Source organism: Ponticoccus sp. (in: a-proteobacteria) (genome assembly GCF_048381735.1).
Genome location: NZ_JBLXGL010000012.1, coordinates 57,672 through 113,166 on the forward strand (window position 1 = coordinate 57,672; position 55,495 = coordinate 113,166).

Here is a 55,495-nt window from a genome sequence, read left to right on the forward strand (position 1 = left end):
GCCGGCCACATCCCCCCTGCGATATCTGGCCGTTCGTGACGCGCATCCCGCCGAAGGCCACCAGCGTCTCGCAATGCGCCACCAGCGTGCGCCAGTCTGTGGTGCCCCCGGCGGCTACATCGAAACCGCCGACGGCGTATTTGGTGATCACCTCTCCGGCGGCCAGGCTGTAGGTGTTCTTCGATCCCACATGACCGCCCAGAAGGTTGAGGAAACGGCGCAGATGGCCCTGCGGATGGTGAAACCGCCCGGCGCTGGCCCAGCCGTAGGACCCGGCATAGATGGCCCCGCATCCATGGGCCTGCCTGACCCGCAACAGCTCTTGCGCGACCAGCCGCTCGGCCTCGTCCCACGAGACCGCCACGAAGCTGTCCGCCCCGCGCCGCTCCCGGTCCCGGCCCTGCGGATCCTGCAACCAGCCCTGCCGCACCATCGGCGTCGTGATCCGGCTGTCAGCGTCCAGCGCGCCGATATACCCCCCGGCAATCGGCGAGGGGTCGACATCCATCTCGAAGGGATGCAGGGCACAGAGGCGCCCGTCCCGCGTTTCGGCGCGGTAGGTGCCCCAATGCATCGCCGTCAGCGGCATCCGGGACCGGGCGTCGGTCATACCGGCGCCTTGCCAATCTCAGACCTGAGCGCGGCCAGGCTTTCGCCAAAGGGCGCGCGGGCAATGCCATATTCGGTGATGATGCCCGAGATCAGCCGGTTCGGCGTAACGTCGAAGGCCGGGTTGAAGGCGGGGGCGCCGGGCGGTGCGATCTCGCAATCCCCGATGCGGGTGATTTCCCCGGCGTCGCGCTCTTCGATCTCGATATCGTCCCCCGAGGGCGTGTCGAAATCGATCGTCGACATCGGCGCGGCGACGTAGAACGGCACGCCGTTGTCCTGCGCGGCCAGGGCCAGGTTGTAGGTCCCGATCTTGTTCGCGGTATCGCCATTGGCCGCGACCCGGTCACAGCCGACAATGGCCATATCGACCTTGCGCGTCCGCATGACATGGGCCGAAGCGCCGTCCACGACGATGGCATGGGGCACGCCGTATTGCATCAGCTCGAACGAGGACAGCTTGGCCCCCTGCAACCGGGGGCGCGTCTCGTCGAGATAGGCCATGACCTTGTGACCGGCCTCATGCGCGCTGCGGATCACCCCCAGGGCGGTGCCCAGATCGACGGTCGCAAGCGAGCCGGTATTGCAGTGGTGGAAGAAGGTCACCTCTTGCGGACAGAGCGTCAGAGCATGTTTCGAGATCGCGCGGTTCACCGCCACGTCCTCGGCCTCGATCGCAAGCACTTCGGCCTCGATCTCGGGGCCGGTGGCCTCTGGCCTGTTCCAGACCGCCTTCAGCCGGTCCAGCGCCCAGAACAGGTTGACCGCCGTCGGGCGCGAGGCGCGCAGCAGCGCATCGGCGCTTTGCAGCGCGCGGCGCCGGTCGTCCCCCTCGCGGCCCCGGCTGACCATGAGGATGCCAAAGGCCGCCGCAACGCCGATGGCCGGCGCACCGCGAACGGTCATGTCGCGGATGGCCTCGGCGACCTCTTCGACGCGGGTCAGCTCCTGGTAGCGGGTCTCGCCCGGCAGGACCTTCTGGTCGATCAGCCGCAGGATCCCGGCCTCGGACCGCCATTCGATTGCACGAAAACTCATTACAGTGATCCTTTCCCTATTTCGGCGGCAAGGCGCCGGACCTGTTCCGCCAGCCCCGCCACGGGCGCGACCAGCCCGCCGTCGCGAACGACAGCCCGGCCCCGCGCGAAGACATGGGCGACGTCCTCTCGCCCGGCGCTGTAGACCAGCGCGGAATAGGGGTCGTAGACCGGCACCATATGCGGCGCATCGGTGCGCAGGACGACGACATCGGCCTGCTTTCCGACCTCCAGCGACCCCTGCCGCGCGGACAGGCCAAGCGCCTTCGCGCCGCCGATGGTGGCCATCGCGACGATATCCCGCGCCGAGAGCGTATCCGGCGCGCCGGTCCGCAGCGCATGCAGGTAGGCCGTCAGGCGCATCGCCTTGAACATGTCCAGATCGTTGCCCGTCGACGGGCCATCGGTGCCCAGCGACAGGGTGACACCGGCCTCCATCAGCGCCTTCACCGGCGCCATGCCGGAGGCAAGCTTTGCGTTGGAGGCCGGGCAATGCGCCACCGCGCTGCCCGCCTCTGCCAGCATCGCGATCTCGTCGTCGTCCAGATGGACCGCATGGGCCAACAGCAGCGGCCCATCCAGCAACCCGGCCTCGGCCAGCGCCCGCACCGGGCGCTGCCCATAGGCCTTGGCCACCAGGTCCAGCTCCCAGGCCGCTTCGGAGGCATGGATGTGCACCGGCAGGGACAGCTCTGCCGACAGGGCGCGGACATCGCGAAGCTTCTCGGCATCCAGCGTGTAACACCCGTGCGGCACCAGCAGGACATCGACCATCGGGTTCGCCGCATGGCGCCCGGCGAAGTCGCGCACGACGTCCAGCCTGTCGCCCCAGTCGCCGCCCTCGGGCCCCGGCACGCCGATCATGGCAGGCCCGGCAGAGAGGCCCAGACCGACATCGCCCGCCGCCGCCACCGTCGCGTCTACATGCCAATACATGTCCAGAAAATGCGTCACCCCGCCCAGGGCCATCTCTACGGCGCTGAGCTTGGCGCCCAGATAGGCGGTGTCCGGCGTGACATGCGCGCGCTCCGCCGCCCAGACCGTGTTCAGGAACTGCCCCAGGTCCACGTTGTCCGCCAGGCCCCGAAACAGCGACATGGCCGCGTGACAATGGGTGTTGATAAAGCCGGGCAGGATCAGCCCGCCCTGCGCATCCACGGTCGTCCCGGCGGTCACGCCCTCGGGCAGCGGGCCGACATGGCTGATCACGCCGTCGGTGATCGCGACACAGCCCCCGTCGACGACACGAAAGCCGTCGTCCATCGTCAGGACGGTGCCGTTGGTCAGAAGCGTGTCGACCTTCACGAGGCCTCTCCGACCGTGGGCACCCCTGGCAGCAGGCGCTCCATCAGGGCCAGCAGTTTCGGCTGGACGATCTTGACCGCCTCCCAGACCTCGTCCTCGTTGGTGATATGGGACGAGGCGATATCGCCGACGGCCAGGTTCGTGACCGCCGAGATCGCCAGCACCTTCATGCCCGCATGGCGCGCCACGATCACCTCGGGGACCGTGGACATCCCCACCAGGCTGCACCCGGCGGCCTGCAACAGCCGGATCAGCGCCGGCGGCTCGAAGCTGGGGCCGACCACATGCGCATAGACGCCCGCCCGCATCGATGGATCGAGCGACCGCGCAAGCGACAGAAGCGCCGGATCGTAAGCCTGGTTCATCGACACGAAGCGCGCGCCCAGACTGTCGTCGTTCGGCCCGCGCAAGGGATCGCCGCCGCAGACGACGGGCAGCGAAAGGTGATCCTCGATCACCGCAAGGTCGCCCACCTCGAACCCGCCCCCGATGCCCCCGGCGGCATTGGTGAAGACCGCCGTCCGCGCCCCCAGCGCCGCCATCAGGCGGATCGGAAAGGTGACCTCGGCGGCGGAATAGCCTTCGTACATGTGCACGCGCCCGCGCATCGCGACAACGCGCCGCCCGAACAGCGTCCCCAGCAGAAGCACACCGTCATGGCCCGGCGCGGTCGACACGGGAAAATGCGGAATGTCGCGATAGGGAATCTCGACCCCCTCGATCGCATCCGCCAGCGGCCCAAGCCCCGAGCCAAGGACCAGCGCGATCTCTGGCGTGACTTCGGACAGGGCCCGGACGGCAGCGACCGCCTCTGACAGATGCTCTTTCAACATGTCACACTCCATCCAGTTGCCAGCAGGGTCGAGCCGAGGCATAGGTTGTCAGTACGCAAATGTCAATTCATTTGACATTTGACGATTTCACCGCTACCGCTTGCGCCTGAGAGGGCGCCGCCCCTATGCGTGGCCGCGACGATCAGAACAGGGAGTATCCGAAATGAAACATCTTGCCGCCGCTGCCGCCGCCGCGACTTTGGGCATGGCAGGCTTTGCCGCCCCCGCCCTGGCCGAAGGTGAGCAGATCATTTACGTGACGCCGAACCCGATCGGGAACAACGCCTTCCTGCGCCTTGGCCGCGAAGGCAGCGAGGCCGCCGCCGCCGCCATGAACGGCACCCTCGCCAGCTACGAAAGCGACTCGCCCCCGGCGATGCTGGAAAACCTCTACGCCGCCGTCGGCAACGGCGCCGACATCGTCGTGGCGGTCAGCTTTTCGGCGGTCGACGGGGTGCTCGAGGTCGCGCCGACGGCACCGGATACGGACTTCCTGATCGTCGACGCCTGCCCGCAGGGCGATCGCCCCGCGAATATCCACTGCGCCGTCTTCCGCGAACACGAAGCCTCTTTCCTGATGGGCTTCATGGCCGCCAAGGCATCCGAGACCGGCAAGCTGGGCGTGGTCGGGCCGATCGATATTCCCTTCATGCACCGCTATACCGACAGCTTCGCCGATGGCGCACGCCACCAGAACCCGGACATCGATGTCGAGGTGCGCTGGGTCGGCGGGCAGAACCCCTTCTCGGACCCGGTGCGCGCCAAGGAACAGGCGCTGGCCCTCGGCGCGCAGGGCGCCGACGTGATCTATGCCGCCGCCGCCGGTGGCAGCTTTGGCGTCTTCGAGGCCGCGTCAGAGGCGGGCTTCAAGGTCTTCGGCGTCGACACCAACCTTTGCGAATTCGCCGAGGGCCGGATGATCGACAGCGCGCTGAAGCGGGTTGACGAAGCCATCCTGCAATCCCTCGAAGCCATCGCCGCGGGCGAGGACGCGATGTTCGCCAGCTTTGGCCTGGCAGAAACGGGCATGGGCGCCATCGCCATGGACGAGGCCGATGCCATCGCCGAAAGCGGCTGCCTGATCGCCGAGATGCCCGCCGTCGCCGAGGAAACGCGCGCGCTGGCCGCCCGGATCATCTCGGGCGACGTGACCGTGAACGACCCGCTGACGGCCGAGTGACGGGGGCCAGCGTGCCGACACCCGTCCCCGCCGACCGCGCGGTTTGCAGCCTGCGCAACGTTTCCCGGTCCTTTGGGCCGGTCAAGGCCCTGTCGGATGTCAGCTTCGACATCCGACAGGGAGAGTTCCTTGCCCTGATCGGCGAAAACGGCGCCGGAAAATCGACGGCGATGGGCGTTCTGTTCGGCCTTGTCGACCCCGATACCGGCCATGTCGAGGTTGACGGGACGCCGCGCCGCTTCGCCTCGGCACGCGATGCGATCGACGCCGGGTTCGGCATGGTGCACCAGCATTTCAAGCTGTACCCCGAGCTGACCGTCATCGAGAACGTGCTGGTGGGCAACGAGGGCGGCGGCCCCTTGGCCCGTATCCCCTTCCGCGCCGCCGAAGCGCGGCTGCGCGACATCATCAAGACCTACGACTTCCGCCTCGACCTGCAGGCGACGGTCGCGGACCTCAGCGTCGGGGAAAAGCAGCGCGTCGAGATACTCAAGCTGCTGTTCCGCGATGCCCAGGTGATCTTTCTGGACGAACCGACGGCGGTCCTGACGCCGCAGGAATGCCTGTCCCTCTTCGACATGCTGCGGCGCCTTCAGAAAGAAGGCGCCTCCATCGTCCTGATTTCCCACAAGCTGGACGAAGTGATCGCAAATGCCGAGCGTATCCTGGTGATGCGGCGCGGCGCGCTGGTGGCAGAGCGCGCGGCAGAGGCGACGGACCGCGCGGAACTGGCCGGGCTGATGGTCGGCGCGCAGATCGAGACCCCCGCCAAGGTCAACGCCGCAACCGAGCGGACCGTCCTCAGCATACGCGACCTCACCGTCGCCCGCCCCTCGGGCAAGCCGCGCGTCGACGCGGTGTCCTTCGACGTGGCGGAAGGCGAGATCTTCGGGATCGCCGGTGTATCCGGCAATGGCCAGAAGGCGCTTGTCGACGCGCTGATGGGGCTGGAAACCCCAACCGGCGGAACGGTCCTGTTCAAGGGCGAGGAGATCACCGCAAAAAGCGTCGCAGAGCGCCGCGCCGCAGGCATCGGCTACATGTCCGAAGACCGCATGTCGGTCGGTCTGGCGGCCCAAGGCAGCATCACCGAGAACGCCGCCGCCGGGCGCGAGCATACCGCCGCCTTTTCGCGCCGTGGCTGGCTGCGCAAGCGCGCCATGACCCGCCATGCAGAGACGCTTATCGAGGCATTCGACATCCGCACGCCCTCTGCGCAACAACATGTGGGCAAGCTGTCGGGCGGCAACCAGCAAAAGGTCGTGGTGGCGCGCGAGGTTTCGGCACAGCCCCGGCTGCTGCTGGTCGAAAACCCCTGCTGGGGCGTCGACGTGGGCGCCATGGCAACCATCCACGGCCAGCTTCTCGAGCTGGCGAAATCGGGCTGCGCCATCGTCCTTGTCAGCAGCGACCTTGAAGAGCTGTTCGCCCTCAGCGACCGGGTCGGGGTGATCTACGAGGGCGCGATTGGGCGCATATTCCCGCGCGACGCCCTTGACACCTTCGCCATAGGCGCCGCCATGGCGGGCGGCGGGCACATCGGGGACACGCACGCATGACGCATCTGTTCACAAGCCGGAGGCTGGTGCCCATCGGCGCCGGGCTGCTCGCCCTCGTGCTGTTTCCGCTTCTTGTCCCGGGCACCGGCGAGATCGCCGCCAGCTTCTTCAACGGCGCCTTTGGCGGGCGCAACTTCTTCAACCTCTACGCCACCCTCAGCCGCTACACGATCCTGCTTGGGATGGCCCTGGCCGTGCTCATCTCGTTCCGCGCGGGGCTGCTGAACATCGGCGGCGAAGGCCAGCTGGTGCTGGGCGGGCTGGTCGCGGCACTGGTGGGGGTCTACCTGCCCGCACCGCCCCTTGTCATCGCACTGGTCGCGCTGCTGGCGGCCATGGCGACAGGCGCCTGCTGGGCCGTTCTGGCGGGCCTGCTGGAACGCGGCACCGGGGTGCCGCTGCTGATCGGCTCGCTGCTGCTGAACTACCCGGCCTCTTTCCTTGCCTCCTATGCCGTGTCGCATCCCTTCCGCGACGTGGCCAGCGGCGCGACCCAGACCTTCCGCATCCTGCGCGAGGCCGGCCTGCCGCGTTTTCAGGGCACGATCCTGGATTACGGCATCTTCCTGATCGGCGCCGCCGCGCTGGCCTACGTCATCCTGGAACGGTTCACCGTCTTCGGCTACCGCAGCCGCCTGCGCGGCTACAGCGCGGGATTTGCCCGGGCCTCGGGCTTTCCCAACAGGCGGCTCTACTACAGGACCTTGATGCTCAGCGGCGCGGCGGCGGGCATGACCGGCTTTGTCGCCGTCTTTGGCAGCAGCCAGCGCTTTGTCGACGGGATGCTGACCACGCCGCTTTATGCATGGACCGGCATCGCCGCGGTCCTGCTGGCGGCGGTCCGCCCCGGCCTTGTGCCGCTGACGGCCTTTTTCTTCGCCATGCTGGCCACAGGATCCATCGGCATGGAGCGGACGGCAGGCATCCCGCGCGAGTTCGGTCAGGTCATCCAGGCCCTGATCGTTTTGACGCTGGCCGGGTTTGCCGGGAAACTGACAGCCATCTCCGGCGGCACGAGGTAACGCGATGCTCTTTGACGCAGCCCTGATCGATTCCGTTCCGCGCCTTGTCACCCCGGTGCTGCTGGCCGCCATTGGCGGCGCCCTATGCGAGCGTTCGGGCGTCTTCAACATCTCTCTCGAAGGCATGATGCTGGTCGGCGCCTTCGCCGCCGTCGCAGGCACCTTCTACACCGGCTCCCCCTTGGGGGGCCTTGCCGCGGCCCTTGTCGCGGGCGCTGTCTTCGGGCTGTTGTTCGCGTTCTTCAGCGTCTGGCGGAAAGGCGACGACATCATCGTCAGCATCGGCATCAATATCCTCGCCGTTGGCCTGACCGCCCTGCTGCTGCGCAGCCTCTTCGGCGTGTCCGGCCAGTTCGACGACCCCGCCATCGCCGCATTGCCCAACATCGACCTTGGCCCGGTCGGGGATATTCCCGTCCTGGGCAGCTTCCTGTCGGGCCAGTCGGTACTGGTCTGGCTTGCGGTGGCGCTGGCCTTCGCCGTGCACCGCTTCCTGCACCACAACAACCTCGGGCTGCGGCTGCGGGCCGCCGGGCAGAATGCCGAGGCGCTGCGCACGGTCGGCATCTCGCCCGAGCGGATCAAGACAACCGCGCTGCTCGCCTGCGGCGCGCTCTGCGCCCTTGGCGGCGCGCAACTGTCGATCTCGAACGTGACGCTCTTTACCGAGGGCATGAGCGCCGGGCGCGGCTGGATCGCGCTGGTCATCGTGATGATGTGCCGGGGGCGCCTGCTCTGGATCCTGCTGGGCGCCCTGCTCTTCGGCTTTATCGACGCGATGAGCGTGCGCCTGCAGGGGCTTGGCCTGCCGCAACAGGTCACCGACGCCCTGCCCTACGTGCTGGCGCTCTTCGTGCTGGCCCTCAGCTACCGGCGGCGGACAAGGCGTGCCCATGCCGCGTGATCCGATACAGCAGCGCCAGCAGATCGAAGACCAGATCATCGAAGCGGCCTGGGCCTATTACCACGACGACCTCAACCAGTCCGAGATCGCCGAGAAGCTGGGGCTATCGCGGGCGACGGTGGTCAACTACCTCGGCGAGGCGCGCAGGCGCGAATACGTGCGGATCTCTCTCAGCCCCGACGTGTTCCGCGAGCGCCAGATCTCCAGCGAGCTGCGGGAAAAATTCGGACTGAAGGAATGCCTGGTCGTGCCCACCGGCGAAACCGGGGACCAGACCCTGTCACGCGTGGCCCGCGCGGCCTCGGACTGGCTACCGCAGCTGCTGGCGCGTGGGGACCGGCTGGGTGTGTCCTGGGGCGAGACGATATTCAAAGTCTCGCAATATGCGGAACGCCGCCCCATCCCCGAAATCGAGATCGTCCAGCTGGTCGGCTCGATGACAACCCCGCTGGGCTTCGCCGCCGAGACATGCTCGGCCAATCTTGCGCAGAAGTTCGACGCCACCTGCATCAACCTTCACGCACCGCTGCTGGTCGAACAGCCCGGCCTTGCCGAGATGCTGCGCGCCGAACCCGTGATCGCACGCCAGCTGGACGCGGTGCGCACCTGCAACAAGGTGCTGTTCGCCGCCGGGTCCTGCGAGCCTGACAGCCACGTGGTCCGATGCGGCCTCGTGTCTCTCGACCTGCTGGAGGCCTACAAGGCCCGAGGCGCGCAGGCCGTCATTTCCGGGCGCTTCATAGATGCCGAGGGCAATGCAATCCTTGGCGAAATGGACAACCGTATCATCGGCGCGGACATCGCGCAGATGAAAGGCAAGGATGTCGCGCTGCTGGTATCCGCCGGGCTAGACCGGGTCGATCCGATACTGGCCACCATGCGAGCCGGCATTACGACCCACCTTGTCACCTGTTCCGCCACGGCCGCCGCGCTGCTGAATACGTGACCTCGATTTATTCGTTGCAATTCGACGGGCGAGCGAAGAAAACTCTCTGAGATTCCCGCCGCCCGGTGATCTGCGCAACCGCGTCATGCCGGGACTCATATCAGAACATGGCGCCACGCGCGCCTGAAATTCCGTCGCGGAATTGTCGCAGAAAGAGCCCATGAAAAATGGACGCCTGCGCGGAATACAGGGAGAACAGGCGAAATCCACGCCTATCATAAATTCGAGGACCGTTTCAATGCATACTGAATGGATACAAGACTCCGCCGAGCGCTATGACGCCTGCAATCGTGCAACGCTGAACTGGCTGATGGCGCGCGGAGATCTGGGTGGCGGTTTCCTGAATACCAAGGTGCATTCGATTACCGGGAACGATTACGATGCCGCCTCGGGTGCGCGCGGCCCTGACTACACCTATGGTTGGATACAGGGGCGCGGGCTGGAGGCATTGGCCAGTTTCACGATGCATTACAAGGACTTGGACCCAGCATTCTCGGACAGGCTTCGCGAAACCGGTGCCGCGCTCTACAGGCGCCTGGCCGAGAAGCAGGCCGGGGACGGCCATGCCTATTTCCTCTATGGGCCAGACGGACAGCCCGTGATTGCCCGAGACGGTGCCTTCACACCCCAGGCGCCCGCCGGATCGGTATATACCTATTCCGACGCCTTTGTCTCCAAGGGGCTTTTTGCGGCCTCGCATCTATACGAGCCGGAGATGTCGGGCAATTACCTGACCTACCTCAAAGAGGTCATTGCCGCAGTCGAAGACGGGCGGTTTCAGATGGATGAAAAAAAACCGCTGTCACAGGAAAATATTGCGGCGGAACCGGATGATTTCGGGCCACGCATGATTTTGCTTTCGGTATCCGGACTTCTGCATCGCCTTGGGTATTCCGAAGAGACCGATTTTGCGGACCGATTTATCGCGCATGTGCTCGACCGGCATTTCGATCCCGACTCTGGCCTTTTGCTGACCATTCACGGCGAAGACACCTGCAATGTCGGGCACGCCATCGAATTCTGCGGCTTTGCCTTCGAACATCTCGCGGTGCGCCCGGATCAGGAACGGCTTGACCGGATTGTCGAAATACTCCTCCGCTGCATGGAAATCGGGATGCAGGGTCCGGGAATTGCGCTTTACCTCTCGGCCTCCAGCGGCGCGCTGAAATCGCCCTATTTCCCGTGGTGGCCAATGCCCGAAGCGATCCGCGCCTGTGCCCTTGGATACCAGTTGACCGGGGACAGCCGGCTGATCGCCCCGTGGAAGAAGGCCGATGCGGCCTTCTTCACGCAGTACTGGCGGCAGAATCTGGGCTTTGCCTATCAAACCCGGACCGTCGACGGACCCGTCGACTTTGTGCCCGCGACCCCCGATCTCGATCCCGGCTATCACACCGGGCTCAGCCTTCTGGCGGCGATCCGGTCCGCCGGTCGCTAGGGCACGATCCGCATTCCGCTGGTGCGGTCGAAGAACTGCACCAGCTGCGGATCCACGGTGAAGCCATGGGTTTCCCCGGCGTGGCAATCGAACCGTTCACGCAGCAGCGCGGTGATCGACACCCCGGCCAGCTGCGCCTGTAGCAGGGTTTCCGAGCCCGTCTGCTCGTTGGATTCGATCACCGCACGCAGGCCCGCGTCGTCGGGACTGTGGCGCAGATGTTCGGGGCGGAACCCCAGATCGAACGCTCCGTCCAGATCCCGGTATTGCGGCAGGACAAGGGTCTGGCCATCGCTCAGCACGACGTCATCGCTGCCCCGGCGCGTCGAAACCGGAAGGAAGTTCATCGCGGGCGAACCGATGAACCCGGCAACGAAGCGGTTGACCGGGTGGTCGTAGAGATCGAGCGGCTTGCCGACCTGCTCGACGTGGCCATCGCGCATGACCACCACGATATCCGCCATGGTCATGGCCTCGATCTGGTCGTGGGTGACGTAGATCGTCGTTGTCCGCAGCCTTTGGTGCATGGCCTTCAGCTCGGCCCGCATCTGCACGCGCAGCTTGGCGTCGAGATTGGACAGCGGTTCGTCGAACAGGAAGACCTGCGGCTGGCGCACGATGGCCCGGCCCATGGCGACGCGCTGCCGCTGCCCGCCGGACAGCTGTTTCGGATACCGGTCGAGCAGCCCGTCGATCCCCAGCATGACGGCGGCGTCCTTCACCGCCTTGGCGATCTCCTGCTTCGGCGTTTTCAGCAGCCGCAGCGAGAAGCCCATGTTCTGCGCCACGGTCATATGCGGGTAGAGCGCATAGTTCTGAAACACCATGGCGATATCGCGGTTCTTGGATTCCACGTCGTTGATCACCCGGTCGCCGACACGGATCTCGCCGCTGGTGATTTCCTCGAGGCCCGCAATCAGGCGCAGAATGGTCGATTTCCCGCAGCCCGAGGGCCCGACAAGCGCCACGAAGGCCCCATCGGGGATCTCGACGGACACCCCGTGCAGGGTTTCGACGGCGCCAAAGCTTTTTCTCAGGTCTTTGATTTCAACTTGGGTCATTACCAGTCTTTCAGAAGTCGCTGAACAGGGTTCAAGACGGGTTTCATTCCTTCATCCCGCTTGCCGCGATGCCTTCGACGAAGTTGCGGCGCAGCAGGACAAACGCGAGCACGGAAGGCACCATGACGGCGGCGGAGGCCGCGCTCAGCAGGGACAGTTCGACGGTGTAGGCGCTTTGGAAGTTCGCAAGGCCGACTTCGATGGTGAAGGCTGTCTTCCGGGTCAGCGTGATGATCGGCCAGGCAAAGGCGGTCCAGGCCTGGAAGAAGGCGAGCACGGCTAACGCGGCCAGCGGCCCGCGCAGCAGCGGCAGTACGATATGGGTGAAGATCCAGAACTCCCCTGCCCCGTCTATCCGGGCTGCTTCGAGCAACTCGTCGGGGACCGAGGTCAGGACGTTCTGGCGGATCAGGAAGATCCCGAAGCTCATCACCAGGTAGCCGATCAACAGGCCGGTGATCGAATTCAGCACCCCCAGCGCCTTCACCTGAAAATACAGCGGGATCATGTAGACCTCGAAGGGGATGATCGCCGTTGTCAGAAACAGGATGAAGATCACGTTGATCGTCCTGAAGGGGAACTTGGCCACGACATAGCCCGCCAGCGCAGAGGTCGCGACGATGGCGATCATCGACAGGAAGGCGAAGGCGAAGCTGTTGAACATCCAGCGCAGCAGCGGCGTCTCGGTGAAGACCGTGACGAAGTTCTCCAGCGTCGGATTGCGGGGCAGCAGGGTGGGCGGCCACTGAAGCATCTCTGCCGGGGTCTTGAAGCCGTTCGAGATCAGCATGATCAGAGGCAGCAGCAGCACCAGGCAGACCAGGAACAGCGCCACATCGATCAGGAAGTTCGAACGGCGGGTGCGGGCTTTGGCGGACATGATCAGTTCCCCCCCTTCTGACGCAGCAGGCCGAACTGGACCGTGGTCAGCACCAGAACGATAAGCAAGAGGATCACGGCCTCTGCGGCGGCATAGCCGACACGGAAGTTCTGGAAGCTGTTCTCGAGCATGTCGAGCACCAGAACCCGGACCAGCCTGCCCGGCGCGCCCTGCGTGTCCGAGGCCAGAACATAGGCCTGCGCATAGACGTTGAACCCCGAAATCAGGGTGACGACGGAAACGTAAAGCGTGATCGGCTTCAGCAGCGGCACCGACATGTAAAGGAAGGACTGCACCCCGTTGGCGCCGTCCAGCCGGGCCGCCTCGAAGACCGATTTCGGCAGGTTCCGGAACCCGACCAGATAGATCAGCACGGCGTAGCCCAGCGTTTGCCACGACACCAGCAGGATGATGCAGACAACCGAGAGTACGGGATCGAACAGCCAGGCCTGCGCCTCTCCGCCAAGCGACACGATGATCGCGTTCAGCGGCCCCAGCTTGGCGTCGAAGATCCATTTCCAGGCCATGGCTGCCGGTACAAGCGACACGACATGCGGGATGAAGACGGCGGTTTCGTAGAACCCGGCAAAGCGGCTGCGGGTCCGGTGATAGATGACACCGGCCAGCGCCATTGACGTGGGGATCGTGATGACCATGGCGCCGAAGGCAATGATCGCGGTATTGGTCAGCGCATCGAGGAACTGATCGTCACCGAACAACTCTGCAAAGTTTGCCAGTCCGACGAAGATCTTGTCCTTCGACAGCAGGTTCCATTGGTACATGCTCAGCCGAAGCGTCTCGATGATCGGATACATACGCACCCATCCGAAAATCGCGAATGTCGGAATAATCGCAAGTATCGCGAACCAGAACTTCTTACGTTTCAACATGGTCTGCCTCATGCAATCGGCCTGCCCGCCGCGGTGGCGCGGCGGGCAGGTCTGGTGGTGCCTTACTCGGCGAGAATGCCCGCGCGATCCAGGATCGCATTGGTTTCCTCGGCGGCAGATTCGAGAAGGGCCATCATCGCGGCATCGTCACCGGCAAGCGACGGATCGGCAAAGGCTTCGGTCAGCGTGGCTGCAAAGCGCGTCAGGATCTCGTTGATCGGCTCGATCGACGGCAGGGTGAACAGATCGTAGTCTTCGGGCAGGTCGACAAAGGCCGAGAACTGGGGCTTGGCCGCGATGACCTCGCTGTAGTCGACGCCCACCCGGTTGGGCAGCCAGCCGACATTGTCCAACATCCAGATCAGGTTCTCGGGCTTGTTCGCCTCGATGGCAAAGGCCCATGCCGCTTCCTGCGCCTCGTCCGAGCCACCGGAGACATAGAGGTTGACCGGCAGCGCAATCGAGCCGCGCGGCAGAAGCGCCGTGTCATAGTTGAGATCGGGCGCCTTTTTCCCGGTATCGCCGATCACCCAGCTTTCGCGGATGAACATCGCCGTCTGGCCCCGCTGGAACGCGGCGGCATCGGCGGGCATGTCGACGGTCACGGTCTTGTCGCCACTGACGGCATTGACGTATTGGCGCAGGGTCGCAAGCCCGGCGTCGCTGGCATAGCCCGCGCGGTACTTGTCGCCGACGCGGTCCAGAACGGCGCCACCGTGCTGGTGCATGTTGATCCAGAACTTCTCGGCGATCCCGGCGCCGCCACCAGACAGGCGCAGCGACCAACCCGATACCGTGGGCGTGCCGTCCCCGTCGCGCTGCGTCAGCTTCGCGGCATAGGCGTCATACTCTTCCATGGTGCTGGGCGGGCCGTCCAGACCGGCCTCTGCCAGCATGTCGGTATTGTAGAACAACGCCCCCTGCCCCCGGAACAGCGGCAGGCCGTAGACCGCGCCATCGACCGTGGCGGTATCCCGGAAGAACGGCTCGAAGTTTGCACCGTCGTTCACGAAATCCGCGATATGCGAGGGCGCGGGCGGCAGAAGGTCGTTCACGATGTAGCGGTTCGCGGTAGAGCCGATCAGTTCCAGGACCGTTGCGTCATCCAGCCCCGACGACAGGCCAAGCGCAACGCGCTTTTCGTGGTCGCGCAGGCCGATGGGCTCGACGATGACGTTGAGATCGGGGTAGTCGTCGCGCATCCCTTCGGCAACGCGCTCGTAGTAGTCGGCCAGCTCGGGGAAGCCGCCCCAGACGACGACGTCCTGCGCCTGTGCCGCCATGGTCCCGGCAAGCATCAGGCCCGCCGACAATGTGATCGCGTTCCCCAGTGGCGCGCCTTTGTCATTCGATGGCATTGGATTTCCCTTTCATGTTGGACTTTTTTTGATCGTGCAGTCTGCTGCGGCCGGTTTGGCCGCAATCTCGGCGGCGCGTTGTGCTGCACTGGACAACGCCTCCGCCACTCCGGGCGCGATCGACGCGCCCATTCCATAGAACCTGTGCGCCTCGTCCACCTCGTATCCGCCGACCGCATATTCACCCAGCGGCGGGATATATCCGGGATTGTCATCGGCATAGGCGATCACATGGTCTGGCCCGTCCCGACCAAGGGACTGGCGCAGCTCCAGTGCGGTCCGGGCAAAGATCTCTCCGGGCAGGCTGAGGATCAGCACCCCGCCCCAGCTGAGGGCGGTGCATCTGGCCTGCATCGGCTCCAGATCGCGGCCCATCTGCCGCCCGGCCCAATCCGCCCAGATGTGATGTATGTCGCCCGGGCTGCGCGAGGCCGCGCGCCACGCGCGGGCCAGCTCATCCGCCGTGCCGCTTTCGCGGCTTTCGAACCGAAGATCCGCGAAGGCCTCGGCGCATCCGATGGGCCCCGACACGGCGACCATTTCCGCCGCAAGCGCCGATTGCGCCACCCCCTCGCCGATGGTCATGGCCCGCGCATAGGTGCGGTCTGCCTGATACCCGGCGGAAAGCGAGGCCGCCGCGCTGTGCCCGGTGTTCACGTCCCCCGCGCAGCCGGTGGCGAATACCGCGACGGACCCCGGGCATGCCTCTTCAAGCGCCCTGCGCGCGAAATGCGGGTAATCCCCCGTCCACAGCAGGTTGTCCGCCCCCAGAACAACCGGGTGGCAGGCATAAGAGACCAGATGGGCGATGGTCGATCCATCCATCCGGTCGAAGCGCATCACCGGCACGCCCCGATCCACCGGGCCGTCCGCGTGCCGCCGATTGGTGGCAAAGCCCGGCTCTGCCCCGCAACCGGCGTACAGCCGCGCCGGTTCGCGGGCGCCTGCCGCCTGTTCGATGGCCAGAAGGACGCCGCGTTCCAGCGCCTGAAGATAGGCCGGATCTGCGGCAACCGACAGGCGTCCGGGCATCGAGACCGGGCCGCCATGCGTATGCGTGGCCGCAATCGTGACATTCCCGTCCGGCAGCGGGCAAAGCCTGCGTATGCGGGCGGAAAACACCGCGTCGATCCCGATGACATCCACCGACACGAAGGCCGTATCGTCGACCACAAGCGCCCGCGCACTCAGCGCGTCATGCCCGCCCCGGGCGGCGTCCTGACGCGCCGCAAAGCCCGCCATGGCCCCGCCCGGCGGCGGCGTGATGTCGACAACGGCGGCACCGACCCGCGTCATGGCAGCATGCTCGCGCCATTGTGCAGGATCTCGACCGGGCGGGCCGGGGCCTCGTCCCGGCTGGTGTCCAGCAGCAGGAAGGTGGCCGGTGCGCCGGGCACCAGCGCGGGTGTCTTGCCGATCACGCGCGCCGGGTTGCTGACCGCCATGGTCAGGGCCTCGGCGGTCGGAAAGCCGGTGAAGGCCCGATAGCGGCAGACGATATCCAGCAGGCACGACCCGCTGCCCGCAAGATAGGCGGTCCCGGCGATCGAGACCTTGCCGTCGCCGCTGACCTCCACATCGCCGCCGATGGGCGAAGAGTAGCGGCCCGGCGGCATGCCCGCGAAGGTCACGCTGTCAGAGACAAGCACCGTCTGCCCGACCCCTTTCGCCCGCAGCATGGCGCGGGCGGTCGACCGGGACAGGTGATGCCCGTCAAGGATCAGGCTGGCCATCAGGCGGTCTTCGGAGAGCTGCGCCCAGATCGCATTCGGATGCCGGGGCAGTGTCGCGGCGATGCCGTTGCCCAGATGGGTCGACAGGCTGGCGCCCGCCGCGACCGCCAAGGCGATCTCTTCCTCGGTGGCATCGCAATGGCCCAGGGCCACGCAGATGCCTTCGGCGGTCAGGGCCCGGATATAGGCGGCGGCGCCTGGGGTTTCCGGGGCCAGCGTCACCATGCGCACCAACCCCTGTGCGGCCCCCTGCCAACGGGCGAATTCTTCGAGACAGGGGGGCCGGACATGTGCCAGCGGATGCGCGCCGCGCGGCCCGTCCTTGGCAGAGATCGACGGCCCCTCGACATGGACACCCGCGATCATGGCCTTCGAGAAGGGCAGGCCTTGTTGCGCCAGCCGGATCGCCGAAAGCCGCTGGCACAGCGCGGCTTCCGAGGCGGTGATAAGCGTCGGCAGATAGGCGGCGACCCCGACCCGGGCCAGCGCCTGGCTCAGGGCCTCCACAACCTCTGGCGTCAGATCGCCCTCGTTCAGGTCGAACCCGGCGAAACCGTTGACCTGAAGATCCACCAGCCCCGGTGACAACAGGGGCAGAGCCTCGGCATCGCAGTCCGTGACCTCCTCGATCACGCCGCCCCGGACATGTACCGTCAGGCCCTTGCCGCTTGCGAAATCGCGGCCGGAATAGCTGGCCACCCGGTTCAAAGCGCGCGCACCCTTCCCCGGAAGTTACCAAGGAACTTCCTGTTCGCCTCGTCACCGCCGGGGGCGTTGCCGCTGCGCCAGACCGGAGGCTCGATGCCCCGTTCGCGGATGTGCAGAACCGTTCGGATCACCAGCAGGTTCAGCGCCGTCGCATTGGCATAGGTCGACACCGCCGCGATGCGTTCGGTCATGCCCGGGATATCGACAATGGCATCGCCGATCTGCACCTTGCTGTCGATGGCCACATCCACCAGGTCGTGCAGGTTCTGCTTGGTGGGGTGGCGCGCGGGATGGTCCGCAGCGGTGCCCTCTGCATGCTGTCGCGAGCTGATGCCGATGGTCCGCACGCCACGCTCGCGCGCGATCAGCGCCGCGTCGATCAGGGCGGCGTTGATCCCATAGGCGTTCACGAGGATCAGGATGTCGCCCTCGCCAAGGCCCTGGTTGTCGATCACGACGCGGCCATACCCGGGCGTCCGCTCGATCGCCATGGAGCGCAGGGCGCCGTTCGACAACAGCGTGCCCTCGTCGAGGATCGCGTTGACATGCATCAGACCGCCGGCGCGGAAGAACACCTCTTGCGTCGCAAGGTTGGAGTGCCCGCCGGGACCGAAGACATGCACAAGGCGGTCCTCGGCGATCTGGTCGGCCAGCAGCCGCGCCGCCCGGTCCAGCGGCTCTTTTTCCTCGGTGTGAATGCGCTGCATAAGCGCCGTGACATCGTCTAGATAGGCGTCGCAGAGGGCGTCGGCGGTGAGCGTGGTATCAGCCATGGGGGGCCGCCTCGCGATCCAGGTAGATGGTGCAGTTCGGATGTGTCCGCAGGATGCTGGCCGGGCAATCGGTGGTGATCGGCCCCTCCAGCGCGGCTTTCACAGCCGCCTTCTTGCGCGCCCCGGGCACCGTGCAAAACAGGGCACCGGCCCCCATGAGGGTCGGAATGGTCAAGGTGATCGCCTGCTGCGGCACCGCTTCAAGCCGGTCGAAGCAATCGTCGTCGACCTGCTGCTGGCGGCAGACCTCGTCCAGCTCGACAACGCGCACGCTGAGCGGATCGTCGAAATCGGCAACCGGCGGGTCGTTGAAGGCGATATGCCCGTTCACCCCGATGCCCAGACAGACAATGTCGATCGGCGCCTCGCCCAGAAGCCCGGCATAGCCCTGGCAGATCTCATCCGCCGTGCCGGTCGCGGCGATGCGGTGCACCGTGGCGGCGGGTATCTTCGAGAACAGATGTTCCTGCAGCCAGTTGCCGAAGCGCTGCGGGGCCTCGGCCTCGAGCCCGAGATAGTCGTCCATGTGGAAGGCCGTGACCCTGTCCCAGGGCACGTTGGGCAGCGCGGTCAGGGCCTCGAGCACTTCAGACTGGCTGGGCGCTGCGGCAAAGATCATCCGCACGCTGCCCTTGTCCGCAGCGACCGCACGCATCCGGTTCGCGACATCCATCGCCACGGCGCGCCCCATCTCTGCCCGCGTCTGGTAGATCTCGACAGTGTATCTTTCGCTGAGCCCGCTTCCGGCATGCGCCGGTGAACGTGCAACATGGTCTGACGTCATCATGAACTTTGTCCCTTCGTTACAAGGCAGCGTAATGTGCAATCGATTGCACGTCAACGCCGAGATCGTCCAAAGACACCAACGAAGGTTGCTTCAGCTGGGGGGCGGGGCGCTAACGGTTTGTCTTGAAACGAATTCCGTTTCCAGAACAATGCGCACATCATCCTCCTGCGGCGCGTTCAGAGAGCTAATCAGCAGGTCGACGGCCTTCTGCCCTGCAACCGCCGACGGGCCCGAAACGGTGGTCAGCATGGGGTAGCCCAGGATATCGTCGCAGCCCACGACGCTGTAATCCTCGGGGTTCCGAAGCCCGTTCTCGGCCAGGCCGAAACAGATGCCCTGCGCCAGCACGTCGTCGAAGGCGATGCAGGCGGTCGCGCCGCGCGTCAAAAGCTCTGGCACAAGCTCGACCCCCTTCGCGAAAGAGGCAATCCCGGCAGGAAGCTCGCCCATCGAGACACCATTTTCGGCTGCGGCCCGCGTGACCGCATCCCGCCGCTGGCCGTTGGACCACGAATTCTCGGGGCCTCCGACATATATGATCCGGCGATGCCCCAGTTCGGCAAGATGGGCCACGGCCCGCGCCATGCCCTGCCCGGAATTGATCAGCACGCGCGGCACGCCTTCGATATCCCGGTTGATCAGGACAAGCGGCATCTCGCGCGCCAGCGCGTGGATCTGCGCGCTTTCGGAGCGCGGCGAAGCCAGAACCGCCCCGGCCACCTGATCGGACAGCCGCCGCAACAGGTCCATTTCCTGGCTCGGGTCCTCGTCGGCATTGCCGATGAAGACCGAATACCCATGCGCCGAGGCCTCCTTCTGCACCGCCAGCGCGATCGGCGGCATGAAGGGGTTGGTCAGGTCGGGCACCACCAGGGCAATGTTGCTGTTGCGCCCGGTGCGCAGCGCCCGCGCCGCCGCATTGGGCGAATAGCCCAGCTTTCGCGCCACCTCGCGCACGTTTCGGACGGTCTCTTCGAGCAGGATGTCGGGATTGTTGAAGACCCGCGACACGGTCGAGCGGTTGACCCCCGCCGCCTCCGCGACCTGCTGGATCGTGACCCTTTTGGCCCTTGGCCGCTGCGTCGCCATAATGCGTCTCTCCCTGACAGCCCCCGGAAACCGGAACGAATTGCCGGGCACGGGGCACGACGATCAAAGCGCGCATTGTGGCCCAACACCGATGGCGCGGGCAATGGGCTCTGAGGCAGGATCGACTGTCGGCAGGGCTACCCCGGCCAGAGGAAGGGAAAATCGCGGGTGTTCGTGGTGGGTATAGCCGGTCAGGCTGACGGACCGCCGGGGCACTGTGACCGCCCGGACGGGACCGGGTTCCGCCCCTGTCGGGCCTGTCCGCGCCCTGCGCAAAACGGGCAGCGGCGGGCGAACCCGCCGTCACGCACCAGGCCCCGGTGGCGCCTGACGCCCCGACACAGCGGCCCGCCCCGGGACGGCTAGCGAAGCCGCAGATATCCGCCCTGCGTCTTCAGGCGATGTGTGACCGTATTCGACTGCGCCAGCGTCTGCTCGACAAAGCAGCCTTTCTTGGCGGCCTCGATCAGCGCGACCTGCTCTTCCAGAGGGTTCGGGCTGTCCAGCAGGATATCGATATCGAAGGACTTGGGCGCCGTTTCATAGATCCGGCCGACCGGCGTCCATTGCCAGACGATCTTGCAGTTGACCGTCAGGTCGTTGATCTCGACGTCCATCCGCTTCGCGAAGGCCCGCAACTGGGTCATGATGCAGCCGGTCAGACCGCTGATGAAATGGGCCAGCGGCGGCGGCGCCGAGGCTTCGCCGCCATGGAACGGCCCTTCGTCGGTCGCCATGGCGAACTCTTCCAGCATGGGCTGGGTCATCTTGACATCGAGATCGTTGCGCATTTTCCCGGTGGCGCGACCGGAACAGGTAAAGACGACCTCAAGCGGGTCCTTGGGCTGATCGACGGACATGCTGTCCCCCCTTCAATGGCGCGTCATGCGCCGCAACGCTGTCATGGCAGACCCCGCCCCCGGCGGGACGGGGCCAATGCGGCTGGCCGGTCAGAAGCTTACCTTGTCCGCCCCCTTGAGCCCCAGCATGGCGCGGGCCTCGGCGGGGGTGGCGATCCGGTTGCCCTGCGCCTCGAGGATGGATTTGATCTTCTCGACCTGCTGGGCATTCGACTCCGCCAGCTTGCCACGCTCGATGAACAGCGAATCCTCAAGCCCGACCCGCACGTGGCCACCCATCTGCGCCGCCACCGCCGCCAGCTTCATCTGCTGGCCACCGGCACCAATCACCGACCACTGGTAATTGTCGCCAAAGAGCCGGTCGGCGGTGCGCTTCATGAAGACAAGGTTGTCGATCTCGGCGGCGATCCCCCCCAGGATGCCCATCACGAACTGAAGGAAGATCGGGGCCTGGAACATGCCCTGCTTCATGCAGAACGCAAGGTTGTAGAGATGGCCGACCTCGTAGCATTCATGTTCGAACTTGGCGTTGTGCCGGTCGCCCCCCATGGTCGCCGCGACCTGCTTGATGTCGGCAAAGGTATTGCGAAATATCCCGCCCTCGGAGGCCCGGATATGCGCCTCTTCCCAGTCGAATTTGAAACGCTCGTAGCGATCCGCCAGCGGGTGGCAGGAAAAGTTCAGCGATCCCATGTTGAGCGAGCACATTTCCGGGGAGGCCGCCGCCGCCGGTGCCAGCCGGTCCTCGATCCCCATGGTGATGCTGCCGCCGGTCGAGATATTGATGATCGCGTCGGTCTCGGCCTTGATGGCGGGCAGGAAGGCCATGAAATGCGCCGGATCGACCGAGGGCTTGCCATTTTCCGGGTCGCGGGCGTGCAGGTGCAGGATCGCCGCCCCGGCCTTGGCCGCGTCAATGGCCTGCTGCGCGATGTCGTCGGGCCGGTAGGGCAGAGCGTCCGACATGGTCGGCGTGTGAATCGCCCCGGTGATGGCGCAGGTGATGATGGTCTTTTGCATGTCAGTCCTCGAATATGGCGACGGCACGGACGAACCCGGCGGACGCCGCCTTGATCTTGTAGGGGAAGCAGGACACGGTGAATCCGGTCCCGGGAAGCTGGTCGAGATTGGCCAGCTTCTCCATGTGGCAGTAGCCCGTCTCCATGCTGGCGCGGTGCCCCTCCCAGATGATGGCGGGGTCGCGGCTTTCGGCGAACTCCCTGGCGGTCAGCGGGAAGGGCGCGTCCCAGCTCCAGGCATCGGTGCCGGTCACGCGGACACCCTGATCCAGCAGGTGCATGGTCGCGTCGCGCCCCATGCCGCAACCGCGCATCAGGTAATCCGGCGCGCCGTAGCGCGCCCCCGCCGATGTGTTGATCATCACGATATCCAGCGGCTGAAGCCTGTGGCCGATCCGCTCCAGCGCCTCGTCGACCTCTGCGGGCGTGACGATGTGCCCGTCCGGCAGGTGCCGGAAGTCAAGCTTCACGCCATTGCCGAAACACCACTCCAGCGGCACCTCGTCGATGGTGATCGCGCGCTTCCCGCCATCCATGGTGGAATGGTGGTGATAGGGCGCGTCAAGATGCGTGCCGTTGTGGGTGTAGATCGAAAGCCTCTCGATCGCCCAGCCGTCGCCGCCGGGCAGGTCTTCGGGCGTCAGCCCGGGGAAGAAACCGGCCATCTGCTCGGCGGTATCCTTGTGGTCGAAATACTCGATCCGGGGCAGCATCATCTCGGGGTCCGAGGGGATGTCCGCCTCGAGCGGCACAGACAGGTCGACAAATCTACGGGTCATGGCAGCACCTTTCAAAGCAGGCCGGTGGCGATGGCGGGGAAGAGGATGATCAGGATCAGGCAGAGCAGCATCATCAGCGCAAAGGGCGCGGCGCCGTAGAAGATGTCGCCCAGGCTGATATCGGGGTCATCCAGCGTGGATTTGATGACATAGACCGAGATCCCGAAGGGTGGCGTCAGCAGCCCGATTTCCACCGCGATCACGGTGATGATCCCGAACCAGATCAGGTCGACCCCCATGGGGATCAGGATCGGCAGCATCAGCGGCACGAGGATCAGCATGATCGAGGAGCTGTCGAGGATCATGCCCAGAAAGATCACCACCAGCACGTAGAGCAGGATCAAACCCAGCACGCCAAGCTCTGCCGTGGCCGCCATTTCACCGAATGCCAGCGGCACCCCGGAAAAGGCCAGCATCCGGGAATACATCTGCGCGGCGATGATCAGGAAGCAGACCGACGCGGTGACAAGCCCGGTATCCACCAGGACGCGCCAGAGCGCGGCCCAGCTGAGGCGCCGTTTCAGCACCCCGATGACCAGCGCCCCGATGGCGCCGATGGCGCCGGCTTCGACCGGGGTGAAAAAGCCCGCGTAGATGCCGCCCAGAACGATGCCGATCAGCGCGGTGATCGGCACCCCCTTGGACAGCAGCTCCATCGGGCTCAGCGCCTCGCTGTCCTTGCTGAGGTTTTCCCCCACGAATTTCGGCGCGAAGATGGCCATCAGGACGGTGCCGACCCCGAAGAACAGGGCCAGCACGATGCCCGGCCCGATCCCGGCCACGAACAGGTCGCCGATGGACTGTTCTGCCAGCAACCCGAAGAGGATGAGCAGCAGGCTTGGCGGGATCAACATGCCCAGCACCGAACTGCCCGCCACCACACCGACGGCAAAGCGGCTGCTGTAGCCGTGCCGACGCATCTCGGGCACCGCGATCTTGGTAAAGACCGCCGCCGAGGCAATCGAGATCCCGGTCACGGCGGCAAAGATCGCATTGGCCGCCACCGTGCCCACACCCAGCCCGCCCTTGATCCGGCGGAACATCGCATTGGCCACGTCGAAGGCATCGCGCCCGATCCCGGATTCCGAGACGAGGAACCCCATCAGCACAAACAGCGGCACCACGCCGAAGAAGTAGCTGGCAATGGCATCGTTGGCGGCAAGGCCCAGCATCTTGGCGGCCAGGATCGGCGATCCCTTGATCGCCCAGACCCCGAGGAAGGAACAGAGGATCAGGGCAATGGGCACGAACATGCCGCCCATGACCATCAGCCCCATCCCTCCCAGGGCCATCAACCCGATTTCAAATGTCGTCATCGGCTTTCCTTCGCAGTCAGGAAGCGGCGCAGGATCCGGGCCAGGAACTGCAGCACCAGCAGGCAGCCCCCGACCAGGATCATCAGTTTCACCGGCCAGACCGGCGCGGTGAAATCACCCGCGGCGCCGACGAACTCCGACCGTGTCCAGGCGCGCATGAAGATCGGCCAGGTCGCGTAGAGAATGGCCCCGACCACCACCATCCCCAGAAGGTCGTAGAGGGTCTCGAGACCCTGAACGACACGCGGCGCGCGGCGCTCCAGAAACCCGATCAGCGCATCGGAACGGGTCATGCGACCCACCTTGAGCGCCTGCGGCGCCTGCAGGAACACGATCGCGACGATGGACAGGGTCACCATCTCCGGCACGCCCGAGATCGGGGCATTGAACATATTGCGGCTGAAGACATCGGCGCCAATCAGCAGGACCAGACCCGAAATCAGGAGAGATCCGCAGACATTGGCCACCTGCGTCAGCACATCCAGCCAACGCAGGGGCCAGGGCTCTGCCCGGGCAAGCTCTGTCATGGATTATTCGGCGTCCCAGTCACGCAGCGGGGCCGCGCCAGCCGCACGCATTTGCTCCATGTAGGTCCGCAGCGCCTCGGTGCCGGGCTGGCCCTGCGCATCCAGACCCTCGGCCCAGACCCTGGCCGCGTTGTCCATGGTCCCGGCCCAGGCCGCGCGCAGCTCGTCCGAGGCGTCGGTGATCGTTGCGCCGTTTTCACCCATGACGGTGAAGGCGTTCTCGACAGCGGCTTCCAGCGAGCCGACATACCAGTCGGCGGTCGCTTCCGCCGCCTCTGTCAGCGCCGTGCGCACCTCTTCGGGCAGGCTGTCGTACCAGTCGACGTTGGCACAGATCGACCCGGCATATTGCGCGCCAAGACCGGCGCGGGTGATATAGGGCGCGACCTCATACAGCTTGCTGGGCAGGGCGGCAGAGCCGAAGACGATCACGCCATCGAAGACGCCGGTCTTCAGCTCGTTGTAATAGGTGGTCAGGTTGCCAGAGACGCCGACCGCCCCGGTGCCCGAAAGCCAGTTCAGCGCCGCCCCCGGCGCGCCGATCTTCTTGCCGTCCAGATCGGCCAGCGACGTCACCGGGAAATTGGTCATCAGCAGGTAATCGTCAAGCACCATGGGCGCCCCGATATAGACCACGCCATTGTCCTCATAGCTTTTCTGCATCGCCGGATCTTCAACCTGCAGCCGGTGCATCAGCGTCCCGATCTGGCGCACATCGGCGCTGACGAAGGGCGTGTAATAGGTCACGTTCTGCACGGCCAGCTTGGCCGGATCGAAGAGCGACTGACAGGTGCCAAGCTCGGCCAGCCCGGCCTCGACCGCCTCCAGCTCTTCGCCCACCCCGGCAATGGCACCGCCGTACTGCCTGGAGAAGGAAATCGAGTGCTCCGACCCTTCAAGCGCCGCCTCGACCGCCGGCACGAAGGCCTCGTCCAGCATCTGGACCCAGCGGAACACCGGCGGATGCCCGGCGGCAATCGTGGCGGAAAAGCTGTCGGCGACCGCTCCGGTCGGGCCCAGCAAGACGGCTGCCAGCAGCCCGCGCTTCATCATTGTGTTCATATTTCCCTCCCTGATATCATGGACTTGTCTTAACTTGTCGCCGTCAGCGCCAAAACGCCGCCCTTGGCGAACCGGACCAGCTGCGCGAGAACCGCCTCGAAGCTCTGAAGACCGTCGCGCCCCATCAGCCGCTCGACCCGGCCATCGCGACCGATCACCGCGATCAGGGCGCCAAGCGACAAGGTGTAGGCCATCCCGGCCATGGCCTGATCGGCCCCGGGCACCGCGCGTTCCAGCGCCGCCACGAATTTCTGCGCCGTCGGATCGTAGAATTTCCGCACCAGCGCCTGCTCGCGTTCCTGCCCGACAACCAGTCCGCTGAAGATGCGCGCATAGGCGTTCTGCCCGCCCGACGGCCCAAGTGGCGGCCGGAACAGGGCGTCGAGGATCTGGTCCAGCGCATCCGCCGCGTCCAGATCCACCCGGGACAGCAGCGCCATCCGCTCGGAGTTGATCTTCTCCGACCGCTGCGCAATCACCGCCTCGTAAAGCGTTTCCTTGTTGCCGAAGTGATAGTGCAACAGCGCCTGCGACACCCCCGACCGCGTGGAAATCGCCTTCATCCCCGCGCCATCGAAACCGCGGTCGGCGAACTCGACCTCTGCGGCAAGCAGGATCTTTTCAATCGCGCCCGATGCGCTTGAACCGCGTTTTGCAGGTGCCTTCGACATGGGGGCACTATATCCTGACTGATCAGTTAGTCAAGACGGTTGATGGCCAGCCTTTCCACCGCGCGCCCTCCCTTGGCGGCACCCGTGACACGTCGCTTTCAGATACGGTTTCGCCCCCGGGCCGTCGCCACTCCGGCGGCGGTTCTGTTCATCTGGCCGGCTTTCTCAAGCGTCAGGATCGGACAGAGAAACGCCACCCGGAGTTTGGCACGACCGTTGCCCGCCACGCCAATGCCCCGCCCCATTTGCAAGGACCGCATCCAAGACAAAGACCGCGCGGGCACAATGGGGCTATATCGACGTATACGCGCCAATAGGTAAATTACGGGCGTAGTCTGCCCCCGAAAACAGATGACAATTTCGGTCAAGCTTCCGGTTAATTCGAGACAGGGACAGCTTGGGCTAAAACCGACCGCTCCCTGCGCGCCCTGATCGGCCCCGAAAAGAACGGCGCGCCGGGCCATTTTGCAACCGGAATGGCGGATTGCCTGGCGGCGGGGTGATTCTTCCATGCAGCCGGGACGCCCGGGCCACGGCAACACGACCTTAGTCCCCATGCAGGATCCCCCAGCGAACCTGCGGGATCCGGCCCGCCATACACCGGACTTTGCCCGGCTCCAGGGCCGCTGCGAATTTCTCAACATTTGCGTCAACTTATCCATTGCGGGCCGGACACAAGGGGCGCCCAGCCCCCGTGCGATTGTTGACAATTCCAAAATTTTCCTTCCGGGATTGAATTTTACGTGCTAGCTTTTTTCCAGAGTAGAAGCGAACTTGGCCCTCTGGGACTTTGGTAATTGCTCAGTATTCGTGCAGTTCACCCGGGGCAGTCAGTTTAAAAGGGTAACGATCGCTACTGCTCGACAATCCCTCAGGGCGAACTGATTCAAATCGGCTCAAAACGTTGCCGGTTCGTGTCCGCTGCGAACCACGACAGGGAGGAAAAATCATGAAGGGAATAATCTCAGCCACCGCGTTTCTACTGGGCAGTGCGGCGTCTGCTCAGGCCGCCGACAAAGTCACGTTCCAGATGGACTGGCTGCCCGGCGGTGACAAGGCAGCTATCTTTGTCTGTCTCGAACGGGGGTTTTGCGAAGAGGCCGGATTGGACCTGAGGCTCGAATCCGGGCGCGGTTCCTCGGAATCGCTGACCAAACTGGCCACCGGAAGCTCGGATATCGGCAATGCCGATATCGGCGCATTGATGGCCGCCCGGGTGACCGAAGACCTGCAAGTGACCGCCGTGATGTCCTATTACAGCGAGGGACCGCACGCATTCTTCACCCTGAAGGGCAACGGGATCGAAAGCTTTGCCGATGTGAAAGGCAAGAACCTGGTGACCTCGCCCTTCACCTCGTCGAACGTCTACCTGCCGCTGGTGCTGAACGACAACGGCCTGTCGATGGACGATGTCACCCTGACCAAATCCGACCCGGGCGCGCTGAACCCGATGCTGGTGACCGGGCAGACCGACGCGGTGATTTCCTGGATCACCGACGTGACCCGCTACACCCAGCAGGCCAAGGATGCCGGACGCGAGATGATCGTTCTGCCCTGGGCCGAAGCCGGGCTGGTGATGTATTCCGGCTCTATCGTCGCCTCGAACCAGTTCCTGGAAGAGCGCCCCGACGTGGCCCGCCGCTTCATCGCGGCACTGCTCAAGTCGGTGGAATACATGCGCGAGAACCCCGAGGACGCGGCCAAGGCGGTGACCGACGCCGTCCCGGAAATGGATCACGCCACCGCCATGGGGTCGCTGAACGACGCGCTGGGGCTGATCTTCAACGAGGTCACGGAACGGGACGGGCTCGGCGCGCTGGAACCCGGGCGCCTGCAGGCCACATGGGAGCGCGTCGCCGCTGCCCAGGGCCTGGCACCGGATGCGCTGGATCCCGAAGACGTGGTTGACCGCAGCTTCATGCCGGAGAACGGATCATGATCCAGCCCGATACCGTGACACCCGCTGTCCAGTTCACCGATGTCGAAATGAAATTCGACACCCGCGCAGGCGAACTGGTTGCCCTGCAACATGTCAACCTGGCGATCAACGACCACGAGTTCCTTGCGGTGCTCGGGCCGTCGGGCTGCGGCAAGTCCACGCTGATGCGGATCGTCGCCGGCCTACTGAAACCAAGCGCCGGCACGGTCTCGGTGCATGGCGAGAAGGTGGTCGAACCGCGTGACGATATCGGCATCGTGTTCCAGAAGCCGACCCTGCTGCCCTGGGCCACGCTCGAGGACAACGTGGTCTTCCCGATGAAGCACAAATACGGGCGCGTCACCCCGGAACAGCGGGAACGGGCGCACGAACTGCTGAAGCTGGTCGGCCTTGCCAAGCTGGAAAATCGCCGCCCCGACAGGCTGTCGGGCGGGATGCAGCAGCGTGTCGGCATTGCCCGCGCGCTTCTGCACAACCCCGACATCCTGCTGATGGACGAACCGTTCTCGGCTCTCGACGCCCTGACCCGCGAGGAAATGGGATACGAGTTGCAGAACATCTGGCAGAAGCACCGGAAAACCGTGATGTTCATCACCCATTCCATCGTCGAGGCCGTTCTACTGGCCGACCGGATCATCGTGATGAGCCATGGCCCCGGAGCGCGGGTCGCGGAGGATCTCAGGGTTCCCGCGCCGCGCCCGCGGACCGGCGACTCCATGCGGCTGACCGAGATGCAGGATCTCGTGGCCCATCTGCGCGATACCTTGATGACCAGGAAGGCGGCCTGACATGACTGCAACATTGACGCGTGTGAACCGCATTCCCGGGCTGCTGCCCGGGCTGACCTTCCTGATCATCCTCGTGCTGTGGGAAAGTTCGACCCGCTTCTTCACCATCCCCACCTTCCTGCTGCCGGCCCCCAGCCGGATCCTGGAAGGCTTCGACGCGGTGACGGTGTCGCGCTGGCTGGCCCATGCCTGGGCGACCCTGCGGGTGGCGATGCTCGGGTTCCTGACCGCCATCGTGGTCTCGCTGCCGCTGGCGATCCTGCTGACGCGGTTCAAGCTGGTCTCCAGCGGCATCTACCCGCTGCTGGTGGTGATCCAGTCGACCCCCATCGTCGCGGTCGCGCCGATCATCATCGTGACCATGGGATCGGGGGACATGTCGCGGGTTCTGATCACCTTCATGATCTCCTTCTTCCCGCTGGTCGTGTCGATGACCACCGGCATGAAGGCAACGCCGGAGGAACTGATCGAGCTCAGCCATTCGCTGAAGGCGCCTGCCATCCGCGAATTCACCCAGATCCGCATCCCCTATGCGATCCCCTATATCTTCTCGGGGCTGAAGATCTCGGTGACCCTGTCGGTGATCGGGGCGGTCGTGGCCGAGTTCGTGGCCGCCGAGAAGGGGATCGGGTACTTCATCCAGTTCTCGACCTCCCTGTTCAAGATCCCGCAGGCCTGGGCCGGTCTGGCCATACTTGTCGTCATGTCCCTGACGCTGTTCCAGATCATCGCACAGACCCAGCGCCACTTCTTCCCGTGGAGCCTTCCGCGCGAAAGCAAGTGATACGGAACCGCACCGGTTCGCAAAGCAGTCCCGGCCGGCATATCCGGCCGGGACTTTCCTTGTCCGCCCGGTGCCCGACCTTACCGGAAAACAGCAGATGCCCACCCTGACCCGCCTCATTCCCTTCGCCTTCGTTCTGATCTGGAGCACCGGCTTCATCGGCGCAAAGTTCGGCCTGCCCTACATGGAGCCCTTCTTCCTGCTGGTCCTGCGCTACGCTCTGGTGCTGGCCCTGTTCGGCCTCGGCCTGCTGCTCTGGCGCGGCCCCCTGCTGGCGGCGCGCGACATCCCCAGCCAGCTTCTGGTCGGCAGCCTGATCCACGGCGCCTATCTGGGCGGCGTTTTCTACAGCATCTCGCGCGGCGTCCCGGCCGGGCTGGTCGCGATCATCGTCGGCATGCAACCGCTTCTGACCGCGCTGCTGGGATGGCTCTGGCTGAACGAGCGGCTGACCCGCGCCACGGCCACCGGGTTGCTGGTGGGCTTCCTCGGCCTGCTGCTGGTCGTGGGCGGCGCCGGGGCGCTGTCGCAAGACGGCGCGCCGGATGGCGCGGGGCTGGTTGCGACCCTGATCGCGCTGATGGGCATATCGACGGGCACCGTGCTGCAAAAGCGCCACGGCGCCGGGGTGCCGCTGCTGGCGGGAACAACCGTGCAATATGCCGGGGCGCTGGCGGTCACCCTGCCGCTGGCCCTGCTGTTCGAAACCGGGCGAGTCGAGCCGACATGGCCGCTGATGCTGACCATGGCCTGGCTTGTGCTGGGGCTCTCGGTGCTGGCGATCAGCCTGCTGATGGTGATGATCCGCAGCGATCAGGTCGGGCGTGTGACCAGCTACTTCTACCTGGTGCCGCCCCTGACCATGCTGCAGGCATGGCTGTTCTTCGGAGAAACGATGTCCGCCCTCTCGGCAATCGGCACACTGCTGGTGATCGGCGGCATCTACCTGGTGATCCGCCGGACCCGCCGGGATGCCGGGCCCCAGCGCGCCCTGCCCGCACGCGGCTGAACCCGCGCCGCAAACGAAGGCCGCGCCGGGCAGGCCCCGGCGCATGGGTTATCCGTGGTTTCAGACGGGCTCGCCGCGCTGTCAGGCCCCCTCGGACCTGCCGCCGGTCCAGCGCTTCACCGTGCCGCTGTCCAGATCGAAGAGGTCGAGCACCCGGCCAACCGTGTGGTCGACCATCTCCTCCAGGCTTTGCGGCCTGGTGTAGAAGGCCGGCACCGGGGGATAGATGATGGCGCCCATCTCTGTCACCGCCGCCATGTTGCGCAGATGCCCCAGATGCAGCGGCGTCTCGCGCAGCATCAGCACCAGCCGCCGCCGCTCTTTCAGCACCACATCCGCGGCCCGCGACAGCAGATTGGCGGTGGTGCCGGTGGCGATTTCCGCCATGGTCTTGACCGAGCAGGGCGCCACGATCATCCCCATGGTGCGGAAGGAACCCGAGGAACAGCCCGCCCCGATATCCTTGTTGGAATGGGTGTGATCGGCCAGCACTTCCAGATCGGCTGCCGTGAAATCGCACTCATGCGCCATGGTGATGCGCGCGGCATTGGACATGACAAGATGGGTCTCGATGTCCAGCGCGCGCAGGACTTCAAGCATGCGCTTGCCGTAGATCACCCCCGAAGCCCCGGAAATCCCGACGATCATGCGCCTTGGCTGTGTCATGTCAGTTCCTTCCGTGCCACGGGCAGATTACCGGCCAATATCCTTCAGAAGCGCCGCCGCGCGCGCTTGCGCCTCGGCGCCGATCAGTGCGCGGGTGCCGTGGAAATCCGGCCCGCGCGTCGCGTCCAGCCCCATCCGTGACGTGGTGCCGATACCGCTGGCCGAGGGGTCGAGCGCATTGCCCGGCAGCCCCTCGATGATGACCACGTCCCGATGCGGCTGGAAATGGCTGGACAGCGCCCAGAGCACCTCTTCGTCGCGGGTGATGTCCACATCCGCATCCACGACGATCACGGTCTTCAGGTACTGGTCCCATCCCAGCAGCCCCAGCATGACCTGCCGGGCCTCGCCTTCGCGGCTTTGGTTCATCGCCACATAGGCGTGGAAATGCGTGCCCGAGGACGGGTAATGCACCGCCGTCACCGACGGGAAGCGCGCCCGCAGCTTCTCGACCATCTCCGCCTCGCGCGGGATGCGGCCAAGGTTCAGGTGTTCGGCGGAATTGCCACCGGCCACGCTGACCAGAATCGGCGCGTTGCGGCGCAGGATGGTTTCCACGGTGAACAGGTTGTTGGTCGACCGGTCAGAGGAATAGCCGGTGAACTCGCCGAACGGCCCTTCCTCGACCGAGGCCTCGTGGTCGATCACCCCCTCCAGCACGATCTCGGCATGGGCCGGGACGCGGATGCCGTACTTCGGCGTCTCGACCACTTCCAGCGGGGCGCCCATCAACCCGCCCGCGATGTCACGCTCGTCCTCTTCGAAGGCAAGCCGCGCCGAGGCGGCAAGCATGAACAGGGGATGCCCGCCGATGATCATGGCCACCGGCATCGGCCTGCCCAGTTCCTTGGACATGTTCAGCAGCCGCCACAGGTGGCCGCGCGAATGCAGCGAGGTCGCCAGCTGGTTCTTCGAATGGATCATCGCCCGGTGATAGGACAGGTTGCCGATCCCGGTGTCGGGATCCTCGCCCAGGATGATCCCCGAGGTGATGTACTTCTTCCGGTCGGTCTCGAAATGCTTCAGCATCGGCAGCAGGTTCAGGTCGACATCCGCGCCCGAGATCACCTGCTCCAGCACCGGCCCGTGATCGACCACCTTGGACGGCATCGCGGCGCGCGAGCGTTTCTGGTAGGCCGCGTGCAACCCCGGCTCGTCGGTGTCGAACAGCCGCGCGATGCGCTGCCGCGATCCGAAGACGTTGCACAGCACCGGCGACTGAAGATGCGCCACCCTGTTGAGCCGCAAGAGCGGCTGTCGGCCCTGCGCCGCCAGCGCCCAGATCAGCGCCGTCGCATCCTGGTCGTCGGACACCTCGCTGTCGATCTCGATCACGTCCTCGGGGTGCGCGGCGGCATATCCGGCCAGAAAGTGACGCACATCCTGCGGGTGATGGCTGTCGGTTTTGGTCATGAGCATGTCAGGCGTCCCCCGGGGTCGGCAAGATCGTGGAATACAGTGGAAGGACCAGAGGCGGCGCCGGGGTCCGGCGCCGCCCGGGTCCGGGTCAGGCCGGTTCCAGCAGCTTGCCGGTGGCCCGGTCGACGCCGGCATAGGTATCGGTAAGCCGGGCCTGAGCGTCCTTCAGATCGCGGGGCGGCGGGGTCGTGTCGATGCCCACCAGCCGGGCGATATTGTTCCCCAGGTAGCCTTCCAGCTCGTCCTCCGACAGGTTCATGCCATGCGGCGGCTCGTGGCACAGCACCTCAAGCTCGCGCAGCCACATGCCCGGATCGTTGGGCGGGCTGTCCGTGCCGAAGACGATCTTGTCCTTCGGCAGCTGCTGGGCGAACTCGACGATCCGCGACTGGAAGCACCATCCGCTTTCGCAATAGACGTTGGGCGTGTCCATCGCCATCCAGAAGGCCTCGAAGCTGTAGTTGCCGCCGGTCTGGATGCCGAAATGGCCGATGATGAAGTTGACCATCGGGAACTCGCGGATGATCGGATAGAACATCGTCGGGATGGTATAGGGCCCGTCGCCGGTATGGATCAGCACCACGATATTGTACTTGGCGCACATCTCCATCGCCGGGCGCAGCCATTCCAGCGCCCGGTCGGGCCGGTAGCCATGCATGTTGGCGTGCAGCTTGATCATCTTGAAACCGTATTCCTTGTGATGGAATTCGATCTCCTTGGCCCCGTTCTCGGGCCCCCAGCGCGGGTTGTAGTTGAAGTTGCCGATGAAGCGGTCCGGGTACTTCTGGCACAGCTCAGACACATAGGCCATGTAGTCGCGAATGCCTTCACGGCCCATGCGGTTGCCGTCGCGATAGCCGGTATTGCCCGGCGGCGGCTGGATGAAGCCCATGTCGATCCGGCGCGGCTTGCCGTTGATCATATAGGGGCCATCCATCATTTTCAGCATCCGCTCGCCGGTGAAAGGCTCGCCCGTGTGGCGCCAGGCCTCGTCCACCAGGTTGGTCGGATGAAGATGGGTATCGATAATCATCTTGGTCTCCTTCGGAAGGTCTTTGGGCGGCTTATTCTGCCGGTTCCAGAACGACGCCTTTGTCCCGCAGATAGGCCTCTGCCTCGGCCACGGATTTCGGCGGGGCGGTGGGCTCCAGCCCGATCATCCGGGCGGTGTTGTTGCCCAGGTAATCCTCGAGCGTGTCCTCATCGAGGTTCAGGCCCTGCGGCGGCTCGTGGCACAGAACCTCAAGCAGGTTGATCCACATGCCCGGCTCGTTCGGCGGCGTGTCGGTGCCGAAGAGGATCTTGTGCTTGGGCAGTTCCTTCGCGAATTCGACGATCCGCGACTGCAGGCACCAGCCGCTTTCGGCGTAGACATTGGGTTCGTCCATCGCCATCTGGAACGGCTCGAAGGTGTAGACCCCGCCGGTCTGCACGCCGAAGTGCGCCAGGATGAAGTTCACCTCGGGGAACTCGCGGATGATCGGGATGAATTCCGTCGGGATCGAGTAGGGCCCGTCGCCGGTATGCACCTTGACCATGATCCCAAGGTCGGCGCAGACGCGCATGGCGGGACGCAGCCAGTCCAGCGCCCGGTCGGGACGGTAGGCGTGCATGTTGGCCTGCAACTGCACCATCTTGAAATCGAACTCTTTCACGTAGCGTTCGATTTCCTCGGCGCCGTTCTGGGTGCCGTAGCGCGGGTTGTAGACGAAGCAGCCGATGAAGCGGTCCGGGTGCTCGCAGACCATCTTCTCGGTATAGCCCATGTACTCCCGGATCGCGGCCTTGCCTTCTTTTTCGTGGATGCCGTGGGTGTAGATCGTATTGCCCTGCGGCGGCTGGATGAACGCCTTGTCGACGCGACGGGGTTTGCCGTTCACGTAGAACGGGCCGTCCATCATCTTCAGCAGCCGCTCTCCGGTGAAGGGCTCGCCGTCATGGCGCCAGGCCAGATCGACGAGATCCGTCGGATAGCAACTCAGGTCGATAATCATGAGGAACCTCCTGGAATGAGGTGCCTGAATGCAATGCCGCCGCCGCCAGGAAGCGTCCCGAAGGACGTCGCGCGGGGACGGGCCCCGTCAGGGCCGATCCGGTTCGGGAAAGCGGGGAATGTCGACATCGCAGCCTCACCTCTCAATGGGTTGGTGAGCAATTGGCTGCGCTTCTACTCTGGCTCCAGCCTAGGGACAGAGTTAATGCAAGTCAATAAGAAAGTATCAGAAGCTTTTGTTTTTGCTTAATAATAAGCGACAACAAGCGGCCCGCGCGCGGATCGCGCGGGCCGCTTTTTTCAGTCCGGGTCAGTGCGGAAGGGGCGTCAGTCCACCAGGCAGGAAGACAGCTTGCGCCCGATCTCGTCGCGATCCAGATCACGGCCGATGAACACGATTTTCGAGCGGCGCGTTTCGTCCTGCCAGGGGTGATCCGGGCGCAGGTCGAACAGCTGGTGCACCGCCTGAAGGACATAAAAGCGGTCGTCGCCGGCTATCGCCAAGATCCCCTTGGTGCGAAAGATCGCCGGGCCCTTCTCGTCCAGATAGTCGGTCAGCACCCGGTGCAGCTTGTCCAGCACGAAGGGCCGGTCGAAGGTCATGCTGACCGAGGACACGGTCTCGTCGTGCAGATGCCCATGATGATGGTGGTGGTGATGATGGTCGTGGTCATCCTCGCCATTCATGTCGATCTGCAGGATCTCGGCGCGCTCCTTGACATAGGAGGGCTGGAACCCGTTGACGTTGAGGATATTGTTCAAATCCACCACCCCAAACTCCGAGCGCAGGATCTCGGCGGTCTGGTTCAAGCCGCGCAGGTCGCCTTCCAGCTTGGCCAGACCGGCCTCGTTGGCAAGATCGACCTTGTTGACGATGATCCGGTCGGCGGCGACGATCTGGTCCACCGCCTGATTGTCGCGCCCGTCCAGCACCGGATCGTAGAGATGCTGGTCGATATGCTTGGCATCCACCAGCGTCACGATGGCGTCCAGATTGACCTCGTCCGCCACGCTGCGGTCGGCAAAGAAAGCGGTCGCCACAGGCGTCGGATCGGCAAGGCCCGAGGTCTCGACGATGATGTGATCGAACTTGTCCTTCTGGGCCAGGAGCTTTTTCATCACGTCGATCAAGTCGTTGCGCACGTCGACGAAGCAGCAGATGCAGCCGTTCTGCATCTGGTAGATTTCCTCGTCCGAGGCCAGCACCAGATCGCTGTCCACGTCCACTTCGCCGAACTCGTTTTCGATCACCGCGATGCGGTAGCCGTGCTTTTCGGTCAGGATGTAGTTCAGCAGCGTGGTTTTGCCCGACCCCAGGAACCCGGTCAGGATGGTGATCGGCAGCTTGTCCTTGGGAATCTCGTGAATGTTCATCATGATTGGCGCTCCTTCTCGGCCAAGGCGTTCAGAATGTCTTCGGGGGTGATCGGGTAGTGGCGGAAGCGCACCCCGATGGCGTCGAAGATGGCGTTGGAAATGGCGGGGCCGATGGCGATGATCGGGTCTTCGCCAACCCCCTTGGCGCCCCATGGGCCGCCGGGATCGGGCGCGGCTTCAAGGATCACCGTGTCGATATCGGGCATGTCCATCGACAGCGGCATCTTGTAGTCGACCAGCCCGGCATTCAGCGAGCGGCCGGTCCGGGTGTCGATGATGTAATCCTCGGTCAGGGTGTGGCCGATGCCCTGCTGGATACCGCCTTCGATCTGGCCCGCGGCGGCAATCGGGTGGATCACCTTGCCGACGTCATGCACCGGCACGACCCGGTCCACCGTCACCAGCCCGGTTTCCGTGTCCACGCTCACCTCGACGAAATGCGCGGCGAAGGAATAGGACTTCGTCGGCTCGTAGGTGCCCCGGCCAAGGATATTGGCCGAGGGGATGCCCGGTTTCGGCCCCATCGCCTCGGCCACGGTCAGGCCCTGATCGGGGTTGTCGCGCCGGTAGATCCGGCCCTCGACCATATCCAGCGCATCGGCGGTGGTCTCAAGCATCCCGGCGGCGCGTTTCAGGATACCCGCCCGGGCCTCGGCCGCCGCCATGCGGGTGGCGCTGCCCACAAGGTAGGTGGTGTGGCTGGCGAAGGCGCCGATATCCCAGGGCACCGCGTCGGTGTCGCCGTGCACCACGGACACGCTTTCGAAGGGCACGTTCAGCTCTTCGGCGGCGATCTGTGCCAGCGCGGTATGCGCCCCCGTGCCCAGCCCCGCCGCGCCGGTCATCAGCGTGACCGAGCCGTCCTCGTTGACCTTGACGATGGCATTGCCCTGCTCCTTGATCCCGGGATAGGCCGAAGAGCCGTGCATCTCGCAGCCCAGCCCCCAGCCCTTGCGGACATGCGGCGCCGCCGGGTCGGGACAGCGCGTGCCCTGCCGCAGGGCCTGCCAGTCGAAGACCTTCGTGCCGTGGGCGATGCAGGCCTCCAGCCCGTGGCCGACGATGGGATGGCCCGACGGCGCGATATCGCCCTCGCGCACGGCGTTCTTCAGCTTCAGCTCTGCCGGGTCCAGCCCCAGACGCTCTGCCGCCTCGTCCATCTGGATGTCGAGCGCGTAATAGGTCTGCACCACGCCGTAGCCGCGAAACGCCCCCGCAATCGGGGTGTTGGTATAGACCGCGCGCCCGTTCAGGCGCAGGTTCTCGCAGCGGTAGAGCGACGTGGCGGAATTGGTGCCGACCGTGGTGACGCCGGGGCTGTGCGACCCGTAGGCGCCCGAGTCGAAGACGATCCGCATGTCGCGCGCGGTGATCGTGCCGTCCTTGCGAAAGCCCTGCTTCAGCCACAGCTTGAACGGGTGACGCGAGCGCCCGGCCAGGAAGGTTTCGCGCCGGGTGAATTCCATCCGCACCGGCTTGCGTGTCGCCCGGGCCAGCAGGGCACAGAGGAACTCGTGCTGAAAGCAGTCCTGCTTGGCGCCGAACCCGCCGCCCATGTGATCGACAAGCACCCGCACCTTGGTGCGCGGCAGGCCCAGAACCTCTGCCAGGATGCCACGCACCATGAAAGAGCTCTGCGTCGAGGTCCAGAAGGTCAGCTTGCCGGAGCCGTCCCAATCGGCAAGGCAGACATTGGGTTCCATGTAGCCGGGCACCGGACGGCCCCCGGAATACTCGCCTTCGAGGATGAAATCCGCCTCGGCAAAGCCCTTCTCGACATCGCCACGCTCCACCTGCACCGGCGCCAGCACGAGGTTGCCGCCGGGGCCGTGATCGTGGATCCGGGGCGCATCCGGCGCCATCGCCGCTTCCGGGGTGAAGACCGCGGGCAGTTCCTCGTATTCGACCTCGATCAGGTCCAGCGCCTCGTCGGCGATCTCTTCGCTGATCGCGGCCACCGCAGCGACGCCCTCGCCCCAGTAGCGCACCCTGTCGTCGAGGATGTACTGGTCCTTCGTGCAGGAGATCGAGCGCGGATGAGGAGAGCCGTAGTGCAGCACGCGCGGCACGTCCTTGTGGGTCAGCACCGCCTTGACGCCGGGATAGGCCAGCGCCTTGCTGACATCGATGCGCTTGATCCGGGCGTGGGCCACGTCCGAGCGCTTCATCTTGCCGTAGAGCATCCCCACCGGCTTCAGATCGGCGACATAGACGCCTTCGCCGGTGACCTTCTCGATGACGTCTTCGCGCTTGACGCTCTTGCCGATGACGCTGAAATCGTTCTTCAGGGGTCCTGTGGGCTTGTTCATGCGGTTTCCTCCAGCGCGCGGGCGTTGCGGATATCCGCCGCGGCACTGCGCACGGCGTCGAAGATCTTGGTGTAGCCGGTGCAGCGGCAGATATTGCCGCTCAGTCCAAAGCGGATCTCTGCGTCGCTGGGATCGGGATTTTCAGCCAGCAGTTGCTGCGCCATCATCAGGATGCCCGGCGTGCAGAAGCCGCATTGCGAGGCGCCGTGGCGCATGAAGGCCTCCTGAAGCGGGTGCAGGATCTCCATGCTTTTCTGCATGCCCTCGACGGTTTCGACCGTGCGGCCCTGCGCCTCGACCGCCAGCATCAGGCAGGCGTTGACCGGGGCGCCGTCGACGATCACGGTGCAGGCACCGCAATCGCCCACGTCGCAGCCCTTCTTGGTGCCGGTCAGCCCGACTTCCTCGCGCAGGGTATCCAGCAGCGACCGGTGCCCCTCGACCGCCAGGCTATGGGGGTCTCCGTTGATGGTCAGGTCCACGATCTGTTTCATTGGCTCGCCTCCATTGCTTGCCTGAGGGCACGGCGGGTCAGGACGCCCACCATGTTGCGGCGGTAATCGGCGCTGGCGCGCACGTTGCTGATCGGCGTGCATTCGGCCATGGCCTGCGCCCCCGCCTGTGCGATCAGCGCATCGGTGATCCTGGCGCCCTTCAGCAAGGCCTCGGCGCCCGGCGCGCGCAGCACCGTCGGCCCCACGGCGCCAAGCGCGATCCGGGCATCGGTGCAGAGATCGCCGTCGCGTTCGAGGCTGACCGCGACGCCGACCGTGGCCAGCTCCATCGCCTTCCGGCGCCCGTGCTTGAGGTAGCTGCGTCCGCTGCCGGGGGTCGGCGCCGGAAGCACGATGCCGGTGACGATATCGCCACGCTCCAGCCGCGTGCGCCCGGGGCCGGTGAAGAACTCGGCCAGGGGCATCCGGCGCATGCCCTTGGGCGTGTAGATATGGATGATCGCGCCATCCGCGAGCAGCGGCGGAATGGTATCGGCAGAGGGTGAGGCGCGGCAGATATTGCCGACCACCGTGGCCCGGTTGCGCACCTGGATCGAGGCCAGCAGCCGAAGCGCCTCGGCGAAATTCGGATAGGTCTGCTGCACACCCGGCAGGATTTCCAGCTGCCGCGCGGTGATCAGCGCCCCGAAGGTCAGCCCGGTGTTCGGATCCCAGGTGATATCGGTCATGCCCGGGATCTTCTTGATGTTCACCACATCAGAGACGTCCCGCAGCCTTTCGCGGATCTCGACGAAGAGGTCGGTGCCGCCGGCAAGCACATGGGCCTTGTCGCCCAGCTCGATCAGCAGGCGCGAGGCCTCTTCCAGCGTCGAGGGTTCATGATAAGCAAAGCGTCGCATCTGGCCTCCTTCAGATCGCAGCGGACTCGAACCGGGCCGCTGGCGCTTGAGTGATGGCCGCTTATCCTGAGCAGGGGCTTCGCCGGGGGTTGTCTAGCCGGGCCCGGGGGGCCCGTCCTGATCGTCCGCCGCCTTGATATCCAGCAGCATCTCCGATTTCAGCGCGGTCAGAAGCTGGTTGTTGTAATGCACCGCCTCGTCCCCTTCGCCGCGGGCCAATGCGCCCATGGTCTTGATATGCAGGTTGTGACCCGAGAACTCCGACGGTCGGCCGTGACGATGGGACATCAGCAGCGGCTGGCAGTTGATCAGGTCGTACAAAAGCTGCGACAGGTGCTTGTTTCCGGCCAGGCGGCCCATCTCCATGTGAAAGCGGCGCGAGTGGTGCCGCGCCTGCACCACGTTGCCTTCGTCATAGGCCGCCCCTTCGGCGCGCAGGATGTCCTGCAGGGCCGCGCTGGCCTCGGCGGTGTAGTTGCGTGCCAGACTCTGCAGCAGCCCGGTTTCGACCACCATGCGGGCCTCGAAGACCTGCTCGGCCTCGGCGGCGCTGAGCCGCACGATGCGGGCGCCCTTGTTGCGGCTGATCTCCACCAGACCGGCATTAACGAGGCGCAGCAGCCCGTTGCGGATCGCCTGCCGGTTCGCGCCCGCCGCTTCCGCGAGTTCGCGCTCGACCAGCCGGTCGCCAGCCCTCAGGCGCTGATCCTGGACCGCCTCGACCACCAGCGAAAACACGCGCTCTTCCGCGTCGATTCCACTTTTGAGTTCGGCTTTCGCAGGTGCCTTTCTGCGGAACTGGGGCTTTGTCACGGCAACCTCGTCTTTCATGAAGTCAGGCTAGACCGCACCGGGTAATATTGTCAACAATACATTATTTATCGTTATTTTTCATTCTATTAACATCCAATTTCCCGCATGATCGACAGCCTTGAAACACGGCACCTCCAAGCGGCGCACATCGAATCAATCTTGGGGACAGTTCTGCGGAAGACAGCGCCCGGCACCGGCATCTCCGGGGCCAGGGGACCGCTCCGCACCTGCGCAGACAGAGGGCGGGGCACGGCTGAGCATGCGGGACCGGGCGGCTTTCGTGCCAGTCGCCCAAGGCCAGACCCGACGGCGCCGGGCCATGCCCTACGTCGCGCAGACCAGCGGGTTGTCCGGCAGGAACCACACCCCGGGGGCGCGCGCAGTCCCGCCCGGAAGCGGGGCGGGCCCGGTCGCGTCGGCTAGGGGGCGGAGGGGACGGTTTCGGGAAACGCCGCGAGGAGGATCTCTTTCAGGCGTTCGGCGGGCGGCGACAGGCTGCGCCACTTGTGCTCCATGACGCAGATATTGCGGGTGATCACCGGATCGGTCAGTGCAACGCTGCAGACCCCGGCGGCGGCGGTCAGCTCCATCGAGTTCTCCGGCAGCACCGTCACCCCAAGACCCGCCGCGACCATGCCGATGGCCGTGGTCGAAAACCGGACGTCGTAGGCGGGCAGAAACTCCGGCGCGACGCCGATCATGGTGCGCTCGACGATCTGGCGCAACGGATTGTCCTGCGCCAGCACGATCAGCGGCTGGTCCGCCAGATCCGCCCATCCAAGCGCCTGCCGCGCGGCCAGCGGGTGATCGGCGCGGCAGATCAGCGTCAGCCGGTCCTTGCTGACCGGCAGCGACGCGATCTCGGGGTCGTCGTCCAGCAGCGTCCCCAGCGCGATATCGGCCTCGTTGCGCAGCAGGGCCGGGCGGATTTCCTCTTCGGGCATGTCGCGCAGCCCGACCGAGATACCCGGGTGCTGTTCAAGGAACCGGTCGATCAGCGCGGGGATTGTCGTGGCGGAGAAGATGATCGAACTGGCAACGGTCACCCTGCCCTTCTTCAACAAGGCGCGTTCACGGACATTGCGCGTGGCAAGATCCAGATCCTCCATCGCCTTGCGGGCCTGCGGCAGAAAATCGATGCCGATGTCGGTCAGGTTCACCTTGCGGGTATGGCGGTCGAACAGGCGGACGCCCAGCTCCAGCTCCAGATCCTTGATCAGCAGGCTGACCGCGGCCTGCGTCAGCCCAAGCGCGCTGGCGGCCAGGTTGAACCGACCCAGTTCGGCCACGGCAAGGAAGGCGCGGATCTGGCGCAGCGTGACATTCATCCCCGGCGGCCCGGCCCCGCCACGGTCAGGCGGGTTCCGCCAGCGCCCGGGGCAGCACCGTCGCGGTTTCCGACACCAGCCGACCGCGCGCCAGCACCCGCGCCTGCATCGGCCCCCCGGCGACCAGCGTATCGGTATCCTCACAATCGGTCAGCACCAGGTCGGCCCAGGCCCCGGGGCGGATGCCGTAATCCTCGCCCAGCCCCATCAGCCGGGCGGGGATGTCGGTGACCATCCGGTGCACGTCGCGCAGCTCGTCGGCCATCAGGTTGCCCGCCAGCAGCGTCCAGCGCGCGATTTCCAGCATGTCACCGGTGCCGGTCGGCACAAACGGATCCTGGATATTGTCCGAGGCGGTGGCGATCCTGGCGCCGCCACGCAGCAGCTCGGCCACCCGGGTCAGGCCGCGCGGCGGCAGCTTTGTGCGGTCGCGGGCCTGAAGATAGAGATTGGCAGCCGGAAGCGTCACGGCCCCCACGTCAAGCTCGATCATCCGCTCCATGATGGTGCGCGCCGCCTCGGGTTCGAGGGCGCTCAGGACAGAAACGTGGCTGAAGACCGTCCGGCCCTGCATCCCGAACCGTTCGACCCGGTCGAGCGCCGCATGCATGTTCAGGTTGCCGGGGTCGAGGTGTTCGTCCAGATGCAGGTCGATCGGCTTTCCGGCCCGGACAGCGGCCTCGAACAGGATGTCCATGTAGCGCCCCGGATCCTCGCTGACCGCCGGGGTGCCGCCCACCGCGTCGGCAAAGCCGACAGCCTGATCGACATTCGCTGTCAGCCAGTCCAGATCCTGACCCGGATGCGGGGTCATGAAGGCCACCAGCTGCAGCGTCATCCGGTCGGCCCAGGCCTCGCGCAGCCGGGCCAGCGCCTCGATCCCGTTGAACCCCGCATCCTTGTCGACATTGACATGGCTGCGGATCGCGGTTGTGCCGCGCGACAGGCAGCGCGCCATGGTCCGCGACGCGCGAAGGGTGATATCCTCGGGACCGGCTGTCCGGGCATATGCGGCAAAGGCCTCGCGCGCGCCCTGCAGCGTGCCCGAGGGGTTGGGCGTGAAGCGCAGCACGCCCGTCTTGTCCAGATGCTGGTGCATGTCGACGAAGCCCGGCGAGATCAGCATCCCGGAGACATCGACGCGCACCATATCCGGCTGCGGCGCCAGATCGGGGCCCACAGCCGCAATCCGGCCATCGGTGCCGATCAGGATATCGGCCTGTTCCGTCCCATCGCCCGCCCCCGTGATCCGGGCGCCCGCAAGCAGGACCGGTCGCTCACGGTTCGCTGCCAGAAAGGAAAGCTGATCGCCGACGGTGCCCATGGTCCTGTCCTTATGCTTGACTATCCCCGGAACCCTAGGCAAGAGCCACTATTTCTGCAAATTAAATAAACTTTCTGATTAATAAGGATACCGTAATAATATGAGGCGCGCGAATTCCTTTCCGGATGTGCCGCGCCCGTTCGGGCGGCCAAAACACGGAACCACCCCGCCTTGCGTTTCCGTGTCTTGCACTGGCAAGGCGATCTGGCGGCTTTCACCCCGACAAAGCCCTGCCTCTTGCCGCTGCGCTGCCCACGCCCCCGAGCACTTGCCAAGGTGAAGGATGGCCGGGCGACGCGGGGGAGCTCATCACAGGCAGGGCAACCAGCATCGCGCCCCCCTGCGGTGGACCGTCAGGCTACCAGTCCCCGGAGGTTCCGAAGGCGCAGAGACCGGACAGCTCGTCGAAGGTCGCGGGCCCGGCGCCCATCACCGGGTGCGGCTGGGTGAACGCGGACCCCGTCGGAAAGGGCAGCACCCGGCCCCCGGCCTCGAGGATCATCGCATAGGCCGCCATGCAGTCCCAGGCCGACATGCGCGGCTCTGCATAGCCGACCAGCCTCCCCGCCGCGACCCAGGCCAGCATCAGCGCGCCGGACCCGTAGCGCGTCCAGCTCGATCCCGCCTCCATGAGGTCGGCAAGCATCTGCCCCACCCTGTCAGAGGCCACGCGGTCGTTGGCGCCCACACCCAGCAGGCCGGACCGCAGGTCGCCTTCGGCCACCCGCATGGGCGCGCCGTTCATCCGCGCCCCCAGACCGCGCGCCGCGACAAAGACCTCGCCCAGCACCGGCGCGACGATCACCCCCAGCGCCGGCCCCTCGGCATCCATCCCGCCGATGGAGACGCACCAGCCCGGCAGGCCGTTCAGGTAGGGCGCCGTGCCGTCGATCGGGTCGATCACCCAGGTAAACCCCGAGCTGCCCTCGGACAGCCCGTGTTCCTCGCCCAGCTGGGCATCCTCGGGAAAGGCCCGGGACAGGGCCTCGCGGATCAGCGTTTCGACGTTGCGATCCGCTTCCGACACAAGGTCCGTCACGTGCCGCTTCTGCTCGATCACCAGCGCGTCGCGGCGGTTGAAGTAATCCAGCGCCAGCGCGCCGGCCTCGCGGGCAATGCGCTCTGCCGCGTCCAGACGATGTGCCAGCATCATGCCGCTCCGGGGATCAGGGCAAGACCGCGCGGGCGCAGGTCCAGCGAAACCGGCGTGCCCACCGGCAAGGGTGTATCGCTTGCGTCATCGACGACGAAGATCCGGCCAAGCGGCCCGTCGATCTCGTATTCGACGTGATCGCCAAGATAGGCCGAAGAGGCCACCGTGCCCGGCACGCCCGGCATACCCGGCCCCGCCGCGCGCACCCGCGCCGCGTTCGAGCGCATCGCCAGCCTGGCCGGTCCCGGCGACAGATCGCGGGCGGGCAACCCGATCACCGCCCCGCCAAGGTCGACCCGCGCCTCATGGCCATCGACCGACAGGACCGTGCCGTCCACCACATTGGCCTCGCCGATAAAATCCGCGATGAACTCCGAGGCCGGGGCCTCGTACAGCTCGCGCGGGGATCCCACCTGCGCCACCACGCCATCCTTCATCACGACGATCCGGTCAGAGACCGCCAGCGCCTCTTCCTGGTCGTGGGTGACATAGACGGCGGTGAAGCCAAGCCGTTGCTGCAACTCGCGGATTTCCGTCCGCACGCGCCGCCGCAACCGCGCGTCAAGGTTCGACAGCGGCTCGTCCAGCAGCAGCACCTGCGGCTCCAGAACCAGCGCCCGGGCCACCGCGACCCGCTGTTGCTGGCCGCCGGACAGTTCGGCGGGCAGCCGCGCGCCCAGCCCGTCAAGGCCCACCTGCGACAGGCCCTCTGCGGCGCGGTCCTTCGCCTCGGCGGGTTTCATGCCGCCGGCCTCCAGCCCGTAGGCCACGTTCTGCGCGACGGTCATATGCGGGAACAGGGCATAGCTCTGGAACACCATCGAGACGTCGCGCCGATCCGCCGGCAGGCGGGTCACGTCCTGCCCGCCGATCAGGATGCTGCCCGCCGTGGGGCTTTCCAGCCCCGCCAGCATCCGCAGCGTCGTCGTCTTGCCACAGCCCGACGGCCCCAGCAGCGTCACCAGCTCGCCCGGCTGGATCGACAGCGACAGGTCCGGGATCGCCGTGAACTGTCCGAACCTCTTGACCACGTTGCGGAACTCGACCGCGCCTCTCGTCTTCATGCGGATACTTCCCGTGTTGCGGCCTTGGCCTTCTGTTTCACTTCCCGCCGCCCGATCCGACGCTCTCCGACCAGCAGCTGGAAGCCGCCGATGACGCTGATCATCACCACGATCAGGACAGAGGAATAGGCGATGGCGATCCCGTATTCGCCGTTCTCGACAAGGCCCACGATATAGGCCGTCGCCATGTTGTATTTTGCGCTGACCAGGAAGATCACCGCGCTGATAGAGGTGATCGCCCGCACGAAGCTGTAGACCAGCGCGGCAAGGATCGCGGGCCGCATCAGCGGCAGGATCACCTTGCGCATGGTCCGCCCCGATCCCGCCCCCAGCGTCAGCGAGGCCTCGTCCAGCGAGCTGTCCAGCTGGGCCATGGCCGCCACGCCGCCGCGCACGCCCACCGGCATGTTGCGGAAGACGAAACAGGCGATCAGGATCGCCGCCGTCCCCGTCATCTGCAGGGGCGGCAGGTTGAAGGCCATGATGTAGCTGATCCCGATCACCGTGCCGGGGATGGCAAAGCTCATCATCAGCGCGAACTCGAAGGCGCCGCGCCCCGGGAACCGCTGCCGCACGATCAGCCATGCGGTCAGCAGGCCGACGGCAGCGGTCAGAGGGGCTGCGATCAGCGCGATCTCCATCGTCGTCCAGAAGCTGCTCCAGGCGACGCCGGTCCAGTGCCAGCCGTCCGAGATCTTCACGCCGAAGGCGCGGATGTAGTGATCCAGCGTCAGCGAGTGATCCAGCCCCCATGTCTTCACGAAGCCGCCGAAGAGGATCATGGCATAGACCGTGATCGTGAACAGCGCCCAGCCCACGGCGACGGCGATGACCGGCCATGCAACCCGGCGCGGCAGGGATGCGTGCCGCCCGCCGTCGCCCTTGCCCGTCACCGTGGCGAAATTGCGCCCCGACAGCCAGAACCGCTGCGCCAGAAAGGCGCTGAGGGTAAAGATCAGCAGCACCGAGGCAAGGACCGCCGCGCGCGCCGGATCGTTCTGCGCGCCGACCACCGCAAAGAAGATCTCTGTCGACAGCACGCCGCCCGACCCGCCCAGCACAAGCGGGTTGCCGAAATCGGCCATGGATTCGATGAAGCCGATCAGGAAGGCATTGGCCAGCCCCGGCGCCATCAGCGGCAGCGTCACCTTGCGGAAGGTGCGCCAGCGGTCCGAGCGCAAGGTCTGCGAGGCTTCTTCCATCGAGGGCGAAATCCCCTCGACCACGCCGATCAGCACGAGGAAGGCGATGGGCGTGAAGGACAGCATCTGCGCGATCCAGATCCCCGTCAGCCCATACAGCCAGCGGCCCAGCTCGTAGCCCGTCGCCAGCTCGATCCATTGCGTCAGCGTGCCCTGCCGCCCCAGCAGCATGGTCAGGGCCAGCCCCACCACGAAGGGTGGGGTGATGATCGGCAGCACCGTCAGCAGGCGCAGGGATTTCTTGAACCGAAAGCCCGTGCGCGTCGCGACCAGCGCGAAGACAAGCCCCAGCAGGGTGGTGCCGGTGGCGGTACAGAGGGCAAGAAAGAAGGTCCGCCACGCCACACCGCAATTGCCGCCCGCAAGGCAGGCCAGGGACCAGATCTTCGGGTCGAAAATATTGTTGCGCACGCCCTCGGTGGTGAAAGAACCGTCGAAATCCTGAAAGGCTCCGGTGAACATCGATGCCAGCGGGTAGAAGACAAAGACGCCAACCAGCAGCACCAGAAGCATGATCGCCGACAGGACAAAGGCATCGCCCTTGAGCGCGCCGCGCTCTGCCGCGCCGAAGGCCACCAGCAGGGCGAAGACCGTGCCAAGGGCCACGGCCCCGGCGCCGAAGGCCTGCTGCCCGGCGACATCGCCAAACGCCGCTTCCAGCAGGCCCCAGTTCCAGCCGCGCAGCCCGATGGACAGCCCCTCGATCAGCATCCAGGTCAGCCCCGCGACGCCCGTGGCCACCAGTGCCCTGCCCCGCGCGTTCCCCGGCGCCTGCCGGACACGCAGGGCAACCGCCACGACCAGCAGAACCAGCAACGGCCACAGTTGCCAGCGCCCCGTTGCGGCCTGCGCCAGCCCCGGCCACAGCTTGTCCGAGCTTGCGAAATCGCCCAGCCAGTCAAAGCTGAAGAAGCCCTGACGCACCCGGTACCACGGCAGGGCCACGATTGCGAAAAGCCCGGCCGCCAAGGCCATGTCGAGCCTGCGGTTGTCTGTGTTCATGTCGATGTCCGGCTGAAGTGGTCGGGATGCGCCCCGCTGCCGGGGCGCATCGCCTGATGTCATCGCGACAGGTTACTGCAGCGGCAGGCTGCCGACTTCGCTGTCCCAGCGGGCCAGCAGTTCCTTGCGACGCTCGGCACTGCCGTACTCGGCAAAGTCGTAGTCGATCAGGTTGATTTTCGACAGGTCCGGTGCCTCCTTGGGCGGCGTGGCCGAGGCGTTCGACGGCAGCTGGAAAGACCCGGCGTCCGGCATCATGTTCTGGACCTCGGCGGTCAGCACCCAGTCGTAGAAGGCCTTGGCCTCATCCGGGTTCTGCGCGCCCTCGATCAGCGACATCGAGCCGATTTCATAGCCCGTGCCCTCGCAGGGAGAGCCGACCTCGATCGGGAAGCCCTCGACCGCCTGTGACACCGCGTCATGCTGGAACACGATGCCAAGGCCGGTCTCCCCCCGTGCGGCGGCCTTCACAGGCGCGCTGCCGGACTTGGTGTACTGCGAAACATTGGCGTGCATCTTCTTGAGGAAATCGAAGGCTTCGTCCTCGCCCATGATCTGCACAAGGGTCGCCAGCGCGGTATAGGCGGTGCCGGAAGAATTCGGGTCGGCAATCTGGATCTCACCCTTCAGCGCGGGATCCAGAAGATCGGACCAGCACTGCGGCGCCGCGATGCCCTTCTTCTCGAAGATCTCCTTGTTGAACCCCCAGCCAAGGGCGCCCGAGTAGACGCCGACGGTCTTGAAACCAGAGGTCTCCGCCTGCCCCTGCGCCCAGTCCGCCAGCTGCTCCAGCATGGGGGATTTATACTCTGCCGACAGCCCGTCCTGCGCGGCCTGAAGATGCGGATCGCCGGTGCCGCCCCACCACAGATCGGTCTGCGGGTTGCGCGCCTCGGCCCGCACCTTGGCATAGGCCTCGCCCGAGGACAGCCGCACCATGTTGACGTCGATGTCGGAGTGGCTGGCCTCGAATTCGGTGACCAGCTTCTCGCAGATCACCACATCCGCCGAGCAGATCAGGTTCAGTTCTTCCGCAGCTGCGCCCGTGGCAACCATCGCCGCCGCGCCGCCCAGCAGCGCGCCCTTCAAAGTAGTCATGTCATCCTCCCTTGTTCCCGGCCTCTCGCCGGGGTGCTGCTTTGCACAGCTGTGCAAAAGACTGCGTTTCGAATCCCGAGTTGTCAACAAAACTTCTTACAAGTAGATTATCTTCGGGCAGGATCACCGTTGCACAGGAATGCAAGCACCATGACAAAACGGCAGGTGAGCGCCCGCGATGTGGCGGAACTGGCAGGCGTTTCCCGCACCGCCGTCTCGCGCGCCTTCACGCCCGGCGCCTCGGTCTCGCCGGAAACCCGCCAAAAGATCGAGACCGCCGCCGAGACGCTGGGCTATCAGGTCAATCACCTCGCGCGGGGGCTGATCACCGCGCGCACCGGGCTGGTGGCGCTGATCTGCGCAGAGCTGAACACGCCGCATCGTTCCGCCCTGCTGGCCGCCCTGTCGGACCGGCTTCAGGCGGCGGGCAAGGTCGGGCTTCTGATCAATACAGACCGCTCGGACGACAGCGTGGCGCGGGCGCTGCGGCAGGCCATCGCCTATCGCACCGACGCCGCGATTGTCCTCTCCGGCATGCCCGGCAGTTCGCTGGCCGAGACCTGCCTTCGAAACGGCATGCGGCTTGTGCTGATCAACCGCGACGAGGAAAGGCCCGGCTCGCTGCTGATCCGGGTCGACGATGCCGATGCCGGGCGGCAGGCCTTCGCCGCGCTGACGGCTGCCGGTTGCAGGCGGCTCGCCCTCGTCAACTCGCTTGCCGGAACCGCCAGCCTCGAAGACCGCGCGCGGGGGTTCACCACGGCGGCGGCCGAAGCCGGTGTCGAGATCGTCGAAACCGCCGTCGGGCAGACCTCTTACCAGACCGGGCTGGATCTGGGCACCCGCCTGCTGACCCGCCCCGCCCCACCCGACGGCATCTTCTGCACCACCGACCTGCTGGCCTGCGGGGTGATGGATGCGGCCCGGACCCGGCTGCGTCTGGATGTTCCCGGCGATGTGTCGGTGATCGGCTTCGACGACATTCCGCAGGCGGGCTGGGAATCCTACGCCCTGACGACCTTCCGGCAACCGATCGACGAGATCGCCGATGCCGCGGTGGCAAGCCTGGACACCGAGACCGACGGCACACCGCAACGCGTCGTCCTGCCGACGCGCCTGATCTGGCGCGCGTCGATCCGGCGATAAGCGCCCTTCGCAGCCATACGAGCGGCATGGCCGGTGGCCCGCACTGTTCAGGAATCCGGCACCCACGACACGCGCGGCGGAATTGAGCACCCCCGGCTTGTAAACCGCTTTACCTCTGCGTCCCAGCGTCTAGGCTGCCCCTGACAGTTGCAAGACGCCCATGACCGGAAGGCACGCAGAATGACCACAGCAGAATCCGTGACGGCCCTGACCCGGCATCTTCTGGCATTCGACACGGTGAACCCGCCGGGGCAGGAGGCCGCCAGCATGCGGTTCTGCGCCGCCGCGCTGGAGAAGGCCGGTTTCGCCTGTCGGCTGATCGATCACGGCGCCGATCGGGCCGGTCTTGTCGCCACCCGCGGAGACCGGCCCGGCCTGTGCTTCAGCGGCCATCTGGATACCGTCCCCCTGGGCCAGGCGCGCTGGAGCCACCCTCCGCTTGGCGGCGAAATCGTCGGTGACCGGCTGTACGGGCGCGGCAGCAGCGACATGAAGGGCGGCGTCGCGGCCTTCATCGCCGCCGCGCAGCAAACAGCGGCCCCCGCCAGCGTGATCCTGACAAGTGGCGAAGAGACCGGCTGCGAGGGCGCGCGATGGCTGGCAGAGGCAAAGGCCCTGCCGCCCGCGCGGGGCATGATCATCGGCGAATCCACGGACAACCAGCCGGTCGCCGGGCACAAGGGCGCGCTGTGGCTGGACCTGGTCACCGAGGGGGTCACCGCCCATGGCGCGACGCCGGAACTGGGGCGCAATGCCATTGCCGCCATGGCGCCGACACTGGCACGGCTGGCGCGCTGGCAACCGGACCATGCCCACCCGGACATGGGCAGGGCGACCTGCAACATCGGCACGATCCGCGCGGGAATCAACACCAACTCGGTGCCGGACCGCTGCCGTCTGGGGCTGGACCTGCGGTCGGTCACCGGGGTCGGCCATGACGGGCTGCGGCAAGAGGTGCGCGCGCAATGCGATGCCGGGGTCGGGATCGAGACGCTTCTCGATCTGCCCGCGGTCTGGACCGACCCCTCGGACCCGTGGTTCGACAGCGCCTGCGCCCTGGTCCTGCAGCACACGGAGCACAGGGAACTGCGGCCTTCGGTGAATTACTTCACCGACGCCTCGGTGCTGCAACCGGCCATGCAGGTTCCCGTCATGATCCTTGGGCCGGGACAGGTGGACCAGCCGCATGTCACGGACGAATACGTCCGCGTCTCGCGGCTGGTGGAGGCGGTTGCGCTTTACGCCGCGCTGATCGAAGCCCCGGTATAGGCGGCGCTGTGAAAACCGATCTCCAGCCGCTGCACCTCGCCGAAGACCGCGACCGCGCGGTCGCGCTGCGCCTCGGTCATGGTGGCGCCCAGAGCGTCGAGCCTGTCGCGCAGCCAGCGCGCCTGCGCGGCAAAGCCGGGGGCGGCGTGCATCTCGACCCAATCCGCAAGCATCGGATCCGCCATCGGCGCGTCGCGCACCTGCGTGCACCAGGTCCAGTACATCCATTCCGCCGCGAACATCGCCGTGACAATCGCGGTGAAATCCCCGTCGCGGGCAATCGCCAGCATGCCGTCCCCGAAGGCCACCACGCGCGGATCGGCCTGCACCGCCGGATCGGGGCCGAGGCCCCGCGCCGCAAAGGCGGTTTCGAAATAGGACATCTGTTCATTGGCTAAGGCATCCAGCGTCCCGATCAGATGGCGCCGGTCGCCAAGGTCATCGGCCTTCGCCACCGCGTATCCGAAGATCGCGATGGCGGTCTCGACGAAGGCGCCCTCGATCAGCAGGTATCGGTCGAAGACCTCCGCCGGCAGCCTGCCCGCCGCGATGTCCTGCACGAAACGGTGGCCGACCATGGCGTCGAAATCCGCCCTGTTCTCGCGCAGGATGCGGTCGGTCAGCGCCTCAGCCATCGAGCCCCTCCTGCGCCACGGCGACGAAGCGGCGCACGCGCCCGGGATCGACCGGGTTCCACCACACTCCGCCCTCCTTCAGCGAGGAGGCGACGATCACCCCATTGGTGCGGCCAAGGATCGCCACGATATTATCCTCGGTCACGCCCGAGCCCACCAGCAGCGGCAGGTGGGTGGCCCCGGCGATCTCGTCGATCTCTTCCATCGTGGCGCTGTTGCCGGTGCGCTGCCCGGTGGCGATGACGCAATCCGCGTCGAAGAACGCAAGGTCGCGTGTCAGCTCGGGGATCGAGCGGTCGGCGGTGATGGAATGGCTGCCGTGCTTGACGTGGCTGTCGGCAAAGATCTTCACCCGCTCGGCCCGCAGCAGGCTGCGATACCGCATCGCCTCGGCGGCCCGACCCTCCATGAAGCCCTCGTTGGCGACATAGGCATTGGCCCACTGGTTCACCCGGATGAAATCCGCGCCGCCCGCCACCGCCGTGGCCAGCGCCGGGATCGGCGCATTGGCCAGCACGTTGATGCCCAAGGGCACCCCCACCGCGCGCCGCACCCGATCCGTCACCACCGACAGGAAGGCCGCCGTCTCGTGGGTGATGTCCTCGGGCTTGGAAAACGGCACATCGCCGTGGTTCTCGACGATCAGCCCGTGCAGGCCGCCCTCGATCAGCTGCTCAGCATCGCGCATGCAGGCATCGTAGATGCTGTCGAGGCTTTCGCCCCGGTAGCGCGGCGCACCGGGAAAGGCCGGGCAATGGATCATGCCGATCAGCGCCTTGTGCCGTCCGAAAATGTCGTGGATCGCGCCGGAGGTCCGGTCGGATATCTGCTGCATGAGAGTCCCTTTCAGGCAAGAAGGAAGAAGAGATGAAGGCCTATGTCGTCGGCAATGCCGCGCTGGACGAGACCCTCTCGATTGATGATTTCCCGCGCCCGGGCGCGTCGATCTTCGGCGCAAGCCTGTCGCGCGACCTTGGCGGGAAGGGGTTGAACCAGGCCGTTGCGATGGCCCGCACCGGCCTGCCCTGCGTGTTTGTCGCCGCCGTGGGGCAGGATGCCCGGGGCCGCGAAATCGCCGACCGGCTGGCCCGCGAGCCGCTGACCCCGCGCCTGACGCAACTGAGCGGCGTGGCCACCGATGCCTCGACGATCCTGATGGCCGCGGCGGGCGAGAACGCGGTCATCACCACGCGCGAGGCGGCCTCGGCCCTGTCGCCCGGGCAGGCCGTCGAGGGGCTGGCCGGCGCGGCGCCCGGCGACCATCTGGTCCTGCAGGGCAACCTGAGCGCCGGGACCACCGGGGCGCTGCTGCGCGAAGCCCGCGCCCGGGGCATGACCACGGCCATGAACCCCTCGCCGCTGCAACCCTATTTTGCCCCGCTCTGGCCGCTGGTCGATCTGGCCTTTGTCAACGAGGGCGAGGCCGAGGCGCTTGGCGGCACCGGGCACCTGCTGGCGCAGGGCGTGCAAGGCGTGGTGCTGACGCTGGGCGCGGCGGGCGCCGCGCTGATCACCGCCGAGGGGCAAACGCGGGTCGCCGCCGTCCCCTGCACCGTGCGCGACACCACCGGCGCGGGCGATTGCTTCATGGCAACCGCGCTGGCCTCGGCGGCGCTGCGCGGCGTGGCGCTGGATGCCAAGGCGCTGACCCATGCGACCCGGGCCGCGGCCCATACCGTGGCCCGCCCGGGAACCGTCGCCGCCTTCCCGACAGAGGCCGAATTTGCGGACATCCTGGGCAAGGCAGGTCTGCCCAGCTGACATCCGGGGCCACCCGCACCCGGCGGGCGGCCCCGAACTGCGCCATCGGGGATCCTCAGCGCGCGACAAGCCAGCCCAGAACGTTCTGCCACAGCCGGGCATAGCCCTCCCATTCGCAGAACGCCGGTGACAGCCAGTGCGGCCCGATATCCGAGGTCCAGGCCGCCGTGCGGCCCGCGCCATGGGCGCCCAGCACCAGCAGCGGATGGCCGCCCTGCTCTTCGGGGATGCGGGCGATCACCTCGGCGCCGTCGCGCAGCTCTACCTCGTTGACGCCAAGGATCGGCGGCCAGGCGCCTTCAATGCCCGCCATCACCGCATGGCCCGGCTCCAGCACCTCGGCCACCGCGCCTTCGGGGATCTCGATGCGGTCGTCCCAGGGGAAGCAGGTCACCGGCAGGGTGTCCTCGACCGGCGTCTTGCGCCAGCGCGCCTTGCCGTCGATCCCCTGGAACGAGAAATAGCCGCCCATCATGATCAGGTTGCCGCCCTCTTCGACCCATTGCTTCAGAAGGCGCAGGCGGTTCGGCACGCATTTCGAGCGCAGCCAGACGTCCGGCGGCAGCAGGAAGGTGTTCGCCCCGATGTCCGACAGGATGATGATGTCATAGGCCTTCAGCCCTTCCATTTCGAAGGGAAAGCCCTCGGCCGCCTCGTGGGCCGTCATGTAGTCCACCTCGAAGGGCGAGCCTTTCAGCGCCTTCAGCAGCGGGTCGGCCCCGGTGTGGAAGCGCACCGAACCGAACTGGTCGAAGCCCTTGAAATGCGTTTCGGAGGTGGTCCAGCTTTCGCCGACCAGCAGAACCTTGGTCATAGTCGTGTCCTTTCAGAAGTCAGACGCCGGCGTCGAAGACGCGGCGGGGGTTTGTCACCATGAGTGTGTCCAGCGCCTCGGCGGGCAGGCCGTGGCGCGAAAGGCGGGGCAGAAAATGCTTCGTCACGAAGGCGTAGCCATTGCCGCCGTAGCGGGTCAGCATCATCTTCACGAAGACGTCGTGCGACAGCAGGATACGGTCGAGAAACCCGGCCTCGACCAGGGTCAGGATCGCCCGGGCGACCTCGTCGTCCGAAGGGCATTGCACCCCCTGATCGGCGTAGAAGTAATCCATGCCGATCATGTCGAATTCCACGAAGGCGCCGCGCTGCGCGAGGGTCGCCTGATAGACCGGATCGCTGTGCGAGGGGTTCATGTGGCACAGCACCGTGTGCCGCAGGTCCGCCCCCTCTTCCTCGACGATGTCCAGCACGCGATGCCCCAGCCGGAACCAGCCCGGCAGGTGCACCATCAGCGGCAGACCGGTGCGGACCTGTGCCCGCGCCGCACCGCGCAGGGATTTCTCTTCCTCGGCGGTAAAATCCGAGGACACCCCGATCTCGCCGATCAGGCCGATCTTTGCATCGGTGCCGTCGACGCCTTCCAGCGCCTCTGCAACGATCTGGTCGGCGATGGCGTCCACCGACAGCCGCCCGACCTCTTCCGGCATGGAAGAGGCAAGGTAGTAGCCCGCCCCCATCACCACCTGCACGCCGGTCTCTGCCGTGATGCGGCGCAGCTTGACCGGGTCGCGCCCGATGCCGCGGCAGGTGGGGTCGACGATGCTTTGCCCGCCGACCGCCGCGAAGCGGCGCACTTCCTCGATGGTCAGATCGAGGTCGTCAAGCGCGATATTGTGCTTGTTGACGAAGGGATCCTGACGCAGCTCGGACAGCAGCTCG

Annotated in this window: 52 protein-coding genes (2 of these 52 only partly in view); 13 read left to right on the forward strand and 39 right to left on the reverse strand. The window is 65.8% G+C overall.

Annotated features, from left to right (window positions below):
* The 4 genes in view from ACN5KJ_RS17580 to ACN5KJ_RS17595 are tightly spaced (each overlapping or abutting the next) and all read right to left on the reverse strand, a layout consistent with a single transcriptional unit that may run on beyond the window.
* Nucleotides 1-610, reverse strand: partial view of a molybdopterin-dependent oxidoreductase gene (locus tag ACN5KJ_RS17580; RefSeq protein ID WP_418595227.1) — the start only. Its footprint begins 1,667 nt before the window's first position; 610 of the gene's 2,277 nt are visible here — the first part of the coding sequence; the start codon lies at nt 608-610; its stop codon lies beyond the left edge, outside the window.
* On the reverse strand, nt 607-1,647 hold the full coding sequence (gene mtnA / locus ACN5KJ_RS17585) for an S-methyl-5-thioribose-1-phosphate isomerase (protein WP_418595228.1): 1,041 nt from the start codon (nt 1,645-1,647) through the stop codon (nt 607-609). Before mtnA ends, ACN5KJ_RS17580 begins: the two co-directional genes overlap by 4 nt.
* On the reverse strand, nt 1,647-2,951 hold the full coding sequence (locus tag ACN5KJ_RS17590; protein WP_418595229.1) for an amidohydrolase family protein: 1,305 nt from the start codon (nt 2,949-2,951) through the stop codon (nt 1,647-1,649). The genes mtnA and ACN5KJ_RS17590 overlap by 1 nt, the downstream gene beginning before the upstream one ends.
* Nucleotides 2,948-3,784, reverse strand: a complete 837-nt coding sequence (locus ACN5KJ_RS17595) for a purine-nucleoside phosphorylase (protein WP_418595230.1) — start codon at nt 3,782-3,784, stop codon at nt 2,948-2,950. Before ACN5KJ_RS17595 ends, ACN5KJ_RS17590 begins: the two co-directional genes overlap by 4 nt.
* A gap of 163 nt (nt 3,785-3,947) precedes the next feature.
* Between ACN5KJ_RS17595 and ACN5KJ_RS17600 the strand changes: the two genes are divergently transcribed.
* The 6 genes from ACN5KJ_RS17600 (at nt 3,948) to ACN5KJ_RS17625 (ending at nt 10,833) form a co-directional block, all read left to right on the forward strand.
* Nucleotides 3,948-4,964: a BMP family ABC transporter substrate-binding protein gene (locus ACN5KJ_RS17600; protein ID WP_418595231.1), complete on the forward strand. Its 1,017-nt coding sequence runs from the start codon at nt 3,948-3,950 to the stop codon at nt 4,962-4,964.
* Nucleotides 4,965-4,975: 11 nt separating this feature from the next.
* A complete protein-coding gene (locus ACN5KJ_RS17605; protein ID WP_418595232.1) occupies nt 4,976-6,523 on the forward strand; it encodes an ABC transporter ATP-binding protein in 1,548 nt (515 codons plus the stop codon).
* The gene (locus tag ACN5KJ_RS17610; protein WP_418595233.1) at nt 6,520-7,545 is read left to right on the forward strand and encodes an ABC transporter permease; all 1,026 of its coding nucleotides are present in this window, start codon (nt 6,520-6,522) and stop codon (nt 7,543-7,545) included. Before ACN5KJ_RS17605 ends, ACN5KJ_RS17610 begins: the two co-directional genes overlap by 4 nt.
* A gap of 4 nt (nt 7,546-7,549) precedes the next feature.
* Nucleotides 7,550-8,449, forward strand: coding sequence for an ABC transporter permease (locus ACN5KJ_RS17615; RefSeq protein ID WP_418595234.1), 900 nt, complete (start codon nt 7,550-7,552; stop codon nt 8,447-8,449).
* Entirely contained in the window at nt 8,439-9,395 is a 957-nt protein-coding gene (locus ACN5KJ_RS17620) for a sugar-binding transcriptional regulator (protein WP_418595235.1), read from the forward strand. The genes ACN5KJ_RS17615 and ACN5KJ_RS17620 overlap by 11 nt, the downstream gene beginning before the upstream one ends.
* A 160-nt stretch (nt 9,396-9,555) precedes the next feature.
* Entirely contained in the window at nt 9,556-10,833 is a 1,278-nt protein-coding gene (locus ACN5KJ_RS17625) for a hypothetical protein (RefSeq protein WP_418595236.1), read from the forward strand.
* On the opposite strand, the gene ACN5KJ_RS17630 is transcribed toward ACN5KJ_RS17625, so the two are convergent.
* The 16 genes from ACN5KJ_RS17630 to ACN5KJ_RS17705 all read right to left on the reverse strand — a co-directional run bounded on the left by ACN5KJ_RS17630 (nt 10,830) and on the right by ACN5KJ_RS17705 (nt 26,346).
* The gene (locus ACN5KJ_RS17630) at nt 10,830-11,894 is read right to left on the reverse strand and encodes an ABC transporter ATP-binding protein (protein WP_418595237.1); all 1,065 of its coding nucleotides are present in this window, start codon (nt 11,892-11,894) and stop codon (nt 10,830-10,832) included. The genes ACN5KJ_RS17625 and ACN5KJ_RS17630 overlap by 4 nt on opposite strands.
* Before the next feature lie 43 nt (nt 11,895-11,937).
* Nucleotides 11,938-12,774, reverse strand: coding sequence for an ABC transporter permease subunit (locus tag ACN5KJ_RS17635; RefSeq protein WP_206563464.1), 837 nt, complete (start codon nt 12,772-12,774; stop codon nt 11,938-11,940).
* Between the two features lie 2 nt (nt 12,775-12,776).
* The gene (locus tag ACN5KJ_RS17640; protein WP_418595238.1) at nt 12,777-13,664 is read right to left on the reverse strand and encodes a carbohydrate ABC transporter permease; all 888 of its coding nucleotides are present in this window, start codon (nt 13,662-13,664) and stop codon (nt 12,777-12,779) included.
* A gap of 62 nt (nt 13,665-13,726) precedes the next feature.
* On the reverse strand, nt 13,727-15,022 hold the full coding sequence (locus ACN5KJ_RS17645; RefSeq protein ID WP_418595239.1) for an extracellular solute-binding protein: 1,296 nt from the start codon (nt 15,020-15,022) through the stop codon (nt 13,727-13,729).
* A 12-nt stretch (nt 15,023-15,034) separates the two neighbouring features.
* The gene (locus ACN5KJ_RS17650; RefSeq protein ID WP_418595240.1) at nt 15,035-16,318 is read right to left on the reverse strand and encodes a neutral/alkaline non-lysosomal ceramidase N-terminal domain-containing protein; all 1,284 of its coding nucleotides are present in this window, start codon (nt 16,316-16,318) and stop codon (nt 15,035-15,037) included.
* Nucleotides 16,315-17,454, reverse strand: coding sequence for an N-acetylglucosamine-6-phosphate deacetylase (locus tag ACN5KJ_RS17655; RefSeq protein WP_418595308.1), 1,140 nt, complete (start codon nt 17,452-17,454; stop codon nt 16,315-16,317). The genes ACN5KJ_RS17650 and ACN5KJ_RS17655 overlap by 4 nt, the downstream gene beginning before the upstream one ends.
* A gap of 5 nt (nt 17,455-17,459) precedes the next feature.
* Complete coding sequence (locus tag ACN5KJ_RS17660; protein ID WP_418595241.1) at nt 17,460-18,236, reverse strand: sugar isomerase domain-containing protein; 777 nt, start codon at nt 18,234-18,236, stop codon at nt 17,460-17,462.
* Nucleotides 18,229-19,023 carry a 6-phosphogluconolactonase gene (locus ACN5KJ_RS17665; RefSeq protein WP_418595242.1) on the reverse strand — a complete coding sequence of 265 codons (795 nt, stop codon included), beginning with the start codon at nt 19,021-19,023 and terminating at the stop codon, nt 18,229-18,231. Before ACN5KJ_RS17665 ends, ACN5KJ_RS17660 begins: the two co-directional genes overlap by 8 nt.
* Nucleotides 19,024-19,113: 90 nt before the next feature.
* Nucleotides 19,114-20,112 (reverse strand): LacI family DNA-binding transcriptional regulator, encoded by a 999-nt coding sequence (locus tag ACN5KJ_RS17670; protein WP_418595243.1) that lies wholly within the window; start codon nt 20,110-20,112, stop codon nt 19,114-19,116.
* A 362-nt stretch (nt 20,113-20,474) separates the two neighbouring features.
* On the reverse strand, nt 20,475-20,972 hold the full coding sequence (locus ACN5KJ_RS17675; RefSeq protein ID WP_347168383.1) for an OsmC family protein: 498 nt from the start codon (nt 20,970-20,972) through the stop codon (nt 20,475-20,477).
* A gap of 90 nt (nt 20,973-21,062) precedes the next feature.
* Entirely contained in the window at nt 21,063-21,992 is a 930-nt protein-coding gene (locus ACN5KJ_RS17680) for a 3-keto-5-aminohexanoate cleavage protein (RefSeq protein ID WP_418595244.1), read from the reverse strand.
* A gap of 1 nt (nt 21,993) precedes the next feature.
* Nucleotides 21,994-22,770 carry a cyclase family protein gene (locus tag ACN5KJ_RS17685; protein ID WP_418595245.1) on the reverse strand — a complete coding sequence of 259 codons (777 nt, stop codon included), beginning with the start codon at nt 22,768-22,770 and terminating at the stop codon, nt 21,994-21,996.
* 11 nt (nt 22,771-22,781) lie between these two features.
* On the reverse strand, nt 22,782-24,086 hold the full coding sequence (locus ACN5KJ_RS17690; RefSeq protein WP_347168385.1) for a TRAP transporter large permease: 1,305 nt from the start codon (nt 24,084-24,086) through the stop codon (nt 22,782-22,784).
* On the reverse strand, nt 24,083-24,613 hold the full coding sequence (locus tag ACN5KJ_RS17695) for a TRAP transporter small permease subunit (protein WP_206563680.1): 531 nt from the start codon (nt 24,611-24,613) through the stop codon (nt 24,083-24,085). Before ACN5KJ_RS17695 ends, ACN5KJ_RS17690 begins: the two co-directional genes overlap by 4 nt.
* A gap of 3 nt (nt 24,614-24,616) precedes the next feature.
* Nucleotides 24,617-25,675: a C4-dicarboxylate TRAP transporter substrate-binding protein gene (locus ACN5KJ_RS17700; RefSeq protein WP_418595246.1), complete on the reverse strand. Its 1,059-nt coding sequence runs from the start codon at nt 25,673-25,675 to the stop codon at nt 24,617-24,619.
* Nucleotides 25,676-25,704: 29 nt separating this feature from the next.
* Complete coding sequence (locus ACN5KJ_RS17705; RefSeq protein WP_418595247.1) at nt 25,705-26,346, reverse strand: TetR/AcrR family transcriptional regulator; 642 nt, start codon at nt 26,344-26,346, stop codon at nt 25,705-25,707.
* Between the two features lie 949 nt (nt 26,347-27,295).
* Between ACN5KJ_RS17705 and ACN5KJ_RS17710 the strand changes: the two genes are divergently transcribed.
* The 4 genes from ACN5KJ_RS17710 to ACN5KJ_RS17725 all read left to right on the forward strand — a co-directional run bounded on the left by ACN5KJ_RS17710 (nt 27,296) and on the right by ACN5KJ_RS17725 (nt 30,866).
* Entirely contained in the window at nt 27,296-28,285 is a 990-nt protein-coding gene (locus tag ACN5KJ_RS17710; RefSeq protein WP_418595248.1) for an ABC transporter substrate-binding protein, read from the forward strand.
* Entirely contained in the window at nt 28,282-29,073 is a 792-nt protein-coding gene (locus ACN5KJ_RS17715; RefSeq protein ID WP_418595249.1) for an ABC transporter ATP-binding protein, read from the forward strand. The genes ACN5KJ_RS17710 and ACN5KJ_RS17715 overlap by 4 nt, the downstream gene beginning before the upstream one ends.
* A gap of 1 nt (nt 29,074) precedes the next feature.
* Nucleotides 29,075-29,857 carry an ABC transporter permease gene (locus ACN5KJ_RS17720; protein WP_418595250.1) on the forward strand — a complete coding sequence of 261 codons (783 nt, stop codon included), beginning with the start codon at nt 29,075-29,077 and terminating at the stop codon, nt 29,855-29,857.
* Between the two features lie 97 nt (nt 29,858-29,954).
* On the forward strand, nt 29,955-30,866 hold the full coding sequence (locus ACN5KJ_RS17725; RefSeq protein WP_418595251.1) for a DMT family transporter: 912 nt from the start codon (nt 29,955-29,957) through the stop codon (nt 30,864-30,866).
* Nucleotides 30,867-30,947: 81 nt separating this feature from the next.
* Here ACN5KJ_RS17725 and ACN5KJ_RS17730 read toward each other — a convergent pair whose 3' ends face one another.
* The 15 genes from ACN5KJ_RS17730 to ACN5KJ_RS17800 form a co-directional block, all read right to left on the reverse strand.
* On the reverse strand, nt 30,948-31,532 hold the full coding sequence (locus tag ACN5KJ_RS17730) for a UbiX family flavin prenyltransferase (RefSeq protein WP_418595252.1): 585 nt from the start codon (nt 31,530-31,532) through the stop codon (nt 30,948-30,950).
* Nucleotides 31,533-31,559: 27 nt separating this feature from the next.
* Complete coding sequence (locus tag ACN5KJ_RS17735; RefSeq protein WP_418595253.1) at nt 31,560-32,951, reverse strand: UbiD family decarboxylase; 1,392 nt, start codon at nt 32,949-32,951, stop codon at nt 31,560-31,562.
* Nucleotides 32,952-33,039: 88 nt separating this feature from the next.
* Nucleotides 33,040-33,984, reverse strand: a complete 945-nt coding sequence (locus ACN5KJ_RS17740) for an amidohydrolase family protein (protein ID WP_418595254.1) — start codon at nt 33,982-33,984, stop codon at nt 33,040-33,042.
* Between the two features lie 31 nt (nt 33,985-34,015).
* On the reverse strand, nt 34,016-34,945 hold the full coding sequence (locus tag ACN5KJ_RS17745; protein WP_347168394.1) for an amidohydrolase family protein: 930 nt from the start codon (nt 34,943-34,945) through the stop codon (nt 34,016-34,018).
* 326 nt (nt 34,946-35,271) lie between these two features.
* Nucleotides 35,272-36,321, reverse strand: a complete 1,050-nt coding sequence (locus tag ACN5KJ_RS17750) for a CobW family GTP-binding protein (protein WP_418595255.1) — start codon at nt 36,319-36,321, stop codon at nt 35,272-35,274.
* On the reverse strand, nt 36,318-38,630 hold the full coding sequence (locus tag ACN5KJ_RS17755) for a xanthine dehydrogenase family protein molybdopterin-binding subunit (protein WP_418595256.1): 2,313 nt from the start codon (nt 38,628-38,630) through the stop codon (nt 36,318-36,320). Before ACN5KJ_RS17755 ends, ACN5KJ_RS17750 begins: the two co-directional genes overlap by 4 nt.
* The gene (locus ACN5KJ_RS17760; RefSeq protein WP_418595257.1) at nt 38,627-39,124 is read right to left on the reverse strand and encodes a (2Fe-2S)-binding protein; all 498 of its coding nucleotides are present in this window, start codon (nt 39,122-39,124) and stop codon (nt 38,627-38,629) included. Before ACN5KJ_RS17760 ends, ACN5KJ_RS17755 begins: the two co-directional genes overlap by 4 nt.
* Nucleotides 39,121-39,984 carry an FAD binding domain-containing protein gene (locus tag ACN5KJ_RS17765; protein ID WP_418595258.1) on the reverse strand — a complete coding sequence of 288 codons (864 nt, stop codon included), beginning with the start codon at nt 39,982-39,984 and terminating at the stop codon, nt 39,121-39,123. The genes ACN5KJ_RS17760 and ACN5KJ_RS17765 overlap by 4 nt, the downstream gene beginning before the upstream one ends.
* Nucleotides 39,985-40,077: 93 nt before the next feature.
* Nucleotides 40,078-40,722 carry a GntR family transcriptional regulator gene (locus ACN5KJ_RS17770; RefSeq protein ID WP_418595259.1) on the reverse strand — a complete coding sequence of 215 codons (645 nt, stop codon included), beginning with the start codon at nt 40,720-40,722 and terminating at the stop codon, nt 40,078-40,080.
* 494 nt (nt 40,723-41,216) lie between these two features.
* The gene (locus tag ACN5KJ_RS17775; protein WP_418595260.1) at nt 41,217-42,125 is read right to left on the reverse strand and encodes a LysR family transcriptional regulator; all 909 of its coding nucleotides are present in this window, start codon (nt 42,123-42,125) and stop codon (nt 41,217-41,219) included.
* A gap of 25 nt (nt 42,126-42,150) precedes the next feature.
* A complete protein-coding gene (locus ACN5KJ_RS17780; RefSeq protein WP_418595261.1) occupies nt 42,151-43,449 on the reverse strand; it encodes an amidohydrolase family protein in 1,299 nt (432 codons plus the stop codon).
* Between the two features lie 358 nt (nt 43,450-43,807).
* Nucleotides 43,808-44,599 carry an inositol monophosphatase family protein gene (locus ACN5KJ_RS17785; RefSeq protein ID WP_418595262.1) on the reverse strand — a complete coding sequence of 264 codons (792 nt, stop codon included), beginning with the start codon at nt 44,597-44,599 and terminating at the stop codon, nt 43,808-43,810.
* Nucleotides 44,599-45,666, reverse strand: coding sequence for an ABC transporter ATP-binding protein (locus tag ACN5KJ_RS17790; protein ID WP_418595263.1), 1,068 nt, complete (start codon nt 45,664-45,666; stop codon nt 44,599-44,601). The genes ACN5KJ_RS17785 and ACN5KJ_RS17790 overlap by 1 nt, the downstream gene beginning before the upstream one ends.
* Entirely contained in the window at nt 45,663-47,870 is a 2,208-nt protein-coding gene (locus ACN5KJ_RS17795) for an ABC transporter permease (RefSeq protein ID WP_418595264.1), read from the reverse strand. The genes ACN5KJ_RS17790 and ACN5KJ_RS17795 overlap by 4 nt, the downstream gene beginning before the upstream one ends.
* Nucleotides 47,871-47,942: 72 nt before the next feature.
* Entirely contained in the window at nt 47,943-48,968 is a 1,026-nt protein-coding gene (locus ACN5KJ_RS17800; RefSeq protein ID WP_206563660.1) for an ABC transporter substrate-binding protein, read from the reverse strand.
* A 150-nt stretch (nt 48,969-49,118) separates the two neighbouring features.
* On the opposite strand from ACN5KJ_RS17800, the gene ACN5KJ_RS17805 reads away from it, so the two are divergent.
* On the forward strand, nt 49,119-50,114 hold the full coding sequence (locus tag ACN5KJ_RS17805; protein WP_418595265.1) for a LacI family DNA-binding transcriptional regulator: 996 nt from the start codon (nt 49,119-49,121) through the stop codon (nt 50,112-50,114).
* A gap of 180 nt (nt 50,115-50,294) precedes the next feature.
* Nucleotides 50,295-51,383: a M20 family metallopeptidase gene (locus tag ACN5KJ_RS17810; RefSeq protein WP_418595266.1), complete on the forward strand. Its 1,089-nt coding sequence runs from the start codon at nt 50,295-50,297 to the stop codon at nt 51,381-51,383.
* On the opposite strand, the gene ACN5KJ_RS17815 is transcribed toward ACN5KJ_RS17810, so the two are convergent.
* Both ACN5KJ_RS17815 and ACN5KJ_RS17820 read right to left on the reverse strand, forming a co-directional pair.
* Complete coding sequence (locus ACN5KJ_RS17815; RefSeq protein WP_418595267.1) at nt 51,353-52,018, reverse strand: TenA family protein; 666 nt, start codon at nt 52,016-52,018, stop codon at nt 51,353-51,355. The two genes, ACN5KJ_RS17810 and ACN5KJ_RS17815, sit on opposite strands and share 31 nt — an antisense overlap.
* Complete coding sequence (locus tag ACN5KJ_RS17820) at nt 52,011-52,853, reverse strand: BtpA/SgcQ family protein (RefSeq protein ID WP_206563656.1); 843 nt, start codon at nt 52,851-52,853, stop codon at nt 52,011-52,013. The genes ACN5KJ_RS17815 and ACN5KJ_RS17820 overlap by 8 nt, the downstream gene beginning before the upstream one ends.
* A gap of 32 nt (nt 52,854-52,885) precedes the next feature.
* Here ACN5KJ_RS17820 and ACN5KJ_RS17825 point away from each other — a divergent pair, with 32 nt between their 5' ends.
* Nucleotides 52,886-53,779, forward strand: a complete 894-nt coding sequence (locus ACN5KJ_RS17825) for a ribokinase (protein ID WP_418595268.1) — start codon at nt 52,886-52,888, stop codon at nt 53,777-53,779.
* 55 nt (nt 53,780-53,834) lie between these two features.
* Here the strand turns inward: ACN5KJ_RS17825 and ACN5KJ_RS17830 are convergent, their stop codons facing one another.
* Together ACN5KJ_RS17830 and ACN5KJ_RS17835 are read right to left on the reverse strand one after the other, a co-directional pair.
* Nucleotides 53,835-54,593 (reverse strand): glutamine amidotransferase, encoded by a 759-nt coding sequence (locus tag ACN5KJ_RS17830; RefSeq protein WP_418595269.1) that lies wholly within the window; start codon nt 54,591-54,593, stop codon nt 53,835-53,837.
* 19 nt (nt 54,594-54,612) lie between these two features.
* Nucleotides 54,613-55,495: the 3' portion of a phosphotriesterase family protein gene (locus tag ACN5KJ_RS17835; RefSeq protein ID WP_418595270.1), read on the reverse strand. The gene runs 182 nt beyond the window's last position; only the last 883 of its 1,065 coding nucleotides appear in the window; its start codon lies off the right edge, out of view; it ends in the stop codon at nt 54,613-54,615.

What these genes read in the sequence shown, in the direction of transcription:
- mtnA (WP_418595228.1), bottom strand. Translation starts at nt 1,647, where the DNA reads ATGAGTTTTCGTGCAATCGAATGGCGGTCCGAGGCCGGGATCCTGCGG.
- ACN5KJ_RS17595 (WP_418595230.1), bottom strand. Translation starts at nt 3,784, where the DNA reads ATGTTGAAAGAGCATCTGTCAGAGGCGGTCGCTGCCGTCCGGGCCCTG.
- ACN5KJ_RS17600 (WP_418595231.1), top strand. Translation starts at nt 3,948, where the DNA reads ATGAAACATCTTGCCGCCGCTGCCGCCGCCGCGACTTTGGGCATGGCA.
- ACN5KJ_RS17610 (WP_418595233.1), top strand. Translation starts at nt 6,520, where the DNA reads ATGACGCATCTGTTCACAAGCCGGAGGCTGGTGCCCATCGGCGCCGGG.
- ACN5KJ_RS17615 (WP_418595234.1), top strand. Translation starts at nt 7,550, where the DNA reads ATGCTCTTTGACGCAGCCCTGATCGATTCCGTTCCGCGCCTTGTCACC.
- ACN5KJ_RS17620 (WP_418595235.1), top strand. Translation starts at nt 8,439, where the DNA reads ATGCCGCGTGATCCGATACAGCAGCGCCAGCAGATCGAAGACCAGATC.
- ACN5KJ_RS17625 (WP_418595236.1), top strand. Translation starts at nt 9,556, where the DNA reads ATGAAAAATGGACGCCTGCGCGGAATACAGGGAGAACAGGCGAAATCC.
- ACN5KJ_RS17630 (WP_418595237.1), bottom strand. Translation starts at nt 11,894, where the DNA reads ATGACCCAAGTTGAAATCAAAGACCTGAGAAAAAGCTTTGGCGCCGTC.
- ACN5KJ_RS17635 (WP_206563464.1), bottom strand. Translation starts at nt 12,774, where the DNA reads ATGTCCGCCAAAGCCCGCACCCGCCGTTCGAACTTCCTGATCGATGTG.
- ACN5KJ_RS17640 (WP_418595238.1), bottom strand. Translation starts at nt 13,664, where the DNA reads ATGTTGAAACGTAAGAAGTTCTGGTTCGCGATACTTGCGATTATTCCG.
- ACN5KJ_RS17645 (WP_418595239.1), bottom strand. Translation starts at nt 15,022, where the DNA reads ATGCCATCGAATGACAAAGGCGCGCCACTGGGGAACGCGATCACATTG.
- ACN5KJ_RS17650 (WP_418595240.1), bottom strand. Translation starts at nt 16,318, where the DNA reads ATGACGCGGGTCGGTGCCGCCGTTGTCGACATCACGCCGCCGCCGGGC.
- ACN5KJ_RS17660 (WP_418595241.1), bottom strand. Translation starts at nt 18,236, where the DNA reads ATGGCTGATACCACGCTCACCGCCGACGCCCTCTGCGACGCCTATCTA.
- ACN5KJ_RS17665 (WP_418595242.1), bottom strand. Translation starts at nt 19,023, where the DNA reads ATGATGACGTCAGACCATGTTGCACGTTCACCGGCGCATGCCGGAAGC.
- ACN5KJ_RS17670 (WP_418595243.1), bottom strand. Translation starts at nt 20,112, where the DNA reads ATGGCGACGCAGCGGCCAAGGGCCAAAAGGGTCACGATCCAGCAGGTC.
- ACN5KJ_RS17675 (WP_347168383.1), bottom strand. Translation starts at nt 20,972, where the DNA reads ATGTCCGTCGATCAGCCCAAGGACCCGCTTGAGGTCGTCTTTACCTGT.
- ACN5KJ_RS17680 (WP_418595244.1), bottom strand. Translation starts at nt 21,992, where the DNA reads ATGCAAAAGACCATCATCACCTGCGCCATCACCGGGGCGATTCACACG.
- ACN5KJ_RS17685 (WP_418595245.1), bottom strand. Translation starts at nt 22,770, where the DNA reads ATGACCCGTAGATTTGTCGACCTGTCTGTGCCGCTCGAGGCGGACATC.
- ACN5KJ_RS17690 (WP_347168385.1), bottom strand. Translation starts at nt 24,086, where the DNA reads ATGACGACATTTGAAATCGGGTTGATGGCCCTGGGAGGGATGGGGCTG.
- ACN5KJ_RS17695 (WP_206563680.1), bottom strand. Translation starts at nt 24,613, where the DNA reads ATGACAGAGCTTGCCCGGGCAGAGCCCTGGCCCCTGCGTTGGCTGGAT.
- ACN5KJ_RS17700 (WP_418595246.1), bottom strand. Translation starts at nt 25,675, where the DNA reads ATGAACACAATGATGAAGCGCGGGCTGCTGGCAGCCGTCTTGCTGGGC.
- ACN5KJ_RS17705 (WP_418595247.1), bottom strand. Translation starts at nt 26,346, where the DNA reads ATGTCGAAGGCACCTGCAAAACGCGGTTCAAGCGCATCGGGCGCGATT.
- ACN5KJ_RS17710 (WP_418595248.1), top strand. Translation starts at nt 27,296, where the DNA reads ATGAAGGGAATAATCTCAGCCACCGCGTTTCTACTGGGCAGTGCGGCG.
- ACN5KJ_RS17715 (WP_418595249.1), top strand. Translation starts at nt 28,282, where the DNA reads ATGATCCAGCCCGATACCGTGACACCCGCTGTCCAGTTCACCGATGTC.
- ACN5KJ_RS17720 (WP_418595250.1), top strand. Translation starts at nt 29,075, where the DNA reads ATGACTGCAACATTGACGCGTGTGAACCGCATTCCCGGGCTGCTGCCC.
- ACN5KJ_RS17725 (WP_418595251.1), top strand. Translation starts at nt 29,955, where the DNA reads ATGCCCACCCTGACCCGCCTCATTCCCTTCGCCTTCGTTCTGATCTGG.
- ACN5KJ_RS17730 (WP_418595252.1), bottom strand. Translation starts at nt 31,532, where the DNA reads ATGACACAGCCAAGGCGCATGATCGTCGGGATTTCCGGGGCTTCGGGG.
- ACN5KJ_RS17735 (WP_418595253.1), bottom strand. Translation starts at nt 32,951, where the DNA reads ATGCTCATGACCAAAACCGACAGCCATCACCCGCAGGATGTGCGTCAC.
- ACN5KJ_RS17740 (WP_418595254.1), bottom strand. Translation starts at nt 33,984, where the DNA reads ATGATTATCGATACCCATCTTCATCCGACCAACCTGGTGGACGAGGCC.
- ACN5KJ_RS17745 (WP_347168394.1), bottom strand. Translation starts at nt 34,945, where the DNA reads ATGATTATCGACCTGAGTTGCTATCCGACGGATCTCGTCGATCTGGCC.
- ACN5KJ_RS17750 (WP_418595255.1), bottom strand. Translation starts at nt 36,321, where the DNA reads ATGATGAACATTCACGAGATTCCCAAGGACAAGCTGCCGATCACCATC.
- ACN5KJ_RS17755 (WP_418595256.1), bottom strand. Translation starts at nt 38,630, where the DNA reads ATGAACAAGCCCACAGGACCCCTGAAGAACGATTTCAGCGTCATCGGC.
- ACN5KJ_RS17760 (WP_418595257.1), bottom strand. Translation starts at nt 39,124, where the DNA reads ATGAAACAGATCGTGGACCTGACCATCAACGGAGACCCCCATAGCCTG.
- ACN5KJ_RS17765 (WP_418595258.1), bottom strand. Translation starts at nt 39,984, where the DNA reads ATGCGACGCTTTGCTTATCATGAACCCTCGACGCTGGAAGAGGCCTCG.
- ACN5KJ_RS17775 (WP_418595260.1), bottom strand. Translation starts at nt 42,125, where the DNA reads ATGAATGTCACGCTGCGCCAGATCCGCGCCTTCCTTGCCGTGGCCGAA.
- ACN5KJ_RS17780 (WP_418595261.1), bottom strand. Translation starts at nt 43,449, where the DNA reads ATGGGCACCGTCGGCGATCAGCTTTCCTTTCTGGCAGCGAACCGTGAG.
- ACN5KJ_RS17785 (WP_418595262.1), bottom strand. Translation starts at nt 44,599, where the DNA reads ATGCTGGCACATCGTCTGGACGCGGCAGAGCGCATTGCCCGCGAGGCC.
- ACN5KJ_RS17790 (WP_418595263.1), bottom strand. Translation starts at nt 45,666, where the DNA reads ATGAAGACGAGAGGCGCGGTCGAGTTCCGCAACGTGGTCAAGAGGTTC.
- ACN5KJ_RS17795 (WP_418595264.1), bottom strand. Translation starts at nt 47,870, where the DNA reads ATGAACACAGACAACCGCAGGCTCGACATGGCCTTGGCGGCCGGGCTT.
- ACN5KJ_RS17800 (WP_206563660.1), bottom strand. Translation starts at nt 48,968, where the DNA reads ATGACTACTTTGAAGGGCGCGCTGCTGGGCGGCGCGGCGGCGATGGTT.
- ACN5KJ_RS17805 (WP_418595265.1), top strand. Translation starts at nt 49,119, where the DNA reads ATGACAAAACGGCAGGTGAGCGCCCGCGATGTGGCGGAACTGGCAGGC.
- ACN5KJ_RS17810 (WP_418595266.1), top strand. Translation starts at nt 50,295, where the DNA reads ATGACCACAGCAGAATCCGTGACGGCCCTGACCCGGCATCTTCTGGCA.
- ACN5KJ_RS17815 (WP_418595267.1), bottom strand. Translation starts at nt 52,018, where the DNA reads ATGGCTGAGGCGCTGACCGACCGCATCCTGCGCGAGAACAGGGCGGAT.
- ACN5KJ_RS17820 (WP_206563656.1), bottom strand. Translation starts at nt 52,853, where the DNA reads ATGCAGCAGATATCCGACCGGACCTCCGGCGCGATCCACGACATTTTC.
- ACN5KJ_RS17825 (WP_418595268.1), top strand. Translation starts at nt 52,886, where the DNA reads ATGAAGGCCTATGTCGTCGGCAATGCCGCGCTGGACGAGACCCTCTCG.
- ACN5KJ_RS17830 (WP_418595269.1), bottom strand. Translation starts at nt 54,593, where the DNA reads ATGACCAAGGTTCTGCTGGTCGGCGAAAGCTGGACCACCTCCGAAACG.